Source organism: Bacillus sp. 22190 (genome assembly GCF_052045575.1).
GTDB lineage: Bacteria > Bacillota > Bacilli > Bacillales > Bacillaceae > Bacillus > Bacillus altitudinis.
In genome coordinates this window covers 286,735-344,405 of record NZ_JBQEPF010000001.1, presented here as the reverse complement: position 1 = coordinate 344,405, position 57,671 = coordinate 286,735, and the positions used below count along the sequence as shown (strand labels likewise).

The 57,671-nt window shown below is 38.9% G+C and carries 53 protein-coding genes and 1 pseudogene (1 of these 54 running past the window's edge); 7 read left to right on the top strand and 47 right to left on the bottom strand.

The annotated features are described in order from the left end of the window. Positions 1 to 13: 13 nt before the first annotated feature. The 21 genes and pseudogenes from ACTJKA_RS01770 to ACTJKA_RS01670 form a co-directional block, all read right to left on the bottom strand. Positions 14 to 1,699: a methyl-accepting chemotaxis protein gene (locus tag ACTJKA_RS01770; RefSeq protein WP_265153770.1), complete on the bottom strand. Its 1,686-nt coding sequence runs from the start codon at positions 1,697 to 1,699 to the stop codon at positions 14 to 16. Between the two features lie 33 nt (positions 1,700 to 1,732). Further along, positions 1,733 to 2,113, bottom strand: coding sequence for a hypothetical protein (locus tag ACTJKA_RS01765; RefSeq protein ID WP_008348244.1), 381 nt, complete (start codon positions 2,111 to 2,113; stop codon positions 1,733 to 1,735). Between the two features lie 13 nt (positions 2,114 to 2,126). Beyond that, positions 2,127 to 2,468, bottom strand: a complete 342-nt coding sequence (locus tag ACTJKA_RS01760) for a flagellar protein FliT (RefSeq protein ID WP_008348246.1) — start codon at positions 2,466 to 2,468, stop codon at positions 2,127 to 2,129. Then, positions 2,465 to 2,869, bottom strand: coding sequence for a flagellar export chaperone FliS (fliS, locus tag ACTJKA_RS01755; protein ID WP_008348247.1), 405 nt, complete (start codon positions 2,867 to 2,869; stop codon positions 2,465 to 2,467). The genes ACTJKA_RS01760 and fliS overlap by 4 nt, the downstream gene beginning before the upstream one ends. A gap of 17 nt (positions 2,870 to 2,886) precedes the next feature. Beyond that, a complete protein-coding gene (locus tag ACTJKA_RS01750) occupies positions 2,887 to 4,413 on the bottom strand; it encodes a flagellar hook-associated protein 2 (protein ID WP_057078994.1) in 1,527 nt (508 codons plus the stop codon). A gap of 16 nt (positions 4,414 to 4,429) precedes the next feature. Continuing rightward, positions 4,430 to 4,771 carry a flagellar protein FlaG gene (gene flaG, locus ACTJKA_RS01745; RefSeq protein ID WP_171465819.1) on the bottom strand — a complete coding sequence of 114 codons (342 nt, stop codon included), beginning with the start codon at positions 4,769 to 4,771 and terminating at the stop codon, positions 4,430 to 4,432. Positions 4,772 to 4,935: 164 nt separating this feature from the next. Next, positions 4,936 to 5,160 carry a carbon storage regulator CsrA gene (gene csrA, locus ACTJKA_RS01740; RefSeq protein ID WP_008348252.1) on the bottom strand — a complete coding sequence of 75 codons (225 nt, stop codon included), beginning with the start codon at positions 5,158 to 5,160 and terminating at the stop codon, positions 4,936 to 4,938. Then, positions 5,154 to 5,588: a flagellar assembly protein FliW gene (gene fliW / locus ACTJKA_RS01735; RefSeq protein WP_007499985.1), complete on the bottom strand. Its 435-nt coding sequence runs from the start codon at positions 5,586 to 5,588 to the stop codon at positions 5,154 to 5,156. Before fliW ends, csrA begins: the two co-directional genes overlap by 7 nt. A gap of 28 nt (positions 5,589 to 5,616) precedes the next feature. Beyond that, on the bottom strand, positions 5,617 to 6,195 hold the full coding sequence (locus tag ACTJKA_RS01730; protein WP_008348255.1) for a DUF6470 family protein: 579 nt from the start codon (positions 6,193 to 6,195) through the stop codon (positions 5,617 to 5,619). Positions 6,196 to 6,241: 46 nt separating this feature from the next. Next, positions 6,242 to 7,153, bottom strand: coding sequence for a flagellar hook-associated protein FlgL (flgL, locus tag ACTJKA_RS01725; protein WP_171465820.1), 912 nt, complete (start codon positions 7,151 to 7,153; stop codon positions 6,242 to 6,244). A gap of 8 nt (positions 7,154 to 7,161) precedes the next feature. Beyond that, a complete protein-coding gene (gene flgK, locus ACTJKA_RS01720; RefSeq protein WP_099496871.1) occupies positions 7,162 to 8,682 on the bottom strand; it encodes a flagellar hook-associated protein FlgK in 1,521 nt (506 codons plus the stop codon). A gap of 15 nt (positions 8,683 to 8,697) precedes the next feature. Further along, positions 8,698 to 9,180, bottom strand: a complete 483-nt coding sequence (locus tag ACTJKA_RS01715; protein ID WP_007499977.1) for a flagellar protein FlgN — start codon at positions 9,178 to 9,180, stop codon at positions 8,698 to 8,700. 18 nt (positions 9,181 to 9,198) lie between these two features. Further along, positions 9,199 to 9,462, bottom strand: a complete 264-nt coding sequence (gene flgM / locus ACTJKA_RS01710; RefSeq protein WP_003213252.1) for a flagellar biosynthesis anti-sigma factor FlgM — start codon at positions 9,460 to 9,462, stop codon at positions 9,199 to 9,201. A gap of 79 nt (positions 9,463 to 9,541) precedes the next feature. After that, positions 9,542 to 9,961, bottom strand: a complete 420-nt coding sequence (locus ACTJKA_RS01705) for a TIGR03826 family flagellar region protein (RefSeq protein ID WP_017357864.1) — start codon at positions 9,959 to 9,961, stop codon at positions 9,542 to 9,544. 56 nt (positions 9,962 to 10,017) lie between these two features. Continuing rightward, entirely contained in the window at positions 10,018 to 10,485 is a 468-nt protein-coding gene (locus ACTJKA_RS01700) for a ComF family protein (protein ID WP_038475569.1), read from the bottom strand. 51 nt (positions 10,486 to 10,536) lie between these two features. Next, positions 10,537 to 10,740 (bottom strand): annotated as a pseudogene (locus ACTJKA_RS01695) (hypothetical protein); the annotation flags it as partial. Then, positions 10,701 to 10,994, bottom strand: a complete 294-nt coding sequence (locus ACTJKA_RS01690) for a late competence development ComFB family protein (RefSeq protein ID WP_008348267.1) — start codon at positions 10,992 to 10,994, stop codon at positions 10,701 to 10,703. The pseudogene ACTJKA_RS01695 and the gene ACTJKA_RS01690, both read right to left, overlap by 40 nt. A 64-nt stretch (positions 10,995 to 11,058) precedes the next feature. Then, a complete protein-coding gene (locus tag ACTJKA_RS01685) occupies positions 11,059 to 12,438 on the bottom strand; it encodes a DEAD/DEAH box helicase (protein ID WP_142675479.1) in 1,380 nt (459 codons plus the stop codon). Between the two features lie 119 nt (positions 12,439 to 12,557). Further along, complete coding sequence (locus ACTJKA_RS01680) at positions 12,558 to 13,400, bottom strand: DegV family protein (RefSeq protein WP_024719242.1); 843 nt, start codon at positions 13,398 to 13,400, stop codon at positions 12,558 to 12,560. 211 nt (positions 13,401 to 13,611) lie between these two features. Then, positions 13,612 to 14,301, bottom strand: coding sequence for a two-component system response regulator DegU (gene degU / locus ACTJKA_RS01675; protein WP_008348273.1), 690 nt, complete (start codon positions 14,299 to 14,301; stop codon positions 13,612 to 13,614). A 64-nt stretch (positions 14,302 to 14,365) separates the two neighbouring features. After that, complete coding sequence (locus ACTJKA_RS01670) at positions 14,366 to 15,541, bottom strand: sensor histidine kinase (RefSeq protein ID WP_003213166.1); 1,176 nt, start codon at positions 15,539 to 15,541, stop codon at positions 14,366 to 14,368. Positions 15,542 to 15,762: 221 nt separating this feature from the next. Here ACTJKA_RS01670 and ACTJKA_RS01665 point away from each other — a divergent pair, with 221 nt between their 5' ends. Beyond that, positions 15,763 to 16,431, top strand: a complete 669-nt coding sequence (locus ACTJKA_RS01665) for a YigZ family protein (protein ID WP_181891304.1) — start codon at positions 15,763 to 15,765, stop codon at positions 16,429 to 16,431. Next, on the top strand, positions 16,416 to 17,507 hold the full coding sequence (locus ACTJKA_RS01660; RefSeq protein ID WP_025208065.1) for an LCP family protein: 1,092 nt from the start codon (positions 16,416 to 16,418) through the stop codon (positions 17,505 to 17,507). Before ACTJKA_RS01665 ends, ACTJKA_RS01660 begins: the two co-directional genes overlap by 16 nt. 36 nt (positions 17,508 to 17,543) lie before the next feature. On the opposite strand, the gene ACTJKA_RS01655 is transcribed toward ACTJKA_RS01660, so the two are convergent. The 14 genes from ACTJKA_RS01655 to ACTJKA_RS01590 form a co-directional block, all read right to left on the bottom strand. Then, entirely contained in the window at positions 17,544 to 18,611 is a 1,068-nt protein-coding gene (locus ACTJKA_RS01655; protein WP_007499956.1) for a glycosyltransferase family 4 protein, read from the bottom strand. A gap of 134 nt (positions 18,612 to 18,745) precedes the next feature. Further along, positions 18,746 to 19,993 carry a teichuronic acid biosynthesis protein TuaH gene (gene tuaH / locus ACTJKA_RS01650; protein ID WP_322536055.1) on the bottom strand — a complete coding sequence of 416 codons (1,248 nt, stop codon included), beginning with the start codon at positions 19,991 to 19,993 and terminating at the stop codon, positions 18,746 to 18,748. After that, positions 19,962 to 20,717: a teichuronic acid biosynthesis protein TuaG gene (gene tuaG / locus ACTJKA_RS01645; protein ID WP_025208067.1), complete on the bottom strand. Its 756-nt coding sequence runs from the start codon at positions 20,715 to 20,717 to the stop codon at positions 19,962 to 19,964. The genes tuaH and tuaG overlap by 32 nt, the downstream gene beginning before the upstream one ends. Before the next feature lie 24 nt (positions 20,718 to 20,741). After that, positions 20,742 to 21,419 carry a teichuronic acid biosynthesis protein TuaF gene (gene tuaF, locus ACTJKA_RS01640; protein WP_046526686.1) on the bottom strand — a complete coding sequence of 226 codons (678 nt, stop codon included), beginning with the start codon at positions 21,417 to 21,419 and terminating at the stop codon, positions 20,742 to 20,744. A gap of 61 nt (positions 21,420 to 21,480) precedes the next feature. Beyond that, entirely contained in the window at positions 21,481 to 22,947 is a 1,467-nt protein-coding gene (tuaE, locus tag ACTJKA_RS01635) for a teichuronic acid biosynthesis protein TuaE (RefSeq protein ID WP_046526687.1), read from the bottom strand. A gap of 39 nt (positions 22,948 to 22,986) precedes the next feature. Further along, positions 22,987 to 23,916, bottom strand: coding sequence for an NAD-dependent epimerase/dehydratase family protein (locus ACTJKA_RS01630; protein ID WP_116306301.1), 930 nt, complete (start codon positions 23,914 to 23,916; stop codon positions 22,987 to 22,989). Between the two features lie 14 nt (positions 23,917 to 23,930). Next, entirely contained in the window at positions 23,931 to 25,268 is a 1,338-nt protein-coding gene (gene tuaD / locus ACTJKA_RS01625) for a UDP-glucose 6-dehydrogenase TuaD (protein WP_035389682.1), read from the bottom strand. 75 nt (positions 25,269 to 25,343) lie between these two features. Continuing rightward, on the bottom strand, positions 25,344 to 26,528 hold the full coding sequence (gene tuaC, locus ACTJKA_RS01620; RefSeq protein ID WP_440607591.1) for a teichuronic acid biosynthesis protein TuaC: 1,185 nt from the start codon (positions 26,526 to 26,528) through the stop codon (positions 25,344 to 25,346). Continuing rightward, positions 26,525 to 27,976, bottom strand: a complete 1,452-nt coding sequence (tuaB, locus tag ACTJKA_RS01615) for a teichuronic acid biosynthesis protein TuaB (protein ID WP_035389686.1) — start codon at positions 27,974 to 27,976, stop codon at positions 26,525 to 26,527. The genes tuaC and tuaB overlap by 4 nt, the downstream gene beginning before the upstream one ends. An 18-nt stretch (positions 27,977 to 27,994) precedes the next feature. Continuing rightward, positions 27,995 to 28,654 carry a sugar transferase gene (locus tag ACTJKA_RS01610; protein ID WP_008348294.1) on the bottom strand — a complete coding sequence of 220 codons (660 nt, stop codon included), beginning with the start codon at positions 28,652 to 28,654 and terminating at the stop codon, positions 27,995 to 27,997. 198 nt (positions 28,655 to 28,852) lie between these two features. Continuing rightward, the gene (locus tag ACTJKA_RS01605; protein ID WP_019743577.1) at positions 28,853 to 29,422 is read right to left on the bottom strand and encodes a hypothetical protein; all 570 of its coding nucleotides are present in this window, start codon (positions 29,420 to 29,422) and stop codon (positions 28,853 to 28,855) included. A 226-nt stretch (positions 29,423 to 29,648) separates the two neighbouring features. Then, on the bottom strand, positions 29,649 to 31,139 hold the full coding sequence (locus ACTJKA_RS01600) for a cell wall-binding repeat-containing protein (protein ID WP_171465827.1): 1,491 nt from the start codon (positions 31,137 to 31,139) through the stop codon (positions 29,649 to 29,651). A gap of 16 nt (positions 31,140 to 31,155) precedes the next feature. Then, positions 31,156 to 33,267, bottom strand: a complete 2,112-nt coding sequence (locus tag ACTJKA_RS01595) for a SpoIID/LytB domain-containing protein (protein WP_440607590.1) — start codon at positions 33,265 to 33,267, stop codon at positions 31,156 to 31,158. Positions 33,268 to 33,291: 24 nt separating this feature from the next. Continuing rightward, a complete protein-coding gene (locus tag ACTJKA_RS01590; RefSeq protein ID WP_268357984.1) occupies positions 33,292 to 33,615 on the bottom strand; it encodes a LytA in 324 nt (107 codons plus the stop codon). 181 nt (positions 33,616 to 33,796) lie between these two features. On the opposite strand from ACTJKA_RS01590, the gene tagU reads away from it, so the two are divergent. Beyond that, the gene (gene tagU / locus ACTJKA_RS01585; RefSeq protein ID WP_336750199.1) at positions 33,797 to 34,717 is read left to right on the top strand and encodes a polyisoprenyl-teichoic acid--peptidoglycan teichoic acid transferase TagU; all 921 of its coding nucleotides are present in this window, start codon (positions 33,797 to 33,799) and stop codon (positions 34,715 to 34,717) included. Positions 34,718 to 34,750: 33 nt separating this feature from the next. On the opposite strand, the gene wecB is transcribed toward tagU, so the two are convergent. Continuing rightward, positions 34,751 to 35,890 (bottom strand): non-hydrolyzing UDP-N-acetylglucosamine 2-epimerase, encoded by a 1,140-nt coding sequence (wecB, locus tag ACTJKA_RS01580; RefSeq protein ID WP_171465831.1) that lies wholly within the window; start codon positions 35,888 to 35,890, stop codon positions 34,751 to 34,753. Positions 35,891 to 36,131: 241 nt separating this feature from the next. On the opposite strand from wecB, the gene galU reads away from it, so the two are divergent. Continuing rightward, a complete protein-coding gene (gene galU, locus ACTJKA_RS01575) occupies positions 36,132 to 37,013 on the top strand; it encodes a UTP--glucose-1-phosphate uridylyltransferase GalU (protein WP_265153831.1) in 882 nt (293 codons plus the stop codon). Positions 37,014 to 37,038: 25 nt separating this feature from the next. Here galU and tagH read toward each other — a convergent pair whose 3' ends face one another. The 5 genes from tagH to tagD form a co-directional block, all read right to left on the bottom strand. After that, complete coding sequence (gene tagH, locus ACTJKA_RS01570; protein ID WP_268381895.1) at positions 37,039 to 38,640, bottom strand: teichoic acids export ABC transporter ATP-binding subunit TagH; 1,602 nt, start codon at positions 38,638 to 38,640, stop codon at positions 37,039 to 37,041. A gap of 19 nt (positions 38,641 to 38,659) precedes the next feature. Continuing rightward, positions 38,660 to 39,487, bottom strand: a complete 828-nt coding sequence (locus ACTJKA_RS01565) for an ABC transporter permease (protein WP_171465834.1) — start codon at positions 39,485 to 39,487, stop codon at positions 38,660 to 38,662. A gap of 133 nt (positions 39,488 to 39,620) precedes the next feature. After that, positions 39,621 to 41,831: a CDP-glycerol glycerophosphotransferase family protein gene (locus tag ACTJKA_RS01560; protein WP_171465835.1), complete on the bottom strand. Its 2,211-nt coding sequence runs from the start codon at positions 41,829 to 41,831 to the stop codon at positions 39,621 to 39,623. A gap of 35 nt (positions 41,832 to 41,866) precedes the next feature. Then, positions 41,867 to 43,861 (bottom strand): glycosyltransferase, encoded by a 1,995-nt coding sequence (locus ACTJKA_RS01555; RefSeq protein WP_440607589.1) that lies wholly within the window; start codon positions 43,859 to 43,861, stop codon positions 41,867 to 41,869. Between the two features lie 79 nt (positions 43,862 to 43,940). Next, positions 43,941 to 44,330, bottom strand: a complete 390-nt coding sequence (gene tagD / locus ACTJKA_RS01550; protein ID WP_008343212.1) for a glycerol-3-phosphate cytidylyltransferase — start codon at positions 44,328 to 44,330, stop codon at positions 43,941 to 43,943. 371 nt (positions 44,331 to 44,701) lie between these two features. Here tagD and ACTJKA_RS01545 point away from each other — a divergent pair, with 371 nt between their 5' ends. Then, positions 44,702 to 45,472 carry a WecB/TagA/CpsF family glycosyltransferase gene (locus tag ACTJKA_RS01545; protein WP_171465837.1) on the top strand — a complete coding sequence of 257 codons (771 nt, stop codon included), beginning with the start codon at positions 44,702 to 44,704 and terminating at the stop codon, positions 45,470 to 45,472. Positions 45,473 to 45,483: 11 nt separating this feature from the next. Next, complete coding sequence (locus ACTJKA_RS01540) at positions 45,484 to 46,671, top strand: CDP-glycerol glycerophosphotransferase family protein (RefSeq protein WP_171465838.1); 1,188 nt, start codon at positions 45,484 to 45,486, stop codon at positions 46,669 to 46,671. A 17-nt stretch (positions 46,672 to 46,688) separates the two neighbouring features. On the opposite strand, the gene ACTJKA_RS01535 is transcribed toward ACTJKA_RS01540, so the two are convergent. Next, entirely contained in the window at positions 46,689 to 49,319 is a 2,631-nt protein-coding gene (locus ACTJKA_RS01535) for an N-acetylglucosaminidase (protein ID WP_440607588.1), read from the bottom strand. Positions 49,320 to 49,622: 303 nt separating this feature from the next. On the opposite strand from ACTJKA_RS01535, the gene ACTJKA_RS01530 reads away from it, so the two are divergent. After that, positions 49,623 to 53,237 (top strand): CDP-glycerol glycerophosphotransferase family protein, encoded by a 3,615-nt coding sequence (locus tag ACTJKA_RS01530; protein WP_336750203.1) that lies wholly within the window; start codon positions 49,623 to 49,625, stop codon positions 53,235 to 53,237. Between the two features lie 49 nt (positions 53,238 to 53,286). On the opposite strand, the gene manA is transcribed toward ACTJKA_RS01530, so the two are convergent. From manA to ACTJKA_RS01505, 5 genes are all read right to left on the bottom strand, one after another. Next, positions 53,287 to 54,237 carry a mannose-6-phosphate isomerase, class I gene (gene manA / locus ACTJKA_RS01525; protein WP_007499909.1) on the bottom strand — a complete coding sequence of 317 codons (951 nt, stop codon included), beginning with the start codon at positions 54,235 to 54,237 and terminating at the stop codon, positions 53,287 to 53,289. 147 nt (positions 54,238 to 54,384) lie between these two features. Continuing rightward, the gene (locus tag ACTJKA_RS01520) at positions 54,385 to 55,206 is read right to left on the bottom strand and encodes a carbohydrate ABC transporter permease (protein ID WP_048002915.1); all 822 of its coding nucleotides are present in this window, start codon (positions 55,204 to 55,206) and stop codon (positions 54,385 to 54,387) included. Further along, positions 55,203 to 56,174 carry a carbohydrate ABC transporter permease gene (locus ACTJKA_RS01515; RefSeq protein ID WP_024719268.1) on the bottom strand — a complete coding sequence of 324 codons (972 nt, stop codon included), beginning with the start codon at positions 56,172 to 56,174 and terminating at the stop codon, positions 55,203 to 55,205. The genes ACTJKA_RS01520 and ACTJKA_RS01515 overlap by 4 nt, the downstream gene beginning before the upstream one ends. Before the next feature lie 57 nt (positions 56,175 to 56,231). Next, entirely contained in the window at positions 56,232 to 57,500 is a 1,269-nt protein-coding gene (locus ACTJKA_RS01510) for an ABC transporter substrate-binding protein (protein WP_081114199.1), read from the bottom strand. 99 nt (positions 57,501 to 57,599) lie between these two features. Continuing rightward, on the bottom strand, positions 57,600 to 57,671 hold the 3' portion of the coding sequence (locus ACTJKA_RS01505; RefSeq protein ID WP_440607587.1) for a response regulator transcription factor. Its footprint extends 1,350 nt past the window's final position; the window shows 72 of its 1,422 coding nt (coding positions 1,351-1,422); its start codon lies beyond the right edge, outside the window; its stop codon occupies positions 57,600 to 57,602.

Sequence of the window (57,671 nt, the reverse complement as noted above, 5' to 3'; positions counted from 1 at the left end):
GACCATCGCACTGTTAAATCTTGAAAGATGAAATAGATGTTTTCAGTGATTGAGACAAAGATTTTAAATCTTCCGCAGCTGCTTTCATTTCCTCATTCGCCGCTAGTGATTCTTCAACAGCCGCCGACATGTACTCTGTTTCCTCAGAATTTCGCTTGACTCCTTCTTCTATCACACCAATTGTTTGAGAAATTTCTTCTGTACTAGCTGAGATTTGCTCTGTCGTGGCAGAAAGCTCCTCTGCTTTCATCGAGATATCACGGATGGATTCCAGAATTTCTTGAAAGCTCTGTTCAGACAATTGCGATACTTTCACACCTTCTGCTACATCTCGTTCCACTTTCGTCATAGAGTGAGACGATCTTTCAGTATCTTTGTTCACGTTGGCGAGTAACTGACTAATTTGGTCGGTCAGCTGACTTGATTCTTCTGCCAGCTTTCTGACTTCATCTGCAACAACCGCAAAACCTCTTCCATGTTCCCCAGCCCTTGCTGCTTCAATGGCTGCGTTTAAAGCAAGTAAATTTGTCTGATCTGCAATGGCATGAATATTCCCCAGCAGGCCTTGAATGCCGGTAAACTGTACTTGTACATTGGCCATTGTAGAATGATGTTCATTCACAGATTCCTTAATAGAACTCATTTGTTTCACAAATTGTTGAATGAGGGATGCGCCCTCTTCAGCCTTTTCAGTCACTGAAATTGAGTGACCCGAAACATCAGACGTATGTTCAGCCGCATTATGCATACCAGTCGAAACTTCTTGAATTGAAGAAGCTACTTTTCCTACTGCATCCGATTGTTCACGTGAAGCTTCACTGACCTGTTCAATCGAGCTAGACGTCTGTTCACTAGCCGATATGGTTTGACTGATGGTTTCTTCAAATTGAGCAGCAGAATCAGCTAATTGCCTTGACCCGTTTTGCACCTGTAAGATGAGCTGACGCAAATGAGCTGTCATTTGGTTAAAAGCCGTACCGAGCTGGCCAATTTCATTTTTAGAGGTTACTTCAATCTCTTCAAGTGTGAGGTCACCATCTGCCATTCTTCTTGCTGCATGTGTGACAGAGACAATCGGTTTTGTCATACGATGAACAAACCTTGTGCCAATGACTAAAAAGCCGACTATAATCGCTGCGCTAACGAGAATAAGCGTCAGCAATAATTGGTTACTTTCTTCATTGAGCTGACTGATTTTTTGATCACGCTGTTTCAATTGTGTTTGAGCAAATTCTTTTGTAAAGGTATGTATTTCTTGTTCGATAGGTTGTAATTCTTGACTGAGGCGGGTGTTGAATTCTTTTTGATTTTGCATATTCAATGAATTAAATAATCGATTTGTTGAGGTGTAGTAAAGATAATTTTTTTCGGAAATTTGATCTAACAGATTTTTTGCTTGTTTAACGGTGCTCATTTTTGATGCTTCAGCTGTTTTCTTATTGATTTCTTCATATGTTTGCTCAATCTTCTGTAAATTTTCAGCATCTTGAACAACCACATACGTTTTAATTTGTGCTTCCTGCTTTTGGAGCAGTGCCTCTAATTCCAGTGAGGTCTGGTACAGCTTTACTTCTTTGGTGAGGAGTGCTTTATACGATTGATCTGTTTTGTAATAGATAAAGCTAGAAAATCCTAAAATACTGACAAACAATACACATATGACAATAAGCCCAAATAAAAATTGATTTTTTAGTCTCATAAATTCCTCCGAATGGTCTGAATTGAACAAAAATTAATGAATGACATACGGCCTCATACAGGCATGTATTTCATCCATCCACTTTCTATATTCAGGTATAAAATATGATGTAAGGAATGACTGGAAGTGATTTGAAGGGAATGTATAGAAAGCTAGTATATCGAAACTTAAAAAAATTTGGTCAAACGATCGAATCGTCTTGGCAAAGTGCTCATTTTCAATAATTGAAAGCAGAAGCGGGTGTGTTGTCTCTAAATGAAAGAAGGCATGGATCAGATCATTAAAGATCCGATCCCCTTCTGTTTTAGCGAAATCCTTCTCAATTTCATCTAAATATTTTAGACTCTCTTCTATCGTATATAGAAGGTCATAATATGTGGTTAATAAAATATAGTCATCTGAACGATACGCCACAGGTCTCACCTATTTATTTCCGTTTATCGTAGTATACGCCGTCACTTGTCATGGGCTGATACGGATTTTGATAATTCAGCTGTTTTGTTTTCTTACGTTGAATGGCTTGAATATCTGCCTTGATCCCATTTTGAATCTCCGTTAATTGCTTGGCCATCAGTTGATCTGTTTGAATGATTTCTTTGATTTTCTCTTTTTCTTGAACGGAAAGCTCATGTTGAATGTCTCTCATTAGTTCGTCTCTCTCAACTAAAAAAGCATCAAAGTCTTCAACGAGTGTTTCGCTTTGCGGATTGGCCTCTATTTCCGCTGCCATTTTTAACGTTTGGTCGTGCAGTTGGTCCACAATACTCATAGAGATCCCCCAATAGAGTGGTGACGCCCTTTTCGATCGGTTTGAATGACTTCCTTCCAAGCATCTCGGAAATCAGTCACATATTGCTCTACTTCATTCAGGATCTCTTCGTCATTTTGCAGATTGGCTTCAATCAGTCTTCGATAGATGTAGTCATACATACTTGCCATGCTCTTTGATACATCATACGTACGATTTAAGGTGACATTTAATTCTTGGATGATGTTTTGAGCCTTTTTCAGGTTCAAGTTTCTCATTTCAGCATCTTCTTTTTGAATGCCATGCTTTGCTAGTCTAATAAACTTTAAGCATCCTTCATAAAGCATAAGCGTTAACTCGGCCGGTGTTGCAGTCTCAATAGAATTTTTCTGATAGGCGGCATAAGGGTTCTGAATTGCCATATGTTATAAACCTCCAATTATTGTCCAAGCAGTTGAGAAAGATAGCCAGATTGGTTGTTTAGCTTTTGAATCGCACTATCCATGGCGTTAAACTTTTTGTAGTAACGAGCTTCCACTAATTTTAAACGATCTTGGAATGTATCCATTCGTTTTGCCAAAGAATCTAAATCCTTACCAAGTCCATATTCTTTTAGCTCCATTGTTGTACTACCAGCTTTTGTTTGAATACTCTTTGTGAAGGCTGATAAGGAATTTTTGACGCGATAGATGATTCCTTGTTCTTTATATTGCTGCTGTGCTTTGTCTTTGTCTTTAGAATCAACATTTAAAGAACCAGAGATAAACATTTGTCTTATCTTTTCTGGGTCTTCTTCAATGGCTTTTTTTAATTTCTCTACTCCATTAATATTAATTAGTTCAAGCTTCCCGCCATCTTTATACGAGGATGAAGTAGAAATACCGATTTGTGTCATGTGAATCTTATTCCCATCACTTGTCGTAATATCAGCATAAAAATCACTTCTTATTTTAGAGGCACCAGCTCGTAAAATAGAATCACTTCTCAGTAAGCCAGACTTAGCGGTTGTTTCCCATAACTCAATTTCTTTTTCAGACATGGCTTTTTTCTCTTCAGCCGTTAATGGTTGATAGTCTCTATTTCGCTTTTCATTCACTTTACCATTGACCAATTCAACGAGTTCGTTGTATTTATCAACAAATTGTTTAATTTTATCAAAGATGGCATCAACATCTGTTGAAACGTTCAAGCTGACAGGCTTATCTGTTGTTCCTTTCAGCTCATATGTGATACCAGCCTGCGTGAAGGTATTATTGTTATTTTCCATTTTGAGACCATTAATTTCGTATTGCGCTTTCTGCCCTTGAGTAGTCGCAACTAATTTATTATCTCCATCCACTTGGAATCCTAATTGCGTTAAAAATGAAGCAGAATTGCCATCTGCTGCCTTAATACTGACACCTTCACCAGTCGTACGCGAAGTCAGAGCGATCGTATCTACGTAGTTGGTTCCATCAAAGATCTGGCCTTTATAAGCCGTGACACCTAGTTGAGCGTTGTTCAATTTTGACACGATTGAATCAAGGGTATCTGTATCAGTTGTATTAATGGTCACTGTTTTAGGTGTTGTAGAATCTGGTGTCGTCACCTCAAACGTAAACGTACCGTTTGAAGCAGTAAATCCAGATGGACTAGAAGATTTGAATACGGATGCTGTCGCTAGTTGGGTCACATTAATCGAGCCAGAGGTAGCATTTGTTGAGCCAGTTGCTGTGACAGCAGATTCATTGGAGCTTGTGACCTTTTTTGCGCCATAAGTACTCGGATATGTTAAATTTAGTTTGGCAATGAGATCATCTAATTCTTTGACCTTTGAATTGACCTCGCGGTAGCTGTCTCTTTGCCATTCAAGTGTTTGTTTCTGGCGTGTCATTTTATCAAGTGGTGCTTGCTCAGTTTTCATTAGCTTTGAGACGATTTCATCAATATCAAATACATTTGAAAATCCAGTAATTCGATTAACCATGGTTTATGTTCTCCCTTCACATTCTTTTATCGACAAATAAACCGACAATCTCTGTCATTGCCGCATAGAAATCAAGCCATTCTTTGGAAGGAATCTCTCTAACGACTTCTTCGGTTTGGTTATCTACGACTTTGACATAATATTCATTGAGTTTTTCATGCAATTCAAATTGAAGATGAAATTGAGTAGGTTCAATCAGCTTATTTGCTCCTTGAAGCGTTTTCTCAATTTCTTCTTTTGAAACGACTTTTCCATTTGCTTGTAAATCAGTGTTTGCATTGTCATTTTGATGATTCGTAACACGGGTTTGAAATGCATCAATCAGTGGCTCTAGCGAAGTCAACTTACCAACAGACATAGTTATTCAGCTCCTGTGCTTTGATCTATCTTTTATATCGGCTTTGAATTATTAAATTAAATATAGATGGCCCGATTTGTTAAAGTTTCATATAGATGGTGTCATACCCCTACATAGAAATGATTTTACACGGAGGTTTAAAAACGAATTGGATAAAAAAATCCTCACTTTTTTTGTGAGGATAATTGAGAAAGTAGATCAAAGGACAAGCTAGCAGCACGGCTGTTTTCTTCTTGAATAGACAGGTATACTTCCTTCCTGTGAATATCAATATGCTTAGGAGCCTCAATTCCGACTTTTACTTGGTCGCCTTCAATCGCAATTATTTTAACTTCAATATCGTCGCCTATTTGAATCGATTGATTTAATTTACGAGATAGAACTAACATGAGGAAGCCACCTCTAGCAAATGTTTTGTATGATAGGCTGAATCATGCAAAATGACCTGCTTGGCTTTCATGTTTTTCCGATTAACAATAATAGGCGCTCTTAAATTGGCTGTCGTTTTTTCAATAGAAGATCCCATTGTTAAAATAACCATGACTTCCACATCATTGGCATCTTCCACCCCAAGAATGTCTACAACCGATTCTTCTAAGTCAAATTCATATTGATTGAAGAATAAAAATGGGCTGCTGACAATAAAGCCTAGTTCTGCATTTTCCAAAGATTGGAGAACTAAAAATGGGGATTCCTCTGATAAAGGTAAAATGACAAATTGTTTTTGATCCAGAAATCCTGGTATCCCATTAGAGAAATGAATGATTTGCTCCTCTTTAATCGTCACTTCACCATGGTATTTTGTTTGAATGATCATAATTCACGACCTTTTTCATTTTTCTTAACTATACCTTATCACCATTTTGACCTGTTTCGTCAACTTCTATTTTTAATTCTGGGAATTGTAACATATCAATATGAACTTTACCTGGCTGGTAGTTAACAATTGGTTTATGAGGTGTTGCCTCTATAATAGCTTTTTGCGGCTCCACATCAATTTTAAGTTCAGATGGCTGATAGTGAATTTTCACACTAAAAAATGAAGGAATCACACCGATGTTGAATTGTTTTGCTGGAGGACTGCCGTTGATTTTCGCAAACTCAGCAATCGCATTCCCACCATTCTCGATCTTGATGAGTTCACTTCCTTCTTCCGCTCTACGCCCCATTCCTTCTCCAATCGCACGTTTCCCCTCAGCAGCCCATTCCTCAGAACGCCTAAAAATCGACTTAATATCCATATCGGCAAATGCCTCGGTTTGATCTATGGTTAATTTCGACGGTGTCCTTGTGATATTCATGACAGCTCTTGGCTGCTGAATCTCAAGATCCGCTCTTGGCTGCTCTACTTCTTGCCTGGAAGGGGTTGTCGACATTTGCAGCTTTGCATAAGTTTGCTCCATTAACAATCTAGGAATTTGCATAGGTTCACCTCCATGATGCAAAAAAGCACCCAACGGATGCTTTTTCTTATCTTAAGAAATCGACAAGGGACGGCTGAATCACTTTAGCTGTCGTCGCTAGAGCAGCTCTATTCACAGTCTCTTGTTGAAGAAGATCAAGAATGGCTTTTTCACTTTCTACATCTTCGGCATCTGATTTAGCCTTTTTCAGCACTTCAAATTGCGAAGTCAAACGGCTTCCGACTAAGTCGATACGATTAGATCTAGCCCCAAGGTCTGAACGCTCAGCACTCATCACTTCTTTAAACTGATCGATATTTCCTAATGCATCATCTGAATTTGTAAACGTTCCATTTTTTAATGAGTTTTCTAAATCAGTCAGCATTTCAATGACATTTTGACCACTGGCAGATTGCCCACCAAAAGCTGAAAGAGGATTTGAATTCACATTTAATGTGATTCCATCAGAAATGTTCGATTGAACCACGTTTGCATCTGTATAGTTTTCAAAGTTAAATGTAAACGTACCATCTGCATTCTCTACAACTGGTTTAACATTTGTATTCGTCCCATTAAAAACAAACTTACCTAACATCTGCGTGTTCATTGCATCAATGATTTGATTCTTCATCTGACCAATTTCCACTCCGATAGCAGCTAAATCTTCTGGCTGTTTTGTTCCATTGGCCGCATCGAGTACTTTATATCGTATATTTGACATGATATCAATTATTTCAGTAACACTTGTTTCAGATGTATCAATCCAGTTTCGTGCCTCATTTAAATTAGTTTGGTATTGCTCATTTCGAAACATGGCTGTACTATACTGAAGACTTTTCACTGCTGCCACAGGATCATCAGACGTTTTTGTGAAACGTTTTCCAGACTGTGCCTGCTCATTAATTTTAGAGAGTTTTTCATAACTTTTACTAATATTTCGAAGTGAATTTTGAGAAATCATACTTTGCGTGACTCGCATCAGTTACCCTACCTTCCTACGACTCCCATGCCGTTTATTATTTTATCTAATACTTCGTCTTGTAACGTCATAATTCTTGCTGCTGCATTATACGCATGCTGAAATTGAATCATGTTCGTCATTTCTTCATCTATAGATACAGCACTAGTTGACATCCTGCGTTCATTGGCTGAATTCACAAGAGCTGCTGAACTGCTTTCAAGGGTCATGTTCTTTTTAGCTTGTATCCCCATTTCGGCAATGACATTCTGATAGTAATCCTGAATTGTTGTGGTATTTCCGCCGATTGGTAGCTTTAAGTTTTGAATATTAGCTAATTTCGTAGCATTCGAACCATCACCTTGCGTTTGATTAAGAGATGCAGCAATGTTATCTGTCGATGCTAAAATCACGTCACTCACTTTGATACGGGCTGCCAAGCCTTTATTCAAATCATTGTTATTCTCAATATCGAAAAAGTCTTGTCCACTTGTGCCATTTAACGTGTATCCTTGCTTATGGACGTCGTTAAAAGCATCCATAAATACTTTTGCTACTTCATCCAGCTCAGCAAGCATATCCGGGTACATGCCTTTTTCATCTCCATTAGACATGTAGCCATACGCCTCAACAAGTGCTTTTACTTTACCATTCACTTGTAATTGATCAGCTGCGATGGTTGTCGTTCCAAATTGGAGTGAGTTAACAAGTCCCGTCGTATTATCATAGGAAAGTTGCAATTCAGATTTTTCATTGGTAATGCCATTTAAAATTGTTCCAGCAGATTGTCCATTTGCACCGATAATATCGATGTTAACGGTTCCTTCAGCAATTTCCAGAGCATTTCCTCCAGAAGGGTTGTAGCTCACTTTAATATCAACAAGTGAGGAAAGCTGATCTATAAGAGCGTCTCGCGTATCATAAAGATCATTGGGAAGATAACCATTTGGTTCAACTGTTGCAATCTGTTTATTCACTTCATCAATTTGAGTTAATAGGGTGTTCACATTTTTTGCCGTTGAATCGAGTTCAGTTTTTAAATTCTTTTGTATCGTTGTTAAAGAAGAATTTAGCAGGCGGAATTGATCTACTAAAGCTTGAGCACTTGTCTTAACAACTGTACGGGCTGAAGCAGTATCAGCATTTTTCGATTCCGATAAGACTTGTAATGATTTCCAGAGATTATCAAAGGCTCTATTCAAGCCTTCATCTGTCAAATCATTCATCACTCCTTCCATTTGTGAAAGAGCATCAGACTTCGTCGCATAATAAGACAAGTTATTGTTATGATCTCTATACTGAAGATCTAAAAAGCTGTCTCGAATTCTTTCAACAGTTCCAACTTGGACACCTGTCCCCATTTGGCCGTATGTCTTGCCATCATAAACAGAAATCACTGGGTAAGGATTCTCTGCTTTAAAGGTAACTCTCTGTCTTGAGTAGCCATCAGTATTTGCATTGGATACGTTGTTTGATGTGACATAAAGCCCTGCACGCTGGGCTGTGATTCCTCTTTTTGCCGTTTCTAGTCCCATGAATGTAGAACCCATAGATATCCTCCTTGTTTACGCCTTTGAATCAAACAAAGCCCTATGCTGTTTAGGCTTTGAACTCTCAAGACCATTTTGTCCGTAATTCATATTTTCTTTGTTAGGATTCACAAGATCGAATGTCAGTGAAATAAATTGAAGTGACTGCTGAATAAGCTGTTTGTTCAGTTCGTTTACATCTTTCAGTTCCACCATGATGTCATTCAGCTTCTCATATAACGAAATAAGCTCTTCTTGATCCGTTCCTGTAGCTTTTTCGATGCATGCGGTGATTGTCGGCGATTGATCACTTTGTAAAAATTGAACTGCTGCTTCAATCCGCTTTTCTTCTAATTGTGAAATGGCCTGAATATATTTTTGCTCAAGGTTCAGAACCTCTGAAAGAGCATCGATCTCATTATTTTTCAGCATTTCTGTTTTATTCTTAGACAGCTTTAGAAGCTGTTCATGTAATCCGTAGAGACGGTGCAGTTCTTCAATCATTATTTTTACTGACATTCACGCTACTCCCTTTTGTTATTGTTGTTTATAAAAATTCAACATTTTATCTGCAATGCCTTTTGTATCTACTTGATATGTTCCGGCTTCAATGCTTTTTTTAATTTGGTCTATTTTATCTTGACGTTCTTTCATGATATTCGGCACCTTTTGCATTTCGATTGCCTTTTTAGAAATTTCGACTTTGTCAGTTGATTTTGCTTGATTCGATTGCAACGTTTGTTTCTCATATGTTTTCTTGTATGGATTTACTGGTTGTGTTCCATATCGATTAATTTTCACGGGATTCCTCTCGCTTTCCGTTACAGTCTGTCTTGATTCTATCCATTTTATCGACCAAACTGCAACTTAGTTTAGGGAATCAGTCGTTTTTAGGATTAATGGCATAATAGGTGTCTTTTTTCCTAGATTCAATCTCCCTTTTACGCTCTTCTTCTTGGTCCATTTGACTGATTTGCGTCTTTATATCCTTTTCACAATGGCTACACAGCTTGTTTTTTCTGATCGGTTGGCCGCATCTTTCACAAGGATAATTGATATTCGGGAATTGACTAATTTGAAGTCTTTTTAAACGGATAAATTTCAGGATTAATTCTTCATCAACTTCTGTTGCGTCTACTATTTCAGCAATGGTTGATTGTCTATTACTTTGCTTACGCAAGAATTTATAAACGATATCAAAAGAACGTTCTTCTTCTTCAAAGCATTTGTTACAAACCGTTTGGATGGTGGTTTTTAAAAATAACTGATTACATTGTGGACAGTTTGCCAATTGATTCATAACCAAAACCCCTTACGTTATTTTCTTTTCTTAATATCGGTTGATTGTCATGATTTTTAACTACGAATCAACGTAAAAGAGGAAACACTTTTGGCGCCTGCGTCTTTTAAAATTTTTGCTGCATGATAGACTGTCGCCCCAGTTGTATAAATATCATCGATTAATATGATATCCTTTAGAACGATCGGGTTTGACTGCCTTAATTGGAACAAATTCTGTTGATGTAAACGTTCATTTTTTCTTTTCTTAGACTGCTTACTTTGATGTACTTTTATAAGTGGCTCCAATATAGGTCCGCCAATCATGGAAGCAAGCATCATTGACTGATTGAATCCTCTTTCCTTTAATCTCTCTTTACTCAAAGGAATTGGGACAAGGACCGGTTCTTTGATTGAAAAAGAACGTTTAAACGCTGACTGTACATCTTTTTTAAATAGATCAGCTAAAGCCGTATCACCTCGAAATTTAAATCGAGCTAGAATATCTTTCATAAAGTCGTTGTAAGCATAAACAGACCGATTCATTACAAGAATCTCAGTAAAATCCCGTCGTTTATCCCACCTTGAACAATCCTGACACAATTGATCATTTGATTGCGCTCTTCCGCATTTGGGACAAGTAGGACCTTGAATCTTCATCAGGTGGTTCTTACATGCTACACATAAACGATCTTCATTTAATAGTAGGAATGATTTCCATGTAAAAGCAGCCACAAAATGGCTCTCACAAATTGGACAAATCAACGCTTTTCTTTGTTCAACGGCAAATGATTTTCGCACCTTGGATATGTAGTGACCGTTGAAGCAGCTTCTGTCAGAATGACGAGCATCGCCGTATTTTTCTGTTTATCCACCATCTCGGATTTACTGTAGGATATTTTATCGATATCTGTTATATATTGCGGTTTCACTTGATTTAGAGAAATGGCTAATACATCTTCTATACATTTTTCACAATGACAAATCATGTTTAATTGGTTGAGATATTGATAGAGAATTTCTTTAAGTAGTATTTCTTTTGCGTTGAGTAGCATATTTTGTCTCTCCTGCCATTTGTGTTTTGTGAATATAATGTACCATGATTTAGTTGAACCCACACTATTTTTCAGAAAACTCTTTTTCAGCTGTATTATTCATTTTTACGATATGTTTCTTTGCTTGTTTCATACTTCTCGTTAAACCAAAATGAAAAAAGTATACGTCTCCGTTAAAAAAATCTGGATGTCTCCCTGCTCTACCAGAAATTTGGACAAGTGCACTTTCTGTAAAAATAGGAGATTCCGCACCTAATACGCCCACTTGAACATCTTGAATGGTAACGCCTCTTTCTAGAATAGTTGTTGTAACCAATACATCGTATCTATGATCTCTGAAATGCTGGACTTTTTGCTTCCTTTCTTGATCATCGGCAGAAACTCCCTGTACATTTACACATTGAACTTGAAGAATATGAGTTACCTTCTTCATAGTAGAAATAGAAGGAACAAAGAGTAGCACTCTTTTTTTCTTTGTGATATGTTCATGCAGCCAGTTCATTGTAGATGCTGGAAGCCGATTTCTTTTTAATTTCTTTTTCCAATCTCCAACCCATTGAAATGTTGGGACAGGCAGCGGTTTTTGGTGGAAGCGCAGAGGAATTTTGATCGCTTCTAATTGTCTACAAGCAACATCCTTTTGCATTTTTTTAGATGGTGTGGCACTTAAGTAAATTCTAACTCCTGTTTTTTTCATTGACTTTAAAACAGCAAACTGAAGCCGTTCATCCATTGAATAAGGAAAAGCATCGACTTCGTCTACAATGAGGACATCAAAAGCGTTTTTATATCTCATTAGCTGATGGGTTGTAGCGATCATAAGCGGTGCCATTTGAAATCTTTGAGAACTCCCGCCATAAAGTGCAGCTATATTCAGTCCTTGAAATGCCTTTCTCATTCGAGGTTCAAGCTCAAGTACAACATCGGTTCTAGGCGTCGCAATACAAACACTCATTCCGTTATTTAGCGCATATTTTATTCCGTGAAAAAGCACCTCCGTTTTCCCCGCACCACAAACAGCCCAAACGAGCAGATCAAATTTGTTTTGGATTGCTTCTACTAGCCTATCGGACGCTCTCTTTTGCCCTTTAGAAAGTTCTCCCTGCCATGTTAATTCAACTTGTCTTGTTTCTTTCTTTTGTGGACCCGTCCATTCATAGAGAAAGCCACATTCACTTACTTTTCCCAGCATGATGCAGGATCTACAGTATACACAGTCTTTTTTACATGTTTCACACGGAGAGAGGGCAAAGTAGCGCTTGTTTGATACACCGCACCGGCAGCAGATCAAACCACTCGCCACCCTATTGACAGCAGGTGTTCTATGGATGAATCCTTGATTCTCCAGCCACTCCAATTCGGACTGTGTACATTGACATTCAATAGGAAGAAGATGCCTTGATTGTAGCTTGTGACTGAGTTCCATTGCTTTTTCCAGATTCAATTTCACGCACTACCTTTCCATTCATGTTGACCCATTATGTACAAAGAGAAGGCCTTTCGTCTAATTGTAAAAACAGAAAAACAAATCCCCTTTTCCATGAGAAAAGGGGATTTTGATATCTATCTGATGATCCAGCCAAGTGCTAAAGAGCCTTCGCCTAGATGAGTGCCAATCACGGCACCAAAGTAGCTTTTATAAAATTCAACATGAGGATACTTTTCTAATAAGTGCGCAATTAATTCATCTGCTTCTTCTTCTCTATTACCATGTATCAGAGTTGCTCTCATTGGAACACCACGTGATGCATCTTCATCAAATAATTCAAAAATACGTGAAATGGCTTTTTTGCGTGTACGAATCTTCTCAAAAGGGACAATTAGCTTGTTGTCAAAATGCAAGATAGGCTTTACCTTTAAGAGGCTTCCAATAAAAGCCTGAGCACCATTTAATCTGCCGCCACGTTGTAAATGAGTTAAATCGTCTACCATAAAATAAGCTCTTTGATTTTCTTTCAGATAATTGAGATGGGAAATCACTTCTTCTGGAGAAGCACCACCTTGGATTTTTTCAGCAGCTTCTAACACATAAAAACCTTGCGCCATACAGCTAGTCTCTGTATCAAACGGATAAATGTCGATTCCGTCAACTAGTTCATTCGCTGAGGCCGCACTATTGTATGTTCCACTAATTCCGCTTGACAGATGTATACTAATCACAGCATCATATGTTTCACTAAGTTTTTCATATAATTCTATAAGTTCACCGAAAGCAGGCTGAGAGGTTGTTGGAAGATCTTTATGTTTCTTGACTTCTTCATAATATGTCTTCCAATCCATTTCTACTTCTTCACGGTATGATTCAGTACCAAAGATGACATTCAGAGGGATCATATGAATATGATGTTTATCACGTAGTTCTTGTGGTATATAAGCAGTACTGTCTGTTACAACGGCTATTTTCATTCTTAAATACCTTCCTTATCCGTTAAGTTGCTTTTTAAAAAAGAATGATCATTGTTTTTCACTAGATTTATAATACTAATCAAAAAAGCTTGCCTAATCAATAGGCAAGCCCGCTATATCCGAAAAAGACTCCTTACCTGCCTATCATTGCTCTCTAACTTGAATATGAGAGAACTAAAAACAGGCGAAAAAGGAGTACTTGTCCGGAACATTATCTCATTTCTACCCAGCCGTTTTTAATTGCTACAACAACAGCTTGAGTACGGTCATTTACATTCATTTTTTGCAAAATGTTACTCACGTGGTTTTTGACTGTTTTCTCACTAATAAAGAGCGACTCACCAATACCTCTATTGCTCTTTCCGTCAGCTAACATTTGAAGAACTTCACATTCACGTCTTGTTAAGATATGAAGTGGTCTGCGAATTTCAGGATATACCTCGTGCTGTGGATGTGCTGAAACGCCGCTTGTTGCTAAGCGTCGGAATTCATTTACTAAGTTATGAGTGACTTTCGGATGTAAATAAGAGCCTCCGTCAGCTACTACTTTTACTGCTTCAATGAGGGTATCTGCATCCATTTCTTTTAACAAGTAGCCTCTTGCTCCTGTTTTTAATGCATGTGTCACATAGTTTTCATCGTCATGAATAGATAGGATAATGACTTTTGATTCGGGATAAAGCTCTACTAGCTGTTTTGTAGCCTCCACACCATTTACATTCGGCATATTAATGTCCATAATGACAACATCCGGATGATAGTGTTCTACGATACGTGCAGCTTCGTCACCGTCGTCTCCTTCTGCAACTACTTCAAAAGTAGGTTCAAAATCTAAAATCCGTTTGACACCTTCACGGAATAATTGGTGGTCATCGATAATTACAATATTTACTTTAGTCACAAGCTACGCCTCCCCATGTTTATTGTTCTACACCTGAACTTTATGGTCAATATGTCTTTTGTCTCTATTTTACAATTTTATTTTGTAATGTTAACGGTACTCTAATCATGATGAATGTCCCTAGACCTATTTTTGAGTCTATGGTCATTTTACCTTCTAGTAAGTCTACGCGCTCTTTCATACCAAGTAACCCAAAGGATTTGTTTTTATTTGTTTTAACATCCTTCATATCAAAGCCTTTTCCATCGTCTTTGATAATTAAGGTGACAAAGTCTTTCGTCACTTCAACCTTCACAGAGATTTCTTCAGCTTCAGAATGCTTTAAAGAATTTGTGACAGCTTCTTGAGCTAGTCTAAATAGTGCCACTTCAAATTGAGAAGCAATTCTTTCGCTTTCAGTATCACCTAAGCACTGGAACGTAATTTTGGTTTTTCCATCATATTCTTCAATTGTGTTTAAGTATTTTCGCAGTGTCGGAATGAGACCCAAATCATCTAAAGCCATCGGTCTTAAATCATAAATGATTCTTCTCACTTCGTACAGTGCATTTCGCACATTCTGTCTTAGACTTCTAATTTCTTTAAATCCTTCTTCTGTTCCACGGTCTCTAAAAATTCGTTCAATTAGTTCTGAACGCATCATCACGTTTGCCAGCATCTGAGCAGGTCCATCATGGATTTCTCGTGATACCCTTTTGCGCTCTTCTTCCTGGGCTTCAATAATTCTTAGTCCAAAATCTTGTTTTGCCTGAGCATCTTCAAGTAAAACACCGACCTGACGTAAATCTTGGTTCAAGTAGTTGAGGACGACCGTGATCTGGCTCACAAGCGTTTCTGAACGTTCAATGACGTCTTGTAAGCTTAACAATCGTCTTTCGAGATCATCTCTTCTTTCCCTCAGCTGTTTTTCGCGCTGCTGGATCATGGTCAATTCTACTTGCAGGTTATGTGCTTTTTCATAGGCTTCTCGTATTTCTTCTTCGCTGAATTTGTTGAAGTTTCTGCTGACTTCAGATAAACGATTTCTAGCATGTCTCGTATGTACTTCTAGTTTATCCCCAAAATCAATGACTTCGTTGACTTGCTGTTTAATTTGCTTGAGCTCTTCTACTAGGCTTTCATATTGTTGACGGGACTGTTCGCCGATTCTAAATACTTCGTCCTTACTGCCATCAACTGTACTTAGCATTTTCATGATGATTGAATCCAATAACTTCGGATCCATTTTAGGTGTTGTCATGGCTTTTACCTCCCGTAACAGTGATGTCATCTTTTTTTATTATAAATGTCATTGATCTGCATTTTATGTCGAATTATAATGAAAGAATGCGTATAAATCATGAAATTTTTATGACGACCCTTTTTCCGCTCCTATCATCATAACAAAATACGCTGTAAAATTCTAAAACCAATGCAAATTTTCTCTAGCCTTACAATTTGCTTGTCAGGAGGGTATGTCTTTTGCTGAACCGCTATCTCACAGTAAAAAGCCGTGGCGAGCATGAGATCGTCATTGAAAAATCACGTTTTATTTGTCATATACAACGTGCTGTCTCAGAAGAAGAAGCACAAGCCTTTATACAATCCATAAAAAAACAACATTGGAACGCCACTCATAATTGTTCCGCCTATTTGATCGGTGAACATGATCTGATTCAAAAAGCAAATGATGATGGTGAACCAAGCGGTACGGCAGGGGTACCCATGCTTGAAGTGCTTAAAAAACGCAAGCTGAAAGATACAGTTGTTGTCGTCACTCGTTATTTCGGCGGTATTAAGCTAGGTGCCGGTGGATTAATTCGCGCGTATGGAAAATCTGTGTCTGAAGCAATCAATCATGTTGGTATGGTAGAACGCTGTTTAATGCGTACGATGCACACAACAATAGATTATACATGGCTTGGAAAGGTAGAGAATGAGCTTAGAGTCTCATCTTTTCAGCTAAAAGACATCCATTATGCAGAAGATGTGATTTTTGAAACGTATGTAGAAGAAACACAAAAAGAGCAGTTCATTGAATGGATGACTGAGTTGACTAATGGAAAGAGTGTTACTAAAGAAGGCGAATTGATTTATTTAGAAAAGGACGTTGGTCCGATAAAGGAGACAGATGAATGGCACAACGAGTAAAAGTGCGTGTACGAAAGAAAAAGAGTAAGAAGAAAAAGATTTTCAAACGGATTCTGGTCTTATTTTTGCTTCTCTTTATCTGCATGGGCGGATTTGCAGTTTATAAGATTGTGAATACACTCCAAGCTGCTGACAAAACTTATGATGAATTAGAGCGCGGGGAGAAATCGAAACTCCGTGATGCTGTCATTGATATAAAGAAAAAACCTTTCTCTGTCCTATTTGTTGGCATAGAGGATTACGCCACAAATGGTGATCACGGCCGTTCAGATTCACTCATCGTCGCAACGATTAATCCTCAGGATAAAACGATGAAAATGGTCAGTATCCCCCGTGACACACGAGTACAGCTTGCTAGTGACACAACGGGAAATAAAGTAAAGATCAATGCGGCATTTGCTAAAGGCGGTAAAGACGAAACGATTGAAACTGTCGAACAATTCTTGCATATCCCAATTGACAAATATGCAACAGTGGACTTTGACGGTTTTAAGGATGTCATTGATGAAGTTGGGGGAATCGATATAGACGTTCCATTTGACTTCAATGAAAAAAGTGACGTCAAAAAATCGAAAAAGATTTACTTTAAAAAAGGGAATATGCATTTAAACGGGGAAGAGGCACTTGCTTACGCGCGAATGAGAAAACAAGATCCACGTGGTGATTTCGGGCGTAACGATCGTCAGAAACAAATCTTACGTGCCATGATTGATCAAATGGCGAAACCTCATAACATTGCAAACGTGGATAATATTGCAAAAGAAGTAAGTGATCATATAACAACCAACTTCCGCATCACAGAAGGACTTGCTCTACAGCAAATTTACAGTGGTTTCAAAGGAGACGATACTGAAACATTATCTATTAAAGGATCAGACCTTTATCTAGGACCAAATCGAACATACTTCTTTGAGCCAGATCAAACCAACTTGGCTGAGGTGCAAAATGAGTTAAGGACACATTTAAAGCTTCCTGCTGAGTCATCATCTGAAACAGATTCACAAACAAATCCAGCCTCTGGTGAAACAGGAACAACTGATACCACGACTCCTTCGAGCAATACAACAGGACAATAATAAAAACAGCCCGCCTTCCGAGGAACGGGCTGTTTTTTATTGTCTTTTGACCATACGTTTGTAGAATTTCGTAAATGGTTTAAACTCTTCGTTCACTAATCCAGTGACTTCAGCAATAACTTGCATAAACATGACCAGTAAAAAGATGATGATCAATGACAGCCAAATGGTGGCACTTGTCAGCAAAATCGCACTTAAGCTGAAGACTAAGCCAATCATGTAAATCACAATCACTGCCATTCGATGTGATAAGCCAAAGGCCATCAGTCGATGATGGATGTGTGATTTGTCAGGTGCTGAGATAGGCTGTTTATTCAATATTCGTCTGATGATCGCAAAGGTCGTATCAAAAATAGGCACACCTAAAATAATTACAGGGACAACAACACTAAACAAAGTAACACTTTTGTACAATCCTAAAAGTGACAGGACCGAGATCATATAGCCTAAAAATAACGAACCTGTATCACCCATAAATATTTTTGCTGGATGGAAGTTATAAAAAAGAAAACCGATGGTACTGCCAATGACGACAAGAGATAACGAAAGAATCAGGATCTTGTCCGCAGAAAATGCCATGACGGCAATCGTGGTTAAACCGATAACCGAAATTCCGGCAGCCAGTCCATCTAATCCGTCAATTAAATTGATCGCATTTGTAATCCCAACAATCCATAGTACAGTCAGGGGATATGCCATCCATCCTAACTCCAGTCGATCTGTTAAGAAAGGAACAGAGAAAAAGTCCATTTTTAAGCCCGTGCTCACGATTAAGCAAGCAACGAGAACTTGCACAAGAAATTTAAATTTTGCACTTAAATTATATTTATCATCAAATATACCTAAAATGACGATGAGTACAGCGCCAACTGATATAGCTGTAATTTTATTATGTAGAAACAGCCCGCCTGCTAGTGCTCCAGCCGCTACCCCAATAAAAATCGCCAAACCGCCCATTCGAGGCATTACTCTATCATGAACTTTTCGTTTATTCGGCTGGTCCACTGCACCAATCTTAATTGCAAACTTTTTGACGATTGGTGTCACAATTAAAACTGTAGCCAGAGAGACAAAAAACGCTAATAAGGCGCGTTCGTAATCCATAGGTCAGTCTCCTTCTAAATTGAAATCTGTATTTTGTATATTGGCCGCTCTTTCCATTATACAATTGAATATAGGATGATCACAAGCTCCCCCTAAGAAGAAGAAACAAATAAAAACGCACAATCCTGAATGAATTATGCGTTTTCTTTAATATTCGTTAATTCCACCATGTTTGTGAACAGTGCGTGCCAATCTTTTTTCTTTGCTCGGCTTTGTCTTAGATGTCTGCATGTCATGTCATCTTTTTTACTGATCACTTTCTGACAGGCTTCGACGAAGAGAGCTGGATCTTCGCCCTCTACATATTCATACACATCATTCTCTTTTAGCCTTTCCGTTGATGGAAGATTTAAACCAACAACAGGGATTCCGGCAGCTAAAAATTCATACAGCTTGAGCGGAAAAACCGCTTGATTGTAAGGAGACTGTTTGTATGGCATCATCCCTACATCAATTAATTTCATATAAGCAGGCACTTCTTCTGGTGCGACTGCTCCTGTCCATATGACATTGGGCAGTTTGAGTGCATGCTGAAAAGATGGATCTCCATTCGTTCCATCCGGACCGACAAATAAAAATGTCCAATCTGGCTGCATTCGAGCAGCTTGAGCGATCATGTCAAAATCGAGCTTCGGCTTGATCCCACCTATAAAGCCAAGAACCGTTCCCTCTCTTCCCTCTAGCACGTCTTCCCTGCTAGGGAGGTTGCTTTTTGCAAACACATCATACTCGACGCCATTTTCTACTGTAAAGACATCTTTCGGTTCACCCATGAGCCTTTTTTTGATTTGATCATGTAAGTATTGTGAAGAGCATGTAATGCTGTGTGCATATTTAATAATGCGGTTTTCAGCTTTTACAATGACTCGCTGTCTCATATAAGAGAGAATGTTGTTTTTTCCGCTGATGGGCTCTCCCCACAGGTCACTGCAATCATACACAATATGTTTCCATTCAAATAAAGAAGATAAGAGCGGAAATCCCGGAAACGTATACCATAAACAGACGGCTATGCCCTGCTTTTCTTCTTGACGCAAATGCTCAAGAAGAGGAGATAATTTATGAAAATAAAACATATCTTGATAACGGCCAAAGCGAAAAAACTTGCTCTTGAGCACATCAGGAATGGTCATTTGCTTCATTCGATCCGTTATAGGCTGAAAGGGAGCTGAATGACGAGTGGCAGATGGGCATACCCAGATGACCTCTTTCGTTTCTGGATCAGATGCAAGAAATTCCGCCAGTCGATGTCGTCTGTACCTTAGGCCATCGTGTCCCCATTCTCCCGTTGCAACAATCACATGTATGATCGACTCTGCTTTCACCTTTATCACCTTTTTTCCCTTCTGTTTATAAGCGCTTTTTGACAGCATTTGTGGCATAGTGCATAAAACACCAAGATGCTTTCACAAAATGAAGCTGCTCAATTTCTCTATAGACAAACCATGTTTTTTTCGCTGCTTTCCACTTGTTACTAGAAATCGAGTTTCCCACGATGCGATATTCACTGAGCGGCTCACTCATTCCATAGGCAGTAAATCCTTTTTTTAAAATAGAGAGCCATGTGGCTAAGTCCTGCCTTGTTCGAATGTTTGGCATTTCCACGTGTCCTACTTGTTGAAGATCGAGCATCACCGTCAAACAGCCGATAATCGTATTTTTTAAAGCTTCATTGTAGTTCAACTGAGCCGGCGCTGTGACGGTTTTTTGTAATGACTCTCCATTTTCTGAAATGATGTCATATGCCGTGAAAGTAAAGGCATGATCATTTTCTAACATAAACTTGACCTGCTTTTCGAGCTTTGTCTGTTTCCACATATCATCGCTATCTAAAAAAGCGATAAAGCGGCCTTTCGCCTGTTTGATGGCTGTGTTTCTAGCAATAGCGGCTCCTCCGTTTTCCTCTAAATAAATGACGTTGATTCTGTCGTCCGTCTGACTTAATTCCCCTAACAGCTTCCTTGTGCCATCTGTTGAGCAATCATCTGCAATGATCAGCTCCCAGTTGGAATAGGTTTGGGCAAGGACGGAATGAACTGTATCCGTTAAATAACGTTCCGCATTATACGCCGGTGTAATAATTGATACTAACGGTTGATTGTTCACCTAAGACTCATCTCCAGTTCATCATTAAGATTCTTTGAACACTTCAGGTAACACCACAAACATAAGCGAGATGCTAAGGCCAATGACAAGTCCTAGCAGAGCTCGTTTTTTCGCTGACATGCCTTTGCCTGCTTCATCGAGCACTTGGGCAGGATCGACAATCTTTGCCTGCTTCATCCCGAGCTTTGTCGATTCCAATTCATATAAAAATCGTTCTTTATCGACCTTGGAGTCATTGCTGACAGATTCATCTTCAAGAGCGGATAGTCTCCTTTCAATGACTTGCTGTCTTTTCGTAAATAAGGCTTTGTCCTGCTTTAAAAATGTATCTGACACTTGTTTCACTACCGCCAAAGCTCGAGCTTGATCAGCATCTGTAAACGACAACTGCAATTGTGTATCGGACTGGTTCGTGAGAATCAAACGATTTTTCACATCCTGCCTTTCTTCTTCCTTTACATCCCGGAGTGCTTGATTCAGAAATGCATCGCTTTTTAATAGAGATGTCACTTCTGACAGATTGTTATACACACCGTCGTCATATTTCCCAAGCGTCAAGGTCACAGCAGCTGTGTAACTTGACTGTTCTACTGTCCCCTTGGCAAAAAAGAAACCAAAAGCAGCCAATACAACGGGCAGCAGCACAAGCCAGACGATATATTTTTTCATTCGCTTCCCTATTCTTAACATAAAACCAGACATGCTCATTCTCCCAACATTGACGTATTTGCTTTTTCACTAGTGTAGCCATACAAACTCAGCATCACACGTTTGCCCACGGCTTGAAACGCTGTTTATTTTTCATGATATTGACCGCTGCGATCACTAGACCTAGAAACACCCAGTGGAAATATAAATTTGAGACCGAACTCGGACTGATACTTGAGACGAGAAAGCTCAGCATGGCAGCAAATAGACCTTCAATGATCATCTTGGCTGATCTCGTGTCAGCCAATTGGTATTGTTTGTACAGTGAGAACATGAGATAGGCATACACTGAGATATAACCTAGCATGACGGCAAACCCAAAATTCGTCATCACCTCTAGCAGCCAATTGTGAACTTCCACGACCTGATCTGTATCAAAGATTGAAAAATGAGCTAAGTAATAAGACACATTGCCCGCTCCAACCCCGAATCCATATGAATTCGTAAAGAAATGCCAGGCGTTTTTGATTAAATTCGCACGGGCAATGTTGGACGGAAGTGGTTCGCTAAAAGAATGAGCGACCTGAGAAGCGAGAAACAAGTCATAAAAGACAGAATAGATTTTGGCTGAAAAAATGGCGATACAGATGATACCAAGCCCGCCTGCTGCCATGATGGACCACTTTTTTAAAAAGCGAGGCATCAGTAGCCATACATAGATTGCCGCTCCAGCTAATATGCCGAGCAAACTGGCGCGCGATTCTGTTAACAAAATAAGATACAGCGCTAAGATGGCTCCTAGTAATCCGAACGCTTTGATATAACCATTTTTCATTTGGCGCATACACGCCACATATAAGAAAAAGCTAATAGATAAAAACGTCGCAAAGTCATTTTGGTTAAAGAAGACAGCCGTAGGATAGTGCTGTTTGTACGCTGGTCCAAGATACAATGAGGTATTCGGTAAATGATTCAAGGTCAAGTGATTATAGAACCCGATTCCCATCACAAATACAGTCATGACTAGCCAAATACTATAAAAAGTCACGATCTGATCCATTCGCTGAATGTACATGACCACAAGAAAGACAAAACCCATTCCCATCGCAAGAAGAGACATATATTTCAGGCCGTCTGTGACCGAATGAGCCCAAAGCAGTGAGATGAGCCCGTAAAAAAACCATGCAGCGAAAAAACCAAGAATGCCTTTAACACGAATTTGCTGCCACTGGGATATGTACGTTCCTTTGTCTCTCATCCGCCATATGAATAAAGCAAAGACAGCCAAGAGCATGATGCGGTAGAGAAAGAGACTAAAGAACCCAACACTAATAGAGAAAAAAGCATTATTGAGAAATGTTAATGCAATTAAAAGGTAAATGGCTGACATGAATATGTGTTCACCATTCATGTAGAGCTTCATACATATAACAGCCGCCATGAGCACCACAAGTAAAACCGGAATGACCACCATCTTCTTTAACCCGATAGGCTGTGCGGATGCCATTTGTACAAGCCCTATACCCGCTGCTAATAACATACATCCGATCATGATTTGCCATGCTGTTTGTTTCACACTCATACCTATTTTCCTCCTAAGCAACCCATCCGATTTGAGGGATTAAGCCTTTACTTCCTGTTCATAGTAGGAAATGGTACGAGCCAAACCTTCTTGTAAAGTCACAACAGGCTCCCATGCTAAGACTTGTTTCGTTTCCTCATTTGCCAATGTACTATGCACAATATCTCCTGCACGCTGCGGCTTATAAATCGGTTCAAGATCTGATCTCGTGACTCGCTTCATCGTTTGAAACAGCTCATTCACCTTGATGGAATGACCACATGAGATATTTAAACAAACGTTTGATTGAGCTGTTAAAGCTGCAACATTCGCTGCGGCTAGATCGCCTACATAGATAAAATCTCTTGTTTGTTCCCCGTTTCCGAAGATGAAAGGTGCCTCATGTTTTGCAAACTTATCAGAAAAAATTGAGACAACACCGCCTTCACCAAGTGCGTCTTGGCGCGGACCATATACATTGCTGTACCGCATAATACAATAGTCCACATCATAGAGTGATTTTGCCATGTGTAAGTATCGTTCAACTGTCAGTTTTGACAAGCCATAAGGTGAACCAGGCTGCAGTGGATGAGCTGTGTCGACCGGCAGATAGACTGGGTCTCCATAAACTGCTGCCGATGAAGCAAACACCACTTTCTCTACCCCGGCTTCAGCCGCTGCTTTGATCACATGCAGCGAGCCTTTAATATTGACCTCTTCGTCGTAGACGAAATGTTGAACCGAAACGGCTACACTCACTTGCGCTGCAAGATGAATGATATAATCTGGTGCAATGTGTTTGATCAAATCGACCGTTTCTGATTTTGTGACATCTGCTTCAATGCATTGTACGGATAGATGAGCGATATTTTCCTTCGATCCAGTTGAAAAGTTATCAAGAACGATGGGCTCATAACCTTTCTCTAATAAAGCCTCTACCGTATGAGATCCTATAAATCCACTTCCCCCAGTGACCAATACTTTCTTCATCCAAGTTCCCCCTATTATTGTGCCTTCGATACCAATTCTGTTTCCCATACGCCTGGGCGGCCGATGGACTGGTAAATAAATCCTCTCTCTTTCATTTCTGCTGGATCAAACAAATTCCTTCCATCAATTAAAATGGGAGAACGAAGTAGCTGCTTGATCTGATCCTTATCCATCTTCTGTACGTCATCCCATTCCGTTAAGATGAGACAAGCATCTGTATCTTTCACTGTTTCATAGAGATCATTGCTGAAGATCGCCTGCGGGCCAAGCTCTCTTTCTGCTTCTACATAAGCAATTGGATCATAGGCTTTGACAAAAGCTCCGAGCTCTCTCAGCATTGGGATAATATCTAGTGCTGGCGCTGAACGCATATCGTTTGTATTTGGTTTAAATGCGAGCCCTAAAACGGAAATCGTTTTTCCTTTAATATCACCGAACACACTCATCAGTTTGCTGACAAGATGGGCTCTTTGGTGGTTGTTTGTTTCAATGACAGATTCGATCAGCTTGAACCGGTAGCCGGCTGTTTCGGCAATTTTGAGAAGAGCCATCGTATCTTTTGGGAAACAAGAACCGCCAAATCCAATGCCTGCTTTTAAAAATTTATGCCCGATACGGCTATCTAACCCAACGCCTTCGCTGACTTTTTCCACATCAGCACCAACTCTCTCGCAAATGTTCGCAATATCATTGATGAATGAGATTTTTGTGGCGAGCATGGCATTTGCCGCATACTTAATCATTTCTGCACTTTCTAGATTGGTCTCAACCACTTCTGTTTGAAACGGATCATGCAATTTTTTAATGATCGTGGATGCATGTGCGCTTGTAGAGCCAATGACCGCTCTCTCCATATTCATCGTATCTTGAATAGCTGAACCTTCCCGCAGAAACTCTGGATTGGAGACGACGTCAAATGGATATTTACTGCGTGAAGCCTTTTGAACAATGGCTTGAACAAGACGTCCTGTTCCAACTGGCACTGTGCTCTTATTCACGATGATTTTGTAGCCATTCAGGTGTTCTCCAACCGTTTGAGCCACAGCTTTCACGAATGTTAAATCCGCTTCCCCCTGAGGTGTCATTGGTGTTCCTACCGCAATATAAATAATCTCTGATTCTCGAATTGCAGCGGGAATATTGGTTGTAAAACACAATCTTCCCTCTTCTGTATTCTTCTCAATCAATTCCTTTAAGCCCGGTTCATAAATTGGAACGAGACCGCTTTTTAAGCTGTTGATTTTTGATTCGTCGATGTCACAACAAATGACGCGATTTCCGATATCAGCAAAACAAGTACCCGATACTAATCCGACATATCCTGTTCCAATCACAGCAATTTTCTTCAACATGTTTCATCCTCTCAGTAAAAGCATATTGGTCGTTCCAAACTGTTTATCTATCAGTCTTTGCACATTTCACCCTGTTTAAACGGTGGATGTTGATTGATTCAGCACCTTTTCATATTGCTGAATCAGGAGCGTAGCATTATGTGATGATGAATAATCTGTATGGACGATGTGGTGAAGATCGGTCTTCACTTGCTCGTTCCATCTGTTTTCATAAAGATAAGCGTGAATCGCTTCTTTTAGCTGACTCGTTGAACGCGGTTCAATGAGCAGATGTTGATAGGTAGAAAATAGTGATGGGAGACCACCAACCCGTGTTGCGATGACAGGCAGTTTTAAAGCGAGCGCCTCAAGGACGACAGTCGGCATTCCTTCACTGTAGGATGGAAGGGCAAACAGGTCAGCTGCCATTAAATAATGTTTGACTTGTTTATTCGGCACCTGCCCCGGGAGTATAATGGATTCTCCCGCCCGTTCGGCCAGCTCCTTTGCGAGGGGGCCTTTTCCGACAAAGACGGCTTTTACACCCTCCATCCCGCTGACAGCTTCCGCTAATTCAAGCAAACCTTTCTCTTTGACTAAACGGCCGACAAAAACGACGAGCTTGTCGTGAAGCGGTAAACCGATCTGCTTTCTGATAGCTGTTTGATCCCCTGGTGTTCTAGAAAATGACTTGAGCGGAATTCCCAGCGGGAGACATTGTGCATCCGCCTCTGTCATGTCATGTGTTTTCTTTGCCAGCTCTTCACTCACTGTGAGAACAGCAGACGCCTGTTTTACTGCTGCTTTAAAGGCTGCAAGCGCCCCTTGGCTATAGGTTGGATAGACGTTCACATCACTGCCGTGTAAGGTCAGAAGATAAGGGATGTTTGCTTCCTTTTTGATCACAGCTGCTGCGCCGCCAGACGGCATGGCAAAGTGCGCATGGATGAAATCCGGTGACAGTTCATAACGCTCCATTGTGCGTAGGACAGAAGCTGCGATTCGTTTACTCGGCTGAGCCCATTTTAGCTGTCCAGGCAGTGCTGTATAAGGCGGTCTGTAAACCGGTACTCCGCACCTCACTTCCTGCTGGGGAAGATCTTTTCTCTGACGATAGGAAGCTTTAAGCATCCGTAAGATGGGCGGATTGACAGGGGTAGGACAAATCACGCTCACTTCTACGCCTTGTTTGACCAGCTCCTGCACTTGCGTTTCATGGAAGACGCCTTCACTTGGATGTTTTTCACTAGGATATACACTTGTCAGCCATAGCACCTTCATGACGAACGACCTCTTCTCCATAATTTCCCTGTCACCTGCGGATACATTTTGACAAGCAGCAAGCTATATAAAGCCGCACTTAAACAAATTGTCAGTAGTAATTGAAGCAGTATATCCGCTGATATCAGCTTCATCCCTTGATGAACAGCCACTGCGCAGCCGGCCATTAACAACGTCATGACAGCAGGCTTTACGAGTGATTTTACATACACCTTCATATCTAGCTGAATGACATAAGCCATCAGCCACCTGCCGACAATGAAGTTCAGCAGGCTGACCCCTGAGTAGACCCAAGCTACAGTCAATAGACTGCCGGTATGGACTCCTGCATATAAGGCGCATCCATATACGATGAACATGCCTGTATCCCAATAAAAAGCTAAGTCCGCTCTTCCTTTTGCAAGAAGGATGGAACCATTTGGATTCATCAGCACACGGAGTAGACCAACAATGCACAAAATATTCAAAACCGGGACCGCCACTAGCCATTTCTCTCCAAACACCACTTCTATAAAGCTATCTGATACGGCAGCAAGACCGATGAGGAGTGGAAAACTAATGAGTGCGAGCATATTCGTCATACTGAGGAAGCCCTCACGCAGCCTAGAATGATCACGCTGACTTTTTGCGAAAACTGGGAAAGCCACTCTCGTCACAATCGGGTTAATTTTTAGCACCGGGATTGTGACGATTTGATAAGCCAGGCTGTAAATCCCTAAAGCTTCTGCTCCAAGAAACCGTCCTATTAAAATCATGTCGATGTTTGAGCCTGCCCGATTGACAAGCCTTGACGCAAGCTGGAAAGCCCCGAAGGAGAAAAACTCTTTCACTTCCCCTAATGCGAAAACGGGTGCTGGGCGCCACTTCTTCCAATAAGCCGCTGCATACATGAGACCTTTTCCTGATTGAAGCAGCACTTGAGAGATCACATAGGCCACAATTGGATTGATAAAAAAGGCTAGGATCAGTAGAACAATCAGCGAAATGATCGTCGCTATCGTCTCAATCGTACTTAAGGTTTTAAAGGCTAAATCTTTCTGCATCATGTATTGGTATTGCTGACCAATTGGTGCAATGAGAAACATAATGGATAATAACTTGAGCAAGCCTTCCAGCTCAGGTCTGGCATAAAAGGCGGCAATCAAGGGACTTGCAAGGATCAATACACAAAACAAGAGAATTCCCGTCAGCAAGTTGATCCAATATAATGTAGATAATTGACGTTCCGTCGTTTGTTCCTTTTGAATGATCGCAGCACCGATGCCTAGATCAAGTAAAATCTGTGTAAATATTGTGACCGTTGTGATCATGCCAACGAGTCCAAATTCTTTCAGTGACATTACGTTTCCTAAAAAGGCGAACTGTGCAATTTGGATGATGGTAATGATCAATGCGGACAAGCTTGTCCATTTTGCTCCGCCCAGCAGGCGATTTTTCATACTTGCCATTTCTCTTCCCTACTTTACTTATCTGGCTCCGTCACCAGTCACGATGACTTTTAACGTTTTTACCATAATCTTCGTGTCGAGAGAAAATGTCAAGTTTTGAATATACTGTAAGTCGTGTGATAATTTCTCACTTGGACTCATTTCATATCCCCCATTTACTTGAGCAAGACCTGTCAGCCCTGGCTTCACTGTCAGTCTTTTTGTAAAGCCTGGAATCGTCCGATTAAATTCGGCAGTAAACATTGGTCTTTCAGGACGTGGACCTACAATACTCATTTCTCCTTTTAACACGTTGATAAACTGCGGCAGTTCATCAATTCTTGTTTTTCTGATGAATGCCCCCACTTTGGTGATACGAGGGTCATTTTTTTGCGCCCATTTCGCTCCTCCGCTTTCTGCGTTGGTTCTCATCGATCTGAGCTTCCATAATTTAAAGTAGACACCGTCTTTTCCGACCCTTTCCTGCATATAAAAGGCTGGCCCTGGTGTTTCTAGCTTAATTAAAAGGGCAAACAGTAAAATGATTGGCGTACTCAACATCAATCCGATGAACGAGAACACGACATCTATGAAACGTTTTGCAAATAAATATCGAACCATATGTTCTGTTAAAGCAAAAGAGTGGTTTCGTCTCACTTCATATTCTCTGTAAAGGTTCATCGCTTTCTCTGCGCTCACTGACCTGCACCTCACCATTCAAAGTAGTTGTTGTGTAAAGAGATGTTCTATGAAAGTCAGTTTAGCAGAGCAACATTAAGCAAATGTAAATGGGCTGTTAAGTCTTGTAAAAGTGTGTTAAGAATGTGCCCTTATATCAAGTTATGCCCTTTTAAACGTAAAAAAGACCCGCATTTCTGCGGGTCTACGTGTCTTTTTTTATTTTGCCTTTACGGATTCGATCGTCTTCAGTCTAAGCGTTCCGTTTGCATCTTTTGTATAAGTTACTTTCACTTTTGACTCTTCTTTTAGGCTGTTCACTTGTTTAGAAAATGTATTTCCGAATTGAATGGCTACTTCTTTTCCATCAATGTTGACAGCAATTGTATGTCCATCAGCCAAACCGACATATGTGCCTTCTTTGGTGACTTCATTTTTCTTCGTTGTAGATTCTTTTTTTGTTTTAGATTCAGCTTTTGACTGATCGTTTGTCGTTTCTTCTTTTGTGATTTCCTTACTTGAGCTTTCTTTTGCATCTTCATCAGATTGACCTGCTTGGTCTTCTGTTTGAGCAGCTGTTTCTTTGCTTTCATCATCTGCTTTTTCACTTGCAGACTTGTCTTCCGTCTTTTCGTCTGTTGCATTTTCTTTCTTTTGATCTGCTGCTTCAGTTGTTTCTTTTTTGCTGTTATCCGTATTGTTATCGTTTGACTGATTTGATGTGCCGCATGCTGTGAGCATTACACCTAGAAGTAAAACTAAAAACGGCATTGTGATTAATTTTTTCAAGATCGTCACCTCTTCATGATTTGTCGATTTGCTGTTTGAAGATTATGTGTGAACTATTCATCTTCTATATTTCAATTATAACAAAGATAACCGGAAATGAAATGTATTTTTAACTTGACACACAGTTGATTAGACAATCACTTCAAGACCTTTGAAAAAAGGCTGCCGAGAAACGTTCTCGAACAGCCTAAGAGGAGTATCTGAGGCACCCCCATCTTGTATTTTCTTATTTAAAGTAACCTGACACACCACTGGCAATGCCTGACGCCAATCGATCTTTATACGTAGCAGACTTCAAGATGTTTGAATCAACTGGACTGGACACAAAACCAGTTTCAAGTAAAACACTCGGCATTTTAGATTTTTTGATGACATAGAACCCTGCTATTTTCACACCACGGTCCCTTGTGCCAAGTGCACTGACCATTTTAGGCTGAATATTTTGCGCAAGCTTCAAGCTGTTTGTTGCCGCATATGTTTTGTCATAATACGTTTCAGTTCCATTTGCACTGCTGTTATCATTTGAGTTCGCATGGACACTGATGAAGATATCTGCTTTAGCATTTGCACCTTTAATTACACGCTGTTCAAGAGTATCATACGTGTCTTTCGTCCGAGATAACGAGGTTAGAGCCCCAGCATTTATTAATTTTGAATTTAGGCGTTTTGATACATCTAGGTTTACGTTTTTCTCCAAAAGACCGTAGCCAATTGCCCCAGCATCATGTGCACCGTGACCAGGATCAATAAATACTTTCTTTCCTACTACTGGATTTTTTAATTGAGAGAGTACATTTGAAGAAATAACAGTTGTTCCCCCAATTGCACTAAACCGTGTGATCTTTTTTTCTCCAATAATTTTTCTAGTTGGAGTAGGTAAGCTTTTATCATTAGTGAAAATAAAGGCTTTTCCTTGTTTTGCTGCTAAACTTGCTCCACTTACGGAATCAGCATATGCAAATCCATTACTAATAAACGTATTGTTCGTACTCATATTATATTTTCTTACTACATTTGCAGCTGTGTCATAACGTGTCGCTCCTCCAACCCTTGTTGGCGAAGGTAATTTATTGAAAGTAGCTTTGTTTACTCTTGATTCTCCACCAATGACAATCGTCTGCTTGATTCCTCTGTTTTTAAGATAGGAAGCAGTCACGGATTGTAAACCCTTGCTATTTGTCAATAAAATAGGGTAACCCATTTTTGCAGCATAAGGCGAGATAGCAACAGTATCTGCATAAGCAAAACCATTTGCAACAATCGCTACATTTGTAATTTTCATCTGTTTGGCAATTAAAGTGGCAGTGTCATAACGAGTTTTTCCAGCAATTCTACTAACAGATATCCCCATCGATTTTAATTGATTGGCCACCTTATTTGAAATATTGCTTTGACCCCCAATAATAATCACTTTTTTCGTTTTCAAGCTTTTCAATCCGCTTTTTGTTTCAGGAGATAAGTTGTCTTTGTTCGTATATAAAACAGGTGCGTCTTTTTGTTTTGCGAAAGGAACAGAACTAAGAGCATCTGCATAAGCAGTTTTCCCAACTAATACAACTGTATTAGCTGTAGTCCACCCTTTTTTGGCTGCATTTACAGCCGTTGAATAACGTGTTTTTCCATCTACTCTTGTTACAGAGTTATCCGCTAAAGCTGATGGTATAAACACAAATAACGCCACTATTGATATAAATACCATTTTTATAAATGCACGCATGATCAATACCACCTTTCTAATAGTTTGTTAATTTTGTACCTGGATAGTAGAACGAAAGTATGGAAGAATAAGACTCTCCAGATTCAGCTCTAGCTTTAGATCCGTATTGGCTCATGCCAATGCCGTGACCATATCCTTTTCCTGAAATCATGAAGTCATTTGTATTGTTTTTGACTGACGCAAATGTACTTTTTACTTTTGTTGCGCCCATGACTGATCTAAACTCGGTCATCTTCATACTTGCCGTAGTGCTTTTGTTTACTGTATACGTACCTGTTTTGTTTTTCAGGTGGTATGTCAGCTTGATCGAAACCGTCTTTGCACGCTGGCCTTTTGTTGTTCCTGAGAACGTCAGACTTGAGATGGATGCGATTTTCATATCAGACGCAGCCGTTTCTTTGTTTTTGAGCAGCCATGATTTGAGACCAGCAAGATCAGCAGCATTTGTCTCTTTTGCGTTAGACCACTGAGATGCTACTGTACTAGCAGTCAATGATGTGCCTAGCTGCTTTTTAGAAAGTTTCAGTGTCCATGCATTCACCGGATCTTTTGTATCCTTTTTGGCCACTAGGTACGGCAGTGCATTTGCCCACACTTCTTCACTTGCCTCTGTATAGCCGCCATTACTAGAATAATAGGTGGCTGAAATGAGCTGGTTGTTGTATTTCAGTACTTTTCCTTTTGTGGTATCGACAGCTTTTGTCGAATTCGTGTACCAGTTATACCCTCCATATACTTGGAAGGCTGTTGTATCAGGTACGACTTTTCCAATACTGTTCACCGAATACGTTCTAGCGGCAACTGCCTGTGCTTTTAACGCTTCAACATGCCAGCTTGCAGGCATTTCATATGGCACTACGCCTTTTAGGTAGTCTTCAAATGGAATGTTTTCATTAGTTGGTCTAATATATCCTGACTCAAGAACAAAATTCATATTTCCTAAATAAGGCTTTCCAGCAATTTTGAGAACATTAGAAGTTGAATATTTTTCAGGAACGACCCTTACCGATGTACCAATTGTTTTAATTCCTTTGACTGAAATTTTCCCATTAGTCACATTCAATTGATATGGCGTATTTTTCTTTAAGTAAAATTCATTTGCTAAGCTCTTTTGAAGGTTTTCTGTTATCGCACTAGTACCACCAGCTATTTGAAAAGAGTATGTACCTTTATCTTTTAATAAGTTTTTAACAGGTGTTGGCAGGCTGTCTTTTTTTACAAGAACCATTGCCTTATTATTTTTTGCTGCTAAGACAGAAAGTGGCACTGCATCTAAAAAGGAAGCTCCATTAGCTATATAAAGCTTATCAGCATTCATATTCATGGCTTTCGCTATGTTTACAGATACATCATAGCGCGTAGCTCCACCTATTCGTGTCACTGAAGCCGTTTTTTTAATTTGATTTTCAATATTTTTATTAACTGCAAGTTCTCCACCAATAATGGTTACTTTTTTAGGAATCCGATAGTTAGGTAGAGTTGTTTTTGGCGCAAGTAAAATTGGGTACCCATTCCGTGCCGCATAAGGAGCTGCTGAAGCACCATCTGCAAAAACACGCCCTGTTACAACGACAGCCTGACTGTAATTACCCATCTCTTTTGCAACATTTTTTGACACTTCATATCGAGTTGCTCCACTTATTCTTTTGATTTTCCCATATTTCTTTAATGTTTTTTCAGTGTTTGTAGTTACAACTGAAGTTCCCCCGATAATTAAGATATTATCTGGATTCATTTTTTTAATCTGAGTCTCTGTTGCCTTTGTTAATTGACCAGCCTCGGTATATAGAATTGGCGCTTTTAGCTTATATGCTAGAGGAGCAGCTGTAATCGCATCTGAAAATGCATTTTTATTTACAATGACTACAGTTCCTGGGTAACTCCAACCAGCTGATGCAATTAAATTCGCAGTGTCATATAATGTCTTTCCAGCATATCGGGTGACAGAAGAAACATTGTTACCTGTTACTTTATATGTCCCTGAAGATGTGAGTTCCAAACTTTTCTTATTACCAATATTGTTTGATAATTTCACTGATATGGTGGAATTTGCAGCTAAGGTTTGTTGTGGAATTGCGATTCCGGCAGTGATAAGAATTGCAACTGCAAATAAAAGAATTTTCTTCAATTTTGTCCATCCCGCCCATCTTTTTTATTTCTGTTTTTCAATCTTTTGAATTTCCTTTTGACCGCTGTCATTGATAAAGTAAGTGATCTCTACTTTGTCGCCTGAATCAAACTCATTCAATACTTCTTTAAAATTATCCGTAAACTCGAAATTTAAGGTCGTATTCACTTTTTTTACTTCGACTGTATGTGCATCAGCCATTCCAATAAATTCAGCTTTTTCTTCCAGCACCTGAGGAGTTGAACTGCTTGTCTTGTTTTCTCCTGAGGATTGCTCAGCCGTTCCACATGCTGTGAGCACGATACCTAGTAGTAGTATTAAGAACGGTAAAACGACGATTTTCTTCATTTTTTTCACCTCATGTCTTTGTATCGTCTTATAACTTAATATTTTAAGGTAAATTTAAGGTTTTTTGAAACCTTTTTTTGTTACAACGTCTATATCTAGGTTCAGAGTAAAAAAATAACTTGTTTATCAAGATTCGTAAACCTATAATCATGGAAGAATCATAGAAAAGGTGAGGGACATTATGAGAGCTGAGAGAAAAAGAAAGAAAAAGAAGGTTCTTTGGATTGTTTTATCGATTATTGGCTTATTCGTATTAGCCACTGGCGGATACGCGTATCATCTTTGGAATACAGCCGCATCAACTGTCGCAGGCATTCAAGAGAACTTAAAGAAGTCAGATAAGCGTGACAAAGATGTCGATTTAAGTAAAAAAGACCCGATCTCCATTTTAGTCATGGGTGTTGATGAAAGAAAGAATGACCGCGGCCGTGCAGATACATTAATATACATGACAGTGAATCCGAAAACGAAAACAACTGAGATGGTGAGTATCCCCCGCGATACATATACAAAGATTGTCGGAAAAGGCACAATGGATAAAATCAACCACTCCTACGCTTTCGGTGGCACACAAATGGCGGCAGATACAGTAGAGGAACTGCTTGATGTACCTGTAGATTACTTTGTAAAAGTGAATATGGAAAGTTTTAAAGACATTGTGGATACACTTGGCGGCATTACGGTGAACAGCACGTTTGCTTTCAGCTATGATGGCCATTCATTTGGTACAGGAGAAATTAACCTGAACGGCGATCAAGCCCTTGCCTATACAAGAATGAGAAAGCAAGATCCTAAAGGTGATTTCGGCCGTCAGGAAAGACAGCGTCAAGTTATTGAAGGCATCATTGCAAAAGGGGCTAACATTTCATCTATTACGAAATTCGGTGATATGTTTAAAGTCGTTGAAAATAACATGAAAACGAATATGCCCTTTGACGACATGTGGACGATGATGAATGATTATCGTGATGCAAGACAGCATGTTGAGCAACATGAGCTGAAAGGTTCGGGAGCCCGAATTAATAATATCTATTATTATCAGCTTGATGATAGCAGCCTGGCTAAAGTGAAGAAGAAATTGAAGGAGAGTTTGGAACAGTAAAAAAAGAAGACTGCATGACTGTAGTCTTCTTTTTTATGATTGGAACGGAACAGGCTTTTCTTCACTTAATCCAAAACGGTGAAGGAGTTCCTCAACAATTCGTCTCGATGCTTGTCCATCTCCATAAGGGTTAGACGCCTTCGACATGTTGTCATACTCTTTCTGATCGACTAGCAGCTCTTTAGCCATTTTGTAAATGGTTTCTTCATCTGTACCCGCGAGCTTTAGCGTGCCAGCTTTCACGCCTTCTGGGCGTTCTGTTGTATCGCGGAGCACTAATACTGGCTTTCCTAGAGAAGGAGCTTCTTCTTGTACACCGCCAGAATCCGTTAAAATAAAATGTGAAGCGGCAGCAAAATTATGGAAATCAACGACTTCGAGCGGTTCAATTAAGTGCACACGATCAAGATCACTGAATTCTGTCTGAGCCGCATCACGAACAGCAGGATTTAAATGGACAGGGTATACGACTTGAACATCTTCAAATTCTTCGACAACACGGCGAATCGCTCTAAACATGTTCTTCATCGGCTGACCGAGATTTTCTCTGCGATGAGCCGTTAATAAGATCATTTTATCTGAACCGATCTTCTCTAAAATTGGATGTTGATAGTGTTCTGTAACTGTTGTTTGCAACGCATCAATGGCCGTATTCCCTGTCACACAGATGGTCTCTTCTTTTTTATTTTCTACTAAAAGATTCTGCTTCGCCTCAGCCGTAGGGGCAAAATGAATGTCAGCAATAGTGCCTGTCATTTGGCGGTTCAATTCCTCAGGGAACGGTGAGTATTTATTGTGAGTTCTTAAGCCAGCTTCGACGTGGCCGACAGAAATTTGGTGATAGAACGCAGCCAAACTTCCTGCAAAGGTTGTCGTTGTGTCGCCATGAACAAGCACAATATCAGGTTTTTCTTCTTGGAATAATTGATCTAGTTTCAACAATGCATTTGATGTAATTTCAGATAATGTTTGGCGCTGCTTCATGATGTTTAGATCATGGTCTGGCGTAATAGAAAATGCCTCAAGAACTTGATCTAGCATTTCTCTATGCTGAGCTGTTACTGTGACAATTGAATTTATTTGTGGATGTTTATTAAGTTCAAGGACAAGTGGAGCCATTTTGATTGCTTCAGGTCTAGTACCGAAAATAGTCATTACATTTAGTTTTTTCACTTGTTTATGCCTCTTTCCATCATTACATATTGTTTTTATTATACAGAAGATCCCTAAGAATGATAAACTAACCCTGCTAAAATTAATAAAATTTTCACAGATCTGATTATTTATACTTACAATTTTTTATTAAAATTACTTTAAACATCATAAAATTATTTGATTACTTTTAAAAATAAGGTAGAATTTAGTGGTATTCTATTAATTTTCACATCAGTAGTTAAGGACGGTGCAAAATAAATTGAAAAAAGTACGTAAAGCCATTATACCAGCTGCAGGTCTTGGAACACGTTTCCTCCCTGCAACAAAAGCTATGCCTAAAGAGATGCTCCCAATTGTTGATAAACCAACCATTCAATATATTATTGAAGAAGCTGTTGAATCAGGAATCGAAGACATTATTATCGTCACTGGAAAAGGAAAAAGAGCAATTGAAGACCATTTTGATTTTGCTCCAGAACTTGAGCGTAACCTAGAGGAAAAAGGGAAAAAGGAGCTGTTAGAAAAAGTAAGGAAATCTTCTAACATTGCTGATATTCACTACATTCGTCAAAAAGAACCAAAAGGTCTTGGACATGCTGTTTGGTGCGCACGCAACTTTATTGGTGATGAACCCTTTGCTGTTTTATTAGGTGATGATATTGTACAAGCCGAAACACCTGGACTTCGCCAGCTGATGGATGAATATGAAAAAACTCTATCATCTGTCATTGGTGTTCAGCAAGTAGCAGACAACGATACGCATCGCTATGGGATCATCGACCCTCTTACACAAGAAGGACGCCGCTACCAAGTCAAAAACTTTGTTGAAAAGCCGCCGCAAGGAACAGCACCATCGAATCTAGCCATCTTAGGACGCTACATTTTTACGCCAGAGATTTTTATGTACCTTGAACAGCAAGAGATTGGTGCAGGCGGGGAAATTCAGCTGACAGATGCCATCCAGAAGCTGAATGACATTCAGCGCGTATTCGCCTATGATTTTGAAGGTAAACGATATGATGTCGGTGAGAAGCAAGGCTTCATCGAGACTACTCTCGAATTTGCCCTTCAAGATGAGGAACTGAAAAAGAAACTCATTCCTTTTATGAAACAGCTTCTCGAGAAAGAAGAAGTAAACTAAAAAAGCTGCCGGTATCGGCAGCTTTTTATTTGATCACTGAAATAGTCAGTGTATGCTCTTCATTATCAATGACAAACAGATTGTTTTTGCCCTTCACTGCGAATTTCGTTTGTTTCTTATTCATCCAGACATTCTGTTCAGGTAGCCCAAGTGCTGAAGGAGAGATTGACATAACATCACGGAATACCAACTTATTCGCCTGTCCATTTTGAATCACATAATCGGTTTTCTCAGTAGTCAGCCGCTCAATAGTAGCACCTTGTTCACTTTTGGTCGAGAACAGTGTTTGCATTCTTTCCTTAAGCATAGATTCTTCTTTTCCAAGGAAAGATAGTAAATACTCATACGAGCCAGCAGATGCAGGCGATACATAGGAAATGAATTGACTTGGTCCAATGGATAATAACTTTAAATCCTCTGCATTTTTAAGTCCCTTAGGTTTGACAAAGTACGTCTCTGATGCTGTTTTGATTTGAACGGTTTGTTTATTTTCAGCCACTACTTGTACTTCCTGTCCAAATGGTATAGTGACAGCCTCCTTTTTTTTCATGGCACGATCTTTATAGACTGTAAGTGGATCTGACGTGGCAATTGCCTGTCGATTCACCTTTTTCATATCAGGCGATCCCTTCGTCTGGAGGTTTTTTGACTGAAATGCTTCTGTCTTATTTGACGGGATTACACCAAACGTGGCCAGTGTACGAAGCGGACGATCTGAAAACATTGATAAGGCAAGTAAGGTGGTGAGAACAGCAATCACCGTCACTTGAAAAGCTGGCCCAAAAAATGAACGTCGTTTTCCATCTCCTTTATAACGGGTGACTCTTTCCAGCTTTTGAACGCCTTTTCTACCTTCCTTATGTTCCATTTGATATTTCTGTTTCTGTTTTTTGGAAAGCTTGTTAAACCAGTCAACAAACTCCTTATACTCTTTCACAACCTTCTTCGTCTCATCAAACATACGAAGCTCACCATAATGCATCCAAGCCACCCGGTCACAGATTTTTTGAATTTGACTGATGGAGTGACTGACAAAAAAGATCGTCTTCCCTTGTTTTTTGAATTCTGTGATTCGATCCACACATTTTTGATAAAAGGTTTGGTCTCCAACAGACAATGCTTCATCAATAATCAGGATATCTGGATCGATATGCGCTGAAATAGCGAAGCCAAGACGTGATTTCATTCCGCTTGAATAGCTCTTGACAGGCTGATCAATAAAATCGCCAATATCCGCAAACTCTACGATTTTCTCATACAGCTCGTCTATTTCTTTGTTCGTCAGCCCCATCATTAAGCACTTGAGGCGAATGTTGTCTTTCCCGCTCAACTGATTGTTCAGCCCCGCCGCGATGGCAATTAACGAAGGTTGGCCATCCATATCAATTTCACCACTTGTCGGTGGAATGATTTTCGCTAGAAGGTTTGACATCGTAGACTTTCCAGATCCATTGATCCCTACAAAACCAATTGTCTCACCTTCATATACATCAAAGGAAACATCACGAACAGCAAAGAAGCCTTTTTCATTTTTATTAGGTAAAAACAGCCCCTTGATCTTATCCGACTGCTTTTTATATAAGACGTATTGCTTGGATACGTTTCGAAACGAAACCTTTAGTTTCATCGTATAAACTCCTTACTTTTTAAAGAAAATCGACAAATTTATCCCTGAATTTCATATGAAGCAATGAACCGATTGTTAAAAAAAGAAGCGTGATCAGCCAAAAATAAAGTGTATACTTCACATCCTGGAAGAACCATTCTCCCTTTAACAAGCTATTTCTGAAACCATCAATAATGTAGAAAAAGGGATTCAATCTTAATATATCCGCAATCCACGCTTTTTCTCCAGTAAGCTTCTCTGAGATATTCCAAAAAATCGGCAGCAAAAAGAAAAGTAAACGTGTCACTGATTGTAAAAGAAATTGATAGTCCCTCACGAGTACGCTAATCGTGGAATTAAACAAGCTAAACGAAAACATAAACGCAATCATGCAAATAAAATAGTATATATATTGCAGCCAATGCATATCAGGGTAAATACCATTGAAAATCAATGCGATGAAGTATAGCGCCATCATGACAAAATAGCTGAAGAGGTTAGACATAATGACAACAGAAGGCAAAGCACTAATTGGAAAATTCATTTTCGATACCATATTAATGCGTTTAAACACACTGTTTGATCCATCAAGGATCGTCGGACTAATGAAGAACCAAGGGATTAATCCGGCAAGCATCCAGATAATAAATGGCACCTCTATTCCACCAATGACAATCGGCTCTCCTCCGCGAATACCCATACCAAAAACAAACCAGTAAGCCAGCATTTGAATCAAAGGATTTAAAAACTGCCATAAAACCCCCAAATAATTCATTTGATATTTTGATTTTGTTTCATAAACAGCAAGTCGCATTATCAGCGAAAATGAGCTGATTTGCTCCTTTAATATCGTCAACATTGCGTTCATTCTAATCTTCCTTAAACATAAGTTTTTGTAAATAATTTTGAAAAGCACGCTCATAATTGTAACAGATGTTGAGGGATTTTTCACTTTATAAGATAAAAGGCTTACAAGCCAATGCTGCAAGCCTTTATCATGTTTACCTTATTGTTTCAAAAACTACCTCTACCACGCGCTTCGAAGACTCACCGCTCTCTAAGTAGCAGAATTTTTCATAAAACGGTGCGAATGAAGCTGGCAAAGTAAAGGTTGGCTGTTCTGTTTCTCTTATCCACTCAATAACACTTGCTGTCTCTTTCACAAGAGGTCCAGGAGCTTCTTGTTCAAAGTCGAAGTAGAAGCCCCTCAGCTTGTCACGATATGTTTCAATGTCTGGCACATAGAACAGCATTGGACGCTTGAGGTTTGCATAATCAAAGAACACAGATGAGTAGTCTGTGATGAGCAGATCAGAAATCATATAAAGGTCTCTAATATCTTCATAATGAGAGAAGTCATAGGCAAAGCCTTCATATGGTCTTAAATCAAAGTTTTCAGCAACTAAATAGTGCATACGCAAAATGATGACATATTCATCTCCAAGTGCAGCTCTCATCTCATGCAAATTAAGATCTAAATCAAATTTGTACTGTCCTTTTTTATAAAATTGATCATCTCTCCATGTCGGAGCATATAAGATCATTTTTTTATCAAGCGGTAACTTCATTTTTTGTTTGAGTGCTCTCATCGTTTTTTCATTGTTTTGATTGTGAAGAAAGTCATTTCTCGGATATCCTGACTCAATCATGGTCTTTTGAAATTGGAAGGCTCGTGTAAAGATTTCGGTCGAATAAGCATTTGGAGAAATGAGATAGTCCCAATTCGATGCTTCTTTCGTGAAATTCTTTTTGTACTTCTTCGTGTTTGTTCCAGGCATATGCACCTCGTCCATATCCATCGCCAGTCGTTTTAACGGCGTACCGTGCCATGTCTGCAAGTATGTTGTATGCTCTGGTTTTGGAACCCACAGCGGTAAACGGCTGTTGATGACCCAATATTCGGCTCTTGCCATCGCAAAAACCCACTTCAATGACAGACGTTTGATATAGTAGATACCTTTTTCCTGAAACGGTGCTTCATGCCCTTTTTTCACGCTCCAGATTAACGTATATTCAGGATGATTTTCTTTCATATACTCATAGATCCCACGCGGGTTACAGCTGAATTGTTTTCCATTAAAGCTTTCAAAAACAACCGTTTTCTTTTTCACAGACAACTTACTCGCCAGCTGAAAGGTCGTTTGGAAAGTTTTTGTCACAAGGCGATTACGGACTTTATTTATTTTGCCGATTTTCTTTTTGAACTTCTTCCACTTGCTTTTGAGATAGTACTTCGCACGTGTTTTCATTGTATAATCATTAATTCGGATGCCAAGCAATTGTCTCTTTTTCGTTCGGTACACCTCATACCGAATCGGGACATCGTTCTTTTTATGAATTTGAACTAGTCCTTTGAGTTTGTTAGAGCGATCTCCAAGCCTTAAAGCTGGCGTTGTTAAAGTTTCTTCAATCCCATTTGTTTCACAAATAAATTCAAAATAAAAACGATAAACAAATCGCTCTTTTAAAGAGAATTCTAACTCATCCAATGAAAACTTGGATTCATATAGATATAATTCTGGGTAAGACACATGCTTTTGTTCTTCTAACTCCAAACCTTCTTTTCGAATTGAAACAGGAAAGCGATATTCATGAAGAGGTTCTTCAATCTGTTTGATAAGTAATTGAACCCTTTTTACCTTATATCGTTTTTCTGCACTTAAAACACCTGTATAACCGGATAAAAGAATTTCACGATTGTCTGTTAAATTAATATTCTTAAATCGTACAATTTTCATTTCACGTTTTACTTTTATGGACAAGTTCCCTTTGTTAGTACGATAAGGGGTCATCAACAACATACTCTGATGATTCACTAGATGCGACATTTCAGGCATATCAATGTTTATTTCCAAGCGTTTCATGAAGTATTTATTTTCTTCTGGCTGAGTGGCATTCATCCAACCATGAGAAGAATTCAGTTCAACTAACTGTTGTTCATCAAAATCTGTAACATAAAAATTATATGTCTGTCCTTGTTCAAATGGAATTTGCAAAGATAATTCATTTAATGTTACTTTGTATAGATTCTCACTCAAATAAACAAGAGGGAGGTATTTTCCATATTGGGATTTTCTCTCTATTATCAATAGAAAAAACTCTCTGCCTTCAAATGGAGCTGGGTCCACTACACTAATTAACAACTCAATTTCTTCTTGGTGTTTTTGTAAACTCTCAACCTTACACTGCTGTTGAATGGTTTCCTCAATCATTAATCAGTATTCTCCTTATTCTAAAATATGACACTCTATTTATGTGTTACTTTCCAAGAATAATTTCCATTTATAGTTGCGTAAGACATTGCATGATTAACCTTTTCTAAATCAACATCTTTATTTACTGAAATCCTTTTAAGTGATTTAATATGGTCATCATTTCTAATCTTCAAGTAAAAATCAATATATTCTGTATCGTATAACTTCAATTTCCTTTTAAGTTCTTCGTCTAGTAGGTTGAACTTCACTTGATTATCAGTAAGCCTATATGTGATTAACTCAGCACCATGACGCCTATCTAAGCCAACTATTTCAATAGTATATTTATTTAAATCTATATCTTTTAGGTTCCAATCAAACAACAAAACCAGTCTATTTTGATCTACCACTGCATCATTTATATTGCATCTAATTTTTTTTAATATCTTGTTTATCTTCTCCACTTCTGTTCTCTTATAAACTACATCGGTAAGAGCTTTTTCCCAGTGAAGATAATAGCTATTATGCGAATACTTTTCAGCAATTGAGCGACAATTCTTAACCATCTTCGAGTATTTACTTTTCTCCTGATAAAGGGAAACCATTCTCTCTGCTAGTTCTTCTATATCATATTGTTTAACCAAATAACCGTTTTTGCCATCATGGACTAAATCATTAGGTCCATAATCAAAGTCATATGAAACAACAGGACAATAGTTGTAAATCGATTCTAAGATAGATAAAGACAATCCCTCCGCGTGAGAAGTGGAGATGGAAAATTTTGCTGTTTTAAATTCTTTATCGGGATCTCTAGTAAAACCTTTAAGTAAAACGTGTTTTTCTAAATTTAAACTATTAATCTGATGACGAAGTTTGTCTTCTTCTTCTCCAGACCCAAATATCTCAAGGCGAACATGAGGTAACTGGTTTACCACTATTTTAAATGCTTTAATTGCATCAGTTATGTTCTTTTCTTTAGACAGCCTAGATATGATCACTGCTTTATTATGGTCAACCCCATCTCTTAATAATTCGGGGTTGAAGTCTTCTTTGTGTGTATGTGGTGTGAAATAAAAACAATTCTGCTTACCCAAGAAGTTTTCAAAATCCTTTTTTTGATCTTCTGTAATAAAAAATACACAATCCATGTTTTCTAATGCAACATTTTTACATAACTCTTCGAATCTTTTTTGAAGCTTAAATTTTGTATTCGCATAATGACTACTGTGAACAAAAGCTCCATAATAAGAATTTGTATCTTTTTTCACCCTAAATAAATGAGCATCCTGATGGCGGCTATCTACAAGAAAGAATTTTTTTTGGTTATTACTTTTTTGTAGATATTCGATCCAATATTGGCGTAAGCTTGTTTTTCTATTAAAAGATTTAATTCCATTGTGACTATACCAATTAATATTAATTGTAGGGTTATTCTTCCTAAAGGTGTTAAACATTTTTTCAAGATAGATTTCATTATAATTCTTCACATATTCCTCATGGAATGGCGCTTCTCCCCCTGGAAAATAGTGCAAAACCCTACACAGAACGCCCTCCATACTATATTCTTCACGCTTGATGATATTTCCCGCTTCGTTTAGAACATCAACATATTGTATTAATGCGGGAAAATTAGCATATTTTTGTATACGAATTTCATTGCTTTCAATGATATCAACATTATTTATATTTGTTACCTTTTTACCTACAGCAAATTCCACATAAATTCTTTTTATTCCACTATTCGGAATAATAAAATCATCTATCATATTCAAAATAGATGATTGTGACTTATCAATCATTTTTTGATGAATTATTTGATCTAGTTTAAACTTAAAATTCGGATCAAACTTATAAGTTAAAAATGTGGATTGAACCGATAGTTCACCAAACATCTTCATTCGGAGTAAAAGAGATTTTGTTAATCCTCCAAAATCAAAAGGAATTGATCCACTAATAAAGTAATACTCCATATCAGGAAACTTAATTTCAGATAGATTCTTATAATTACTACTAACCTTCTTCACCTTATTTAAGAAATGAGTAATCAACGTTGTTCTCCTTTTTGTTCATTAATTTAAACTTAAAAAAGTACTTCTCACCTTGGCAAGAAGTACTATCTTCAATCTATTATAGTCCCGCAATTTCTTCCTTAATTTGAGTTGTCGAGATACCTTCTGTTCTCTTCAAGTAAACGACTTCGCAATGCTCTTTCAAGAAATCGAATTTACCTTCCCAGTCATCTCCCATGACAAAGACATCAATGTCATGCTCCTGTACATCGCGGACTTTTTGATCCCAGCTGTTTTCTGGAATGACTTCGTCTACATAACGAATGGTTTCTAAAATCAGCTTTCGATGCTCATAGCTATGATAAGCCTTTTTGGATTTTTGTAAATTAAATTCATCTGTCGAGATGGCTACCACTAAGTAATCTCCAAGCTGCTTTGCACGCTCTAGCAGCTTAATGTGCCCCCAGTGTAATAAATCAAATGTACCGTAAGTAATAACTTTCTTCATTGCAAACATAAACTCCTTTCCTTCATCCTTATTCATCTGCTTCAAGCAGTAATGTTTATCCGTAATCCTATTATCATCGATCATGTTTTTTCGCTCTTCGGAACCTCATTATATCATAATGCCTATGAAAGGTTAAGAAAATGTAAAGACAAACTATTTCCAATTTAATGGATGAAATAGTGAAACTGCGTCAATCCAGTATTTCAACCTTTTTAGAGACTAGTTGTTTATTAAAATGTCATGAAATTAAAAGGATTGTAAAGTTATTGTTAATATTTCATGGAGCAACTGTGATAAAATGATCTGTAGGTTAAGAATGAATTTACAATGATCGTACAATAGATAACAAAAAGAAAAAGGGGGTTTATACAGTGGAAACAGAAGTGGTCTCTAACCTTTCTTATGTAAGTGGCGACTTAGACGAATTTATTAGTTATATGAACCAACACCACCTTTCTCAGCGAAGAGGCGCAATGATTGCAACGGTGAATCCAGAAATAGGCTATGCAACTATGAAGGATCATGCATATCATAAAGTCATCTCTTCTGCAGACTATGTCTTACCTGATGGTGTAGGTGTTGTCTTGATGTCACGTCTTATAAACCATCCGTTGAAATCAAGAATTGCAGGTTTTGATGTCTTCATGTCTATGCTTGATCTCGCAAACAAGCAATCTAAAAGTATTTTTTTATATGGTGCGAAAAAAGAAGTGCTTGAGGCTGTCAAACAGCGAATTGATACGGAATATCCGAATGTGGTGATTGCAGGCAGCTGTGATGGTTATCAGGCGGATAAACGGTTTGTGGCAAAACAAATTGCTCGTTCAAAAGCAGATATGGTGTTTGTTGCTTTAGGTTATCCAAACCAAGAGAACTTTATTTATGAATACCGTCATTTGTTCCCGCAAGCTGTTTGCATCGGTTTAGGCGGAAGCTTTGATGTATTTAGCAGAACGGTGAAGCGTGCACCACGCTGGATGATTAAAACAAATACGGAATGGCTGTACAGACTCATTGTCAATCCGTGGAGATGGAAACGAATGCTGAATATCCCAAAGTACGCTTTTGCCGTATTAAAAGAAAACAAAGGGAAAAAGCGCTACTATCCTGAGCAAGTAAAAGATCAGACGAAGCAGCTGTGAGAGACTGATACATGATGAATATACGCTCAATGATCATCTCATGCTATGCAGCTTTTGTTTCTTTTGCTGGATGGCTCATGAGCGGCGTGAAACCTCTTGACAATCAGGTGACGCTGCTTGTTTCATTCCAAGAGAACGCAGCTGCTCTCATTGATACTTATCAAAAACAGGCGAATATGACAATGAAGCTCACTGTCCTCTATACGAAGCATGCTTCCGTGATAGAAAAGGACGTGCCTCAAGTGTCATTTCGCTATTTTCATGAAAAAAACCCCATCCATCTCATTCAATGTATCTATACGATGCTAAAAAGCAAAGTCGTCGTCACAGATAATTATTTTCTGATGACAAGTGTGCTAAGAAATAGACCTTCTACCACTTGTATTCAAGTGTGGCACGCCAATGGTGCTTTGAAAAAGTTCGGTCTTGAAGATGCTTCAAATCATCACCGTAGTTCTCGTGATCTGCAGCGTTTCAAGCGGGTCTATGCGTCTTTCGATTATATCGTTACTGGATCAGATCACATGCGCGAGATTTTCAAAACTTCATTTGGCGTCAACGACGATCGTTTTTTGCCAACAGGTGTCCCCTTCACAGATGCGTACTATGATGAGCGCCCTATTTCCTTTCAGACGGATATTTTTTCAAAAGGCAAAAAAGCGCTGCTGTATGCGCCGACCTACCGGGACTTTGCAATGGACGGTCTTGTCTTACCTTTTTCTAAAGAACAATTGCAGAGTGAGCTGAATGGCGACTATATTCTGCTCGTCAAACTTCATCCTGCGGTGAAACATTTAGCCAAAGCAGAAACAGATGGCGAGTGGATCTTTGATGTATCCGATCAGCCGCTCTTTCCATTGCTCTCTGTATGTGATGTCCTGATTACAGATTATTCGTCTATTGTGTTTGAATATGCGCTGCTCCGAAAGCCTGTGTTGTTCTTCACTTACGATCTAGAGACTTATCGCACAAAACGCGGCTTAGTCGAACGTTATGAAGACATCATTCCAGGAAAGGCTTGCGTCACCCAAGATATGCTCTTAACGGAGCTTAAGCAGCTAAACGAATCAGCCAATCAAGACTTATTGAAAACCTTTGCTGAGGAATGGAACCAATATTCAAAAGGGAAATCAAGTCAGCAGCTTCTTTCCTTTATTGAACATCAGCTCTTACACAAAAAACGTCCGGCTTCTCATTAAGAAGCACGGACGTTTTTTTATTTGTTATACACGGGGATATCATAATACAGCGTATAGTTATCAAGTAAGTTATACAAACTATACATACGAGTGACCTGTTTAGAAGCCCAGCCAATATCTGTTGCATATTGGTGAGTGGCTGTCGCAGACCAGCGCATTTTGTAAATGGTATCTTGTTTGTATGTGGCATTATTGATGTAGCTGTTGCCAATGAATTTTGCCCCGCCAATAATAGCTGCCTCTGGTGTGAACCATTGCTGTTCATACGCATACTTTGCACCGAGGTAATTCGGGTTACTGTCATATGCACCAATGCCATACATGTTATATACTTTTTTCCCATTAAACATCGTACCATTCGCTAAAATGGAATTTCCGTTACCTGTTTCAAGCAGCGCATGAGAAATGAGATAAATTTCGTTAATATGATACGTTTTCGCTGCTGTAATAAAGGCTTGTCCTTTACCTGCAAGAATCCCTTTGCCTGCTAAAATCTTTGAATTGACCTCTGCCGGATTGAGATTCGCAGCTTCAGAGAGTTTCAGAAATTGAAAATAAGATTGAGTGCCCTCAACAATATTGGCTGGATCTACATATTTTTGCACCTCTGCGGAACTTGCATTTCTCCAACCTAGGTTAATCTTGATCCAGTTTCCTTCTTTCCCAAGCTGGTTCACTTTTGCTCCTTTATTCAGCTGTGCCACAATGTTGCTTGCAGAGCTCGAATCAGGTGTAGAACGTACATTTAGCCCGTCTGTATTCACTGTGGACGTCGCTGGGTCTACATATGTCGCATAGACGTAGGCTGCACCATCTGTCTGCGGCGACACCTTCATTTGTTTGTTTACCATCTCATTGACTGTGAGGTTATAATTCGTCTGCAGCACCATTGGACCGTTTTTGATTTTGGTCGCTGTGGCTGTCCACCCGTATTGGCTTTTCACAAAAGCAATGGCCGCATTCGCATTTGGTAACCCTGTAAACTGCTGTGTGATGTTGATTTTATATGCCGGTTTTGTCGTTGTTGTATAAGCAGCTGGTTCATTTCGTTTTTTGAAGAATGTCATGCCTTGGTCTCTTAAGGCAGCAGTCGAAATAACCCCTGTTTTGATCTGATATTGGCCATAATCAGTTGCACCCGTTTTTTGAGCGGCTGCTTTCATTTTTTGTTTGGTTAAATAACTTAAGGCTTGATTCAGCTTTGTCTGATTCACAGTTGCCTCTGTCATAATACGGTATTGCTTAACAGCTTCTGTTAATGTTTTTGTACTGCTGGCAACTCCATTTTTTTTTATGATCTCTTGTGCCTGCTTCACTTTGCTTTGATCATATACAGGAGTTGTCATTAGGCTGTATGCTTTACTGACGGCTTGTCCCTTGCCTGTTGTGATGCTGCTTGTCACCTTTTGTACCTTTAAGTATGCAGCACCTTTATTTACTTTTGTCTGATCCGTTGCTTGATTCACGACAAGTCGATACGTGCTATCAGATGCTTTGCCTGTTTTTTTCGTTGTGGCAGAGACTTTTTTCTTTTGGAAAAATGCCGTTGCTTTTTTTGCTTGATCATCGCCCAAAAGATTCCCAGTCACTACTTGATATGGCTGTGTAGAGGAGATCTTTTTAGACGTATAGCGCCATTTCTTTTTCTTGAAAAAGGCAACTGTTTTTGCGTAAGTTGTGTCATTTAATTGATTGAGCTTTACGATATAATTTTTCGTTTTTCCTACTCGCTGCACAGCACCTGACACACCAGCTTGTTTTTTGATCTGAGCCGCCGCTGAGGCTGCTTGCTTACTGTCTTTGAAATAGCCTGATTCCATGCTATATACATTTTTAACAGCTCCAGCCTTCTGAATCTTTCCGCTGATTTTCGCTTCTTTTTGCAGCTGGGTCAGAAGGGTTTGCGCTTTAGACTGATTCGTTTGTGCAGCAGATGTGACGATGTAATACGGTTTGCCTGCTGCTACCGTTTGGAGTGCTGCTTTTAAACCAGATTCCTTTTGAAAACCTTGCAGGATGTTATTTGCCTTACTCTGTCCGACAATATTGCCTGAGATCAGCTGATACAAGGTGCCAGCTTTGTTTTCGGTTTGATATGTACTAGTGACTCCGGCCTGTTTTTGTAGTTCGGTTTGAATATTTTTGACTTTCGTTTCAGAATCAATGGCTCCTGAAATGACCTGATAAGATGGTCTACTTTGATTGATAGCTTCATACGTGCTATTGAGTCCTGATGTTTTCGTCAGCTCGAGCGTCAGTTTTTTCGCCTGACTTTCATCGTTGATTGGATCAGATACGATTTTCTGTAAAGGAAGGCGGTCACCTACTGGAGACACCGTACCGCTCATGCCTAACTCTTTTTTTAATGCAGCGGCACTTGCACTCGCTGCTGCTTGTGAGTCATATCCTGAGGCAGTCAGTTGATAAGTCGATGTATTTCCTGAGGTTTGATAAGTGGCTGTCCACTTCTTATCCTTTTTCAACGTGTCAACCGCTTTTTTCACTTCTGCTTCTGTTGTAAATACTTTTGAGGTGCTAATCGTATAAATGGATTGATCGACATAGGAGGCTGCTTGCACTTCTTTGCCCGTGTGTAATGTCATACCAAAGGCAGCTGCGAGTAACATAATCTTGATGGTTTTTTTCACGGTCCCTGTCCCTCTCTTAACTTTGCATAATAGTCTACTAATCTCTTTATCGACAAAAACACCAGACTTTTTTAACAAAATAAGCTTAATATATTTAAATTCGCCTATGAAAAGTGACATTTTCAGGAGACTTTCACCTCAATACATAATCTTAAATTCACTTTAAAGATATAGCGATTTCTTAATTTCCTTTAAAAGATATGGTATCATATAGCATCATTAGAATTTTCAAATTCACTTGTATTTTATATCAAAACGAATTTCTTGACTTTTTCAATAGTAATCTCCAAAGGAGTCATAATAATGAACAAGAAAATTTTTAAACGTCAGAAAAAAATATTAAAACGAAAAATAAATTTTTTAAAAGACCCTTTAATGAATTTTATAAAGGATAAAAGACACCAAAGAAACAATTTATATGCATACTATTATCAACGTTTTGATGTTGTTGAAAAAACCGTACTATATGAATCTAGAGACGGAAAAAGCATGACTGATAGCCCATTAGCCATTTTTGAATATTTGTTACATCAGCCTCATTTCAAAGACTATACACATATTTGGTCAATTGATGATTTTGAAATATTAAAACCAATTTTAGATAAGTATACCGATTATAAAAACATCATTTTTGTAAAGCGAAATTCTAAAGATTATTTGAAATACTTAGCAACTGCAAAATATTTAATAAACAACTCTACTTTTCAACCATTTTTTATATGTAAAAAGGAACAAGTCTATATCAATACATGGCATGGCACACCATTGAAATATATGGGCTTTGATATTCCAGGAAACCCTGCACATTCTCAGAATGTATTGAGAAATTTTTTGAGCTCAGATTATCTCATTAGCCCAAATGAACATACAACAAGTATGTTTATAAATAGCTATAAGTTGAAACATCTTTTCTCGGGAAAAATTATAGAAGAAGGGTATCCAAGAATTGATTTAACGTTGAATACTAATTCCCTTGAATTTAAAAAAGATCTTCACTCTTTTGGAGTAGACCTTTCTTTAGACAAAAAAACCATTGTATATGCCCCTACTTGGAAAGGGACAAGTGTAGGTAAAGTTAAAAACAATTTAACTCAGATCACTTCTGACCTGAATTACTTACATGAACGCTTTAGTCAAGAATATAATATCCTTCTTAAGCTTCATCCATTTCTGTATCACCAAGCCAGTCAATCAGCAGAATTACAAGGTCGGCTGATACCAGACTTTATCGATACAAATATGCTGCTAAGTGCGACCGATTTATTGATTACTGACTATTCAAGTATATTTTTTGATTTTCTAGTTACAAATAAACCCGTTCTTTTTTATATGTGGGATGCAGATGAATATAATGAAGAGCGAGGCATGTATTTTAATCTTAAAGACCTTCCTGGTCCCCGCCTTTATAACATTAAAAATTTGGCAGATTCGATTGCTCATATAGAAGACATAAATTCACAATTTAAACGTTCGTATGATCAATTTAAACATGACTTCACAAAACATGACGATGGTAAAGTGACTGAGAGAGTTGTGAAATCTATTTTCAACAATGAAACGGAAGACATCCGTTCCATCAATGCTCTTCATGAAAAGAAAGAAAAGATATTGATTTACCCTGGGGGAATGAAAAATAATGGTATCACTTCCTCTTTCATTAATTTAACACAAAATATTGATTATCATAAATATGATGTTAGTTGCTATATGAGCACACCAAACTCCAAAGAGGTATTAAATAATATTGCAAAAGTCAATAAAAATGTCAGGTTTATTTTCAAGCCAGGCCTACCTGTCTACACTTTACAAGAAGTTTATAAAGATAAATTCATTCATAATCGAGGAGTAACCAGTAAATTCGGGGAAAAGCTCTATCCACAAGACGCTTATTCCAGAGAATTTAGTCGCCTTTTCGGAAAATCCACTTTTGACCATGTCATTGATTTTAGCGGATATAGTTTATATTGGGCTAAATATCTCGTTTCTGCAGATGCTAAAACAAAAATATGTTTTATGCATAATGATCTTCTCTCTGATAGCGAAAGAACGATCAATGGTAAGAAGCCTCATAAAATAAATTTGAGAGGTTTATTCACCATATATCATAAATTTGATAAATTGGTCAGTGTTTCTAAAGGCACAATGGAATTGAACAAACAAAATTTATCTCACTATGCAGATGAAAGTAAGTTTGATTATGTGATGAACTCAATCAATCCAGACAAAATATTAGGAATAGAATTACAATCTGGTGACCAAAACACATCAAGCCTTATCCAATCGAATAAACCTTTTAAATCAAGAGCAAAAATTCTAAGCAGCAAACATGATAAAATCTTCACTACGTTAGTAGAAGATAACCTGTCCACTTTTTCAAGCAAAGAGTTTGAAAACAATGTAGTGATGATTACAAGAAAAGCTGTAACAAAACAAAACGAAGTTTTATATAAGTTCTCTTATGAAGATCATGTTGTGGGATGGCTAAATAAAGATGCTTTTAAACTTCTTCCAGATAGTATTATATGTGAAGAAGAAGTTCATAAATTAGCATTAATCACCAATCCTAAACATAATGATATTTGGACGAAACCCTTTAAAACGAGGGGAATTAAAAAGGTTTCTTCGAGTCACCCCTATAAGAATATTATGGTAGAGATAGACCGAGAAGCTAGAACTGAACGTTCACTCTACTGCAGATTCTATATCAACAAACAACTAATAGGCTGGATAGACTCATCTGCACTAAAAATACTGAAGAATTATGAAGTAAATAGTGTTCAATCTGAGGAAAAGCAAGTCATGATGGAAAAAGAAATACAAACATTATTGAACAAAAATTACCACGAACATGCAGAGTTTATTCGCTCATTGCCTAATAGAACACTTTTAGAAAGAAATATAAATAAAAAAATGAAAATTGTCCATACAGAGAATCATACAATATGGACAAAAGCATATCCAAATTTCGGATATGAAGAAGTTTGCAGCGCTGAGTTATATAAAGGTGCTATTGTAACTGTACACAAGAGCCATAAAACAAAAGAAGCGACATATTACCAATTCTCTTTAGATAAAAAAGTGATTGGATGGTTACATGTAAAAGCGTTTAAAACATTAGATCATCAAACTATTTTAAATCGTAAAGAAGTGAGCTACTCTGCTTCTCTTCATTTGAACGAATTTAAAATTTATAGCAAAACGAACGAAGATACTAGGTTTAAAGTCTTGAAAGATTTTTATCTTTACAATCAAAAAGAAGTTGATATTACAGAAGAAATTACCACACCTATATCAACTTACTGTTCCATAGTGTTTAATAACGAAAAAGTAGGCTGGGTAGATAAAAAAGCGATTGAAATTCTTGAAGTTCGAGGGTTTGAAATAGGAAATGAATTTGTTCCTTACCCTTCCAAAAAACACTATAATTTTGTTAATATGGGACGTCTGTCTCCAGAAAAAGGGCAAGATAATTTAATTACTGCTTTTAAACAACATTTAGAAACACATGCAAACAGCAGACTATATATTCTCGGCGATGGTCCTCTTAAAAATGACCTTCTAAAGTTAATAGACGAATTAGAATTGCAAAACTATGTGTTTTTAGTTGGCCAAGTTGAAAATCCATTTACCGTCCTAAAAATGTGTGACTGCTTTGTTTTATCATCACACTATGAAGGCCAGCCAATGGTGCTTTTAGAAGCCATGACGTTAGGAATGGATATCTTGGCAACAGATATTATTGCAAATCGAACAGTTTTAGAGAATGGCAAATATGGTGCTTTAGTCAATAACAGTGTCGATGGACTTGTAGGAGGGCTAAATAACTTTAGTAATCATACAAATCCTGCTTATGCTCCATTCAATTATAAAGAGTACAATAAAAAAGCAATGGATACTTTTTATAAAGTGTTAAATTAACTAAAAAAGACTTTCAAGCTCTATTCCATGCTTGAAAGTCTTTTTCTATTTATATATGTGACACAATCAGTTCACAAGATCCTTCAATGGTAAAGTTCCCAGTTTCAGCCGGCAGGATAAAATGGGCTCCTTTTGGCAGCGGATATGTATGTCCATTATGCTCTAAGGACCCTTCCCCATTAATAACGCTGCACAGCAAAAACGGATAATCTTGCGATAGCTCTACTTTTTGATCAATTTCCCATTTATACACAGAGAAATATTCTGCTTCTACAAATGTTCTAATGGTCACCCCTGGACGAGTTTCTACTGATTCATCTGCATAACCGTCTACATGAGGAACCGTTGTGACATCAATGGCCTGCGTGAAGTGAAGTTCACGTTCATGACCATTTTGGTCTTTTCGTTCATAATCATACACCCGATAGGTCGTATCTGAACTTTGCTGCGTTTCGAGAACCAGTGTGCCTTCACATAGTGCATGAATGGTACCGCTTGGCACATAATAAAAATCGCCCGGCTTAATTTTCACTCGCCGCAAAAGGCCTTCCCAATCTCCGCTGTTCATCATGGTCACAAGCTCAGTTCTCGTCCGTGCATTATGACCGTAGATCATTTCTGCGCCTTCTTTGCAGTCAATGATATACCAGCACTCTGTTTTCCCAAGCTCGCCATTTTCATGTCTTTCCGCATAATCATCATCTGGATGAACTTGAACGGATAAATCTTGGTTTGCATCTAAAATTTTTGTTAAGAGCGGGAAGCGATCGCCTTCTATTCCCCCAAACAATTCTCTGTGATTGTCCCATAGTTCGATCAGCGTTTTCCCTTTATATGGACCGTCTTGCACGACACTTGGTCCGTTTGGATGAGCAGAAATTGCCCAGCATTCTCCCGTTTGATCAGAAGGAATATCATAGCCAAATTGATCCCTTAAGGCTGTACCTCCCCATATTCTCTCCTTCAATTCAGGCAGTAAAAAAATTGGTGACTGCTTCATTCAGGATGACTCCTCCCTTTGCTACCCTTTGATAATCCTTGCCTAGCATGATGAAAACTAGCAAGTCTCAACTTTTATTATGACGCTATCTAAAGAGAAGTCAATCCTTTCAGTACACCGAATGAAAACGATAACAAGAAAATCAATTTACCCTTTGACTGAGCCTGCAAGAAGCCCTTTCACGAAGTATTTCCCGAGTAGAATATAGACCAAAAGTGTCGGCAGCGCAGCCAAGATGGCACCTGCCATTTGAACATTCCATTGCACAATTTGACTGCCTGATAAATTTTGCAGTGCAACCATGACCGGCTGATTCTCTGCCGTGGTCATAGTAACCGCAAATAGAAACTCATTCCACACATTTGTGAATTGCCAAATGGCAACCACGACAAACCCTGTGATGGAAAGCGGCAGAATCATATGTCTGAAGATCCCGATAAATCCGGCACCATCCATCTTCGCTGATTCAATCATTTCATCAGGAATGCTCACATAAAAATTGCGGAACATGAGTGTTGTGATTGGCAGGCCATATACGACATGAACAAGCACAAGTCCCGGAATGGAGTTATACAAGCCGATTTCACGTAAAAATTGAATAAGTGGAATGAGGATACTTTGGTATGGAATAAACATACCGAACAACATGAAGGTAAACACCAATTCTGATCCTTTAAAGCGCCATTTAGACAGCACATAGCCATTCATCGCACCTAATACAGCTGACAATAAGGTAGCAGGAATGACTAGATAAAGAGAATTCATTAAATTGGGTGATAACTTTTCAAAAGCGATTTTGTAGCTTGAGAAATCAAGTGTAGATGGAAGCGACCACATTCGCTCAAGGGTGACTTCACCTAATGGCTTTAAGCTTGTGACAAGCATGACATAAACAGGCATGAGAAAAAACAAACTGCACAGTATTAATAAAGCATAAAGAACTGGACGGACAAACCCTCTTGCGATCATGATGAAGCCCCCTTCCGACTAGACAGGAGATACGGCACGATAAAGACTGCAACAGAAATCAGCATAACGATCGCAATGGCGGCACCACCTGCATAATGGTTTCCTCTAAAGGTCATTTCAAACATATAAACACCTGGCACATCGGTGACAAAGTTTGCACCTGGTCCTGTCATCGAGTAAATCAAATCGAAGATCTTTAAAGAGATATGTGCCATGATAATGACGACACTCGCTGTGATTGGTTTTAACAGCGGGAAAATGATTTTCCAGTAGATTTGCCACTCGGTTGCGCCATCCATTCTAGCAGCCTCTCTCACTTCCTCTGGAATTCCTCTAAGACCAGCCAAATACATCGCAAGTGAAAATCCTGTCATCTGCCATACAGCAGCGATGACAACTGCAATCATTGCTGCCGGTACACCAAACTCAATTTTCCCCCAGACAAATCCAGCTAAAATGTTCGTATCCGTGTACCACTTGGGCTGGATGCCGAGTGTTTTTAAAAACAGATTCACCCCAGTTGATGGATTTAGGATCCATTGCCACACAACACCTGTGACAACAAAGGAAAGGGCCATCGGAAAGAAAAAGAGATTCCGAAAAAGTGATTCCCCCTTTATCTTCTGATCTAGTAAAATGGCCAGCACAAGCCCAGAAGCAATGACTGCTCCAATAAAGAATAATGTAAAAAAGACCGTGTTTCGAAGATCTGACTGAAAGCGAAAATCTTGAAACAGCATGACATAATTTTTCATACCTGCGAAAGAAAAATCAGGAACAAGCGAGGTCCAGTTCGATAATGAAACATATCCTGTCCAGCCAATAAATCCGTAAACAAAAATGAATAATAAAACAGCTGACGGTGCTAAAAATAGCAGGGCAAGCAGCTGGTCTCCATTCCATTTTTTCCGAACACGTTTCACTTTTGCTGCTGGTGTTTTTGTGATCGGCGATGTGTCCATGCGCATGAAGCTACACTCCTTTTTTAAAAAAGAGGCGGTGCCTAACGGCCGCCTCTTTCATCTTTATTTCATTGAATCTTTTAAAGAAGAAACGAACTGGCTGCTGTCTTTTTGTGTCACGAAAATATTGACGGCTTGGTTCGCCTTCGTGACAAAACCTTCTTCAGCAGCTGAGCCATGCGCAAGAGACGGTGCCAGCTTTGACTCTTTAAACGCCTTCATTGCCGATTTTCCGTATTCATCATATTTTGATACATCTGCATCCACACGAGCCGGTATGGACCCTTTCAGCGGATTAAACGCATCCTGTCCTTCCACAGATCCTAAGACAGATAAGAATTTTTTCACGTTTTCTGGTTGTTTGACACCCTTCGGCAGTCCGAATGTATCCGTGATGACCATAAAGCTGCCCTCCGTACCAGGAGTTGCCACGTATCCAAAGTCTTTATTCACCTTCAAATCTAGATCATTCACAAAATATCCTTTTGCCCAATCTCCCATGACATTCATTGCAGCTTCCCCTTTTGCCACGAGCTGTGAGGCATCCTGCCAGTTACGCGAGCTATGATCGTCGTTGACGTATTCGAGCATACGTCCAAAGATGTCTGCCGCTTCCTTCACTTTTGCATCATCCATTTTTAAGTCGCCCGCCCAAAGTTTTTGATAGTCATCTGCACCTAGTACACCTAGAAGAACGCTCTCAAACAAATGAGTCGCCGCCCAAGGTTCTTTATCCCCAAGCGCAAGTGGAGTAATCCCTTTTTTCTTTAAGGCATCGGCTGTTTTGAAAAATTCATCAAACGTCGTTGGTGGCTGTAAGCCCTGATCTTCGAATACTTTTTTGTTATACCAAAGCACATTGCCTCTGTGAATATTCACTGGAACGGAATAGATTTTCCCGTCTTTGCTCACAAGGTCAATCAGTGATTCTGGAAATTTATCCTTCCAGCCTTCTTTTTCATATAGATCATCCAGTGGCTCCATTTTGCCTGCGGCTACCCAGCTCTCATTCAGCTCTGCTCCCCCGTGTACTTGGAAAGTAGCTGGCGGATCATCTCCTTGCATCCGGCTTGTTAGAACAGCCTTTGCATTCGTACCAGCGCCACCAGCGACAGCTGCATTTTCAATTGGAATGTCTTTATTTTTCTCTTCAAACAATTGAATGAGTGCCTTCAGCCCGTCTTCCTCACCTGCACCAGTCCACCAAGAGAAAATTTCTAGTTTCTCCGCTCCGCCCTCTTTTTTTGCATCTGAGTTCGTCGATGAACTGCAAGCAGAGACGACCAGCATACAGAGTGCCAATAAAGTAAAGCCTAATTTAAACTTCATCATGGATCCCCCATCCCTATTCTGTAAGCGTTATCAAAATAAGTATACTGGCAGATCCTTGCCTTTTTTCAGGCAAACTTCTTCACTTTTTTATGAAATTCTTCATTTTTTTACGACCTGTTTTCGATATTCCTTCGGTGAACAGCCAACCATTTTTTTAAACACACGACTGAC

Bases quoted from the DNA above. Each gene is read 5' to 3' on its own strand.
- ACTJKA_RS01770 (WP_265153770.1), bottom strand. From the start codon at position 1,699: ATGAGACTAAAAAATCAATTTTTATTTGGGCTTATTGTCATATGTGTA.
- ACTJKA_RS01760 (WP_008348246.1), bottom strand. From the start codon at position 2,468: ATGAGTATTGTGGACCAACTGCACGACCAAACGTTAAAAATGGCAGCG.
- fliS (WP_008348247.1), bottom strand. From the start codon at position 2,869: ATGGCAATTCAGAACCCTTATGCCGCCTATCAGAAAAATTCTATTGAG.
- ACTJKA_RS01750 (WP_057078994.1), bottom strand. From the start codon at position 4,413: ATGGTTAATCGAATTACTGGATTTTCAAATGTATTTGATATTGATGAA.
- flaG (WP_171465819.1), bottom strand. From the start codon at position 4,771: ATGTCTGTTGGTAAGTTGACTTCGCTAGAGCCACTGATTGATGCATTT.
- csrA (WP_008348252.1), bottom strand. From the start codon at position 5,160: ATGTTAGTTCTATCTCGTAAATTAAATCAATCGATTCAAATAGGCGAC.
- fliW (WP_007499985.1), bottom strand. From the start codon at position 5,588: ATGATCATTCAAACAAAATACCATGGTGAAGTGACGATTAAAGAGGAG.
- ACTJKA_RS01730 (WP_008348255.1), bottom strand. From the start codon at position 6,195: ATGCAAATTCCTAGATTGTTAATGGAGCAAACTTATGCAAAGCTGCAA.
- flgL (WP_171465820.1), bottom strand. From the start codon at position 7,153: ATGCGAGTCACGCAAAGTATGATTTCTCAAAATTCACTTCGAAATATT.
- flgK (WP_099496871.1), bottom strand. From the start codon at position 8,682: ATGGGTTCTACATTCATGGGACTAGAAACGGCAAAAAGAGGAATCACA.
- ACTJKA_RS01715 (WP_007499977.1), bottom strand. From the start codon at position 9,180: ATGTCAGTAAAAATAATGATTGAAGAACTGCACCGTCTCTACGGATTA.
- ACTJKA_RS01705 (WP_017357864.1), bottom strand. From the start codon at position 9,961: ATGAATCAATTGGCAAACTGTCCACAATGTAATCAGTTATTTTTAAAA.
- ACTJKA_RS01700 (WP_038475569.1), bottom strand. From the start codon at position 10,485: ATGAATCGGTCTGTTTATGCTTACAACGACTTTATGAAAGATATTCTA.
- ACTJKA_RS01690 (WP_008348267.1), bottom strand. From the start codon at position 10,994: ATGCTACTCAACGCAAAAGAAATACTACTTAAAGAAATTCTCTATCAA.
- ACTJKA_RS01680 (WP_024719242.1), bottom strand. From the start codon at position 13,400: ATGAAAATAGCCGTTGTAACAGACAGTACTGCTTATATACCACAAGAA.
- ACTJKA_RS01670 (WP_003213166.1), bottom strand. From the start codon at position 15,541: ATGACAACACCTAAAATGGATCCGAAGTTATTGGATTCAATCATCATG.
- ACTJKA_RS01660 (WP_025208065.1), top strand. From the start codon at position 16,416: ATGGCACAACGAGTAAAAGTGCGTGTACGAAAGAAAAAGAGTAAGAAG.
- ACTJKA_RS01655 (WP_007499956.1), bottom strand. From the start codon at position 18,611: ATGGATTACGAACGCGCCTTATTAGCGTTTTTTGTCTCTCTGGCTACA.
- tuaH (WP_322536055.1), bottom strand. From the start codon at position 19,993: ATGCCACAAATGCTGTCAAAAAGCGCTTATAAACAGAAGGGAAAAAAG.
- tuaF (WP_046526686.1), bottom strand. From the start codon at position 21,419: ATGTCTGGTTTTATGTTAAGAATAGGGAAGCGAATGAAAAAATATATC.
- tuaE (WP_046526687.1), bottom strand. From the start codon at position 22,947: ATGAGTGTGAAACAAACAGCATGGCAAATCATGATCGGATGTATGTTA.
- ACTJKA_RS01630 (WP_116306301.1), bottom strand. From the start codon at position 23,916: ATGAAGAAAGTATTGGTCACTGGGGGAAGTGGATTTATAGGATCTCAT.
- tuaD (WP_035389682.1), bottom strand. From the start codon at position 25,268: ATGTTGAAGAAAATTGCTGTGATTGGAACAGGATATGTCGGATTAGTA.
- tuaC (WP_440607591.1), bottom strand. From the start codon at position 26,528: ATGAAGGTGCTATGGCTGACAAGTGTATATCCTAGTGAAAAACATCCA.
- tuaB (WP_035389686.1), bottom strand. From the start codon at position 27,976: ATGGCAAGTATGAAAAATCGCCTGCTGGGCGGAGCAAAATGGACAAGC.
- ACTJKA_RS01600 (WP_171465827.1), bottom strand. From the start codon at position 31,139: ATGCGTGCATTTATAAAAATGGTATTTATATCAATAGTGGCGTTATTT.
- ACTJKA_RS01590 (WP_268357984.1), bottom strand. From the start codon at position 33,615: ATGAAGAAAATCGTCGTTTTACCGTTCTTAATACTACTACTAGGTATC.
- tagU (WP_336750199.1), top strand. From the start codon at position 33,797: ATGAGAGCTGAGAGAAAAAGAAAGAAAAAGAAGGTTCTTTGGATTGTT.
- tagH (WP_268381895.1), bottom strand. From the start codon at position 38,640: ATGAAACTAAAGGTTTCGTTTCGAAACGTATCCAAGCAATACGTCTTA.
- ACTJKA_RS01565 (WP_171465834.1), bottom strand. From the start codon at position 39,487: ATGAACGCAATGTTGACGATATTAAAGGAGCAAATCAGCTCATTTTCG.
- ACTJKA_RS01560 (WP_171465835.1), bottom strand. From the start codon at position 41,831: ATGATTGAGGAAACCATTCAACAGCAGTGTAAGGTTGAGAGTTTACAA.
- tagD (WP_008343212.1), bottom strand. From the start codon at position 44,330: ATGAAGAAAGTTATTACTTACGGTACATTTGATTTATTACACTGGGGG.
- ACTJKA_RS01540 (WP_171465838.1), top strand. From the start codon at position 45,484: ATGATGAATATACGCTCAATGATCATCTCATGCTATGCAGCTTTTGTT.
- ACTJKA_RS01530 (WP_336750203.1), top strand. From the start codon at position 49,623: ATGAACAAGAAAATTTTTAAACGTCAGAAAAAAATATTAAAACGAAAA.
- manA (WP_007499909.1), bottom strand. From the start codon at position 54,237: ATGAAGCAGTCACCAATTTTTTTACTGCCTGAATTGAAGGAGAGAATA.
- ACTJKA_RS01520 (WP_048002915.1), bottom strand. From the start codon at position 55,206: ATGATCGCAAGAGGGTTTGTCCGTCCAGTTCTTTATGCTTTATTAATA.
- ACTJKA_RS01515 (WP_024719268.1), bottom strand. From the start codon at position 56,174: ATGCGCATGGACACATCGCCGATCACAAAAACACCAGCAGCAAAAGTG.
- ACTJKA_RS01510 (WP_081114199.1), bottom strand. From the start codon at position 57,500: ATGATGAAGTTTAAATTAGGCTTTACTTTATTGGCACTCTGTATGCTG.